Here is a 57,671-nt window from a genome sequence, read left to right as displayed (position 1 = left end):
TTGACCAGGTAGGACTCACCGGCGTGCACGTAGACCGCGCCCTCGTGCACCGACGAGTGGGCCGAGCCGCCGTCGACCGTGCCGAGCAGGCGACCGGTCTGGTCCTCGACGATCTGCACCGTCTTGCCGCCGGCCGAGCGGATGTCGATCGCGTCCACCGCCCGCTCGCGCCGGGTCCAGAACCAGCCGTGCGGCCGCTCCCGCAGCAGGCCCTGGCGGACCAGTTGGGCGATCACGGCGGGCGTCGTACTGCCGAAGATCTCGTGGTCCGCGGCGGTCAGCGGCAGCTCCTGGGCGGCGGCGCAGAGTTGGGGGCCGAGCACGTACGGGTTCTCCGGGTCGAACACCGTCGCCTCGACCGGACGTCCGAAGATCGCCACCGGATGCCGCACCAGATAGGTGTCGAGTGGATCGTCGCGGGCGACCAGGAGGGCGAGCGCGTCACCGCCGGCGCGGCCGGCGCGTCCGGCCTGCTGCCAGAGCGATGCGCGCGTCCCTGGCCAGCCGGACAGCAGTACGGCGTCCAGCCCGGCGATGTCGATGCCCAGCTCGAGAGCGTTCGTGGCGGCGACACCGGTGAGTCCACCGCTCTGCAGCATGCCCTCGAGGCGACGGCGTTCCTCCGGCAGGTAGCCGGCCCGGTACGCCGACACCTGGTCGGCCAGCCCGGGGTCGAGCTCGATGAGGTTCTCCCGCGCTGTCATGGCGACCGACTCGGCCCCGCGCCTCGACCGGACGAACGCCACCGTCCTGACCCCGGTGACCACGAGGTCGGTCAGCAGGTCGGCCACCTCGGCAGTGGCCGAGCGGCGTACCGGAGCGCCGTTCTCGCCGCGCAGGGAGGTCATCGGCGGCTCCCACAGACCGAACGAGATACCGCCACGCGGCGAGCCGTCGTCCACGACCTCCACCATCGGCAGGCCGGTCAGCCGCTCACCGGACACCGCCGGCTCGGCGACTGTCGCCGATGCGCAGACGAAAACCGGATGAGCGCCGTACTGCGCGCAGATCCGCCGGAGCCGCCGCAGTACGCCGGCCACATGGGCACCGAAGACCCCGCGATAGTGGTGGCACTCGTCGACCACGACGTACTGCAGGCAGCCGAGGAAGCGCGCCCAGCGCTGGTGGTTCGGCAGGACCGAACGGTGCAGCATGTCCGGGTTGCTGAGCACGTACGTCGCGTGGTCGCGGGCCCAGTCGCGTTCGGTGCGTTCCGAGTCGCCGTCCAGCGTGGCCGCTCGCAAGCCGGGCACCGTGTACGACGAGACTGCCCGGAGCTGGTCGTGCGCCAAGGCCTTCGTCGGCGACAAGTACAGAACAGAGGCCGTCCGGCGATGCGGTGAGGCGGCCTGGGCGATGCTCAACGTGGCGAACGCGGGCAGCAGGTACCCGAGTGACTTGCCCGACGCCGTTCCGGTCGCGACCACTACGTGCTTCCCGGCGTACGCCGCCTCGGCGGTGGCGGCCTGGTGCGTCCAGGGCGCGGTGATCCCGGCGTCCGCCAGCTGACCGAGGACCTCGGCCGGCACCCACCGCGGCCAGTCGCACGTCCGTCCGGGCCGCGACGGCACGGACTCGACGTGGGTCAGCCGGTCGTCACGGCCGACGGCAAGGCGCTTCAGCACCGCCGCCGCCTCACCACCCGCACGCATACGGCGAGCCTAGTGCCGGCCACGGACAGCAGCAGTCCTGGTGCACGGGTCACCTGCACGCGCCGGATGCACGCGGCATTTTGGGGGTGGACGTCGACGCGAGGTGTCGCGAGATGAAAGAGTTTTCGGAGACGGCCCTACTCACGGTCCGTACATGGTTGAATGCAGCAGTTCACGGGATCGGAGGCCGAAGTGGATCTGTCGCTCAACGCGCGCGCCGAGGGCGGGCGGACCGTCATCGAGGTGGCGGGGGAGATCGACGTCTACACCGCACCGAAGCTCCGCGAGAAGATCGCCGCGCTCGTCGACGACGGTGTCCACCACCTGGTGATCGACCTGGAACGCGTGGAGTTCCTGGACTCCACCGGCCTCGGCGTTCTCGTCGGCGGACTGAAACGGGTGCGCACCCACGACGGATCGCTGTCCCTGGTCTGCACCCAGGAACGGCTGCTGAAGATCTTCCGGATCACCGGCCTGACCAAGGTCTTCGACATCCATCCGGACGTCGCCTCAGCGATCTGATCCACGCGAAAGGTATCCCTGGTACTACGAAGAGTGAACCTCTTGATTGACACCGAAGGTATGGCGTAGACCACCCACTCGTCAGGTCTGGTCGGATACCCGTTAGAGTGACCCACCGCGCCAGTCACGGCGCTGTGTCGTATTTCCCCAACCCTTCGGTTGCGGCAAACGGGGGCCGTCAGACCCGGGAGGGTTGCCTACAAGGAGGACGGATGTCCGCGCTGCTTGCACAAGCGGTGGATCTTTCGTCGAGCAACACCACCCTGGTGATCGTCGTCGGAGTGATCGCGCTCCTCGCGGTCGCCATTGCGATGGTCTTCCGGGGCCAGGTGCTTGCCGCGAACGATGGCACCGAGAACATGAAGACGATCGCCGCGGCGGTCCAGGAAGGCGCATCGGCGTACCTGAACCGGCAGTTCCGCACCCTGTCGGTCTTCGCCGTGGTCGCGTTCCTGTTGCTGTTCCTGCTGCCTGCGCACAGTGACGGCGGCAACGAGACCACGCTGAAGATCTTCCGGTCCGTCTTCTTCCTGGTCGGTGCGGGTTTCTCCGCCCTGATCGGCTACCTGGGCATGTGGCTCGCGACGCGCGCCAACGTCCGGGTCGCCGCGGCGGCCCGGGACGAAGGCCGCGACCCGGCGATGCGGGTCGCGTTCCGGACCGGCGGCACCGTCGGTATGGCGACGGTGGGCTTCGGCCTGTTCGGCGCCGCGCTCGTCGTCCTGCTGTTCAAGGGTGACGCCCCGACCGTGCTCGAGGGCTTCGGTTTCGGTGCCGCCATGCTCGCCATGTTCATGCGTGTCGGCGGCGGTATCTTCACCAAGGCCGCCGATGTCGGTGCCGACCTGGTCGGCAAGGTCGAGCAGAACATCCCCGAGGACGACCCGCGCAACGCGGCCACCATCGCCGACAACGTCGGTGACAACGTGGGAGACTGCGCCGGTATGGCGGCCGACCTGTTCGAGTCGTACGCCGTGATGCTGGTGGCATCGCTGATCCTGGGCAAGGCCGCCTTCGGCGAGCAGGGCCTGATCTTCCCGCTGATCGTGCCGGCCATCGGTGCGGTCACCGCCGTCATCGGGGTCTTCCTGACCCGCCCGCGCACCGGCGAGAACGGTCTGCGGACGATCAACCGGGCGTTCTACATCTCGGCGATCATCTCCGCGGTTCTCTGCGCCGTGGCCGCGTTCGTCTACCTGCCGAGCAGCTTCGGCGAACTGACCGGTGCGACCGACGCGATCGCCGCCCACGACGGCGACCCGCGGCTGATCGCGACCGTCTCGGTGCTCATCGGCATCGTGCTGGCCGCGGTCATCCTGGCGCTGACCGGCTACTTCACCGGCACCGAGGACAAGCCGGTCAAGGACGTCGGCAAGACCTCGCTGACCGGAGCGGCGACCGTCATCCTGTCCGGTATCTCGGTCGGTTTCGAGTCGGCCGTGTACACCGCGCTGGTGATCGCGGCCGCCGTGTACGGCGCCTTCCTGGTCGGCGGCTCGGGTGTCGTCGCACTGTTCGCGATCGCACTGGCCGGTTGTGGTCTGCTCACCACCGTCGGCGTCATCGTCGCGATGGACACCTTCGGCCCGGTCTCCGACAACGCCCAGGGCATCGCCGAGATGTCCGGTGACGTGGACGGCGAGGCGGCCCAGATCCTGACCGAGCTGGACGCCGTCGGCAACACCACCAAGGCGATCACCAAGGGCATCGCGATCGCGACCGCCGTGCTCGCCGCGACCGCGCTGTTCGGCTCCTACACGGACTCGATCTACGCGGTGCTGAACGACGCGGGCGACGCGGCGTTCAACGCGGACGCACTGGTGTTCGACCCGTCCACCCTGGTCGGCATCATCATCGGTGCCGCCGTGGTGTTCATGTTCTCCGGTCTCGCGATCAACGCCGTCGGCCGGGCCGCCGGTGCGGTCGTCTACGAGGTCCGTCGCCAGTTCCGCGACATCCCCGGGATCATGGAGGGCACCGGCAAGCCGGAGTACGGCAAGGTCGTGGACATCTGCACCCGCGACTCGCTGCGTGAGCTGGCCACCCCGGGGCTGCTCGCGATCCTGGCGCCGATCGCCGTCGGCTTCGGCCTCGGTGCCTCGGCGCTGGCCGGTTACCTGGCCGGTGCGATCGCGTCCGGCACCCTGATGGCGGTCTTCCTGGCCAACTCCGGTGGTGCCTGGGACAACGCCAAGAAGCTGGTCGAGGACGGTAACCACGGCGGCAAGGGTTCGCCCGCGCACGAGGCCACCGTCATCGGTGACACCGTCGGTGACCCGTTCAAGGACACCGCCGGGCCGGCCATCAACCCGCTGATCAAGGTGATGAACCTGGTCTCGGTGCTGATCGCCCCGGCCGTCGTCGGCATGTCGGCGATCGGCGAGGACACCAACACCCCGCTGCGGATCGGCATCGCCCTCGTGGCGGTCGCGATCCTGGTCGCGGCCGTGATCGTCTCCAAGCGCCGGGAGTCGGTCATCGCCGACACCCCGGCCGAGGTGAACGCCGCCGCCTGATCCGGGCAAGCAGCGCAACGGCCCGCCGGTCTTCCGGCGGGCCGTTCCGCGTCCTCGGGCGGCTCGCCGATGGCTGGACCCGGACAGGACGCCCATCTACTGTCGTCGTACGACGGAGGACGCTCGTGGGCCGGCGTCCGAGCGGCAGGGAGGTGACGGTGCCCCGGCGACAGGACAGAGGCTCGGTTCCTTCCTGGCGGGCGAGGACTGCCCGGATCTCCGCGCTCCTGCTGATCGTGGTCGCGGGGATGCTGGCGGTGGTCCAGCCGGCCGGCGCGACGCCGACGCAGCCGGACGTCGGCTACCTGAACGCGGCCCACCAGGCGAACCTGACGATCATCCAGGCCGGAGAGGTGGCCAAGACCAAGGGCCGGACCGCGTGCGTACGGCGCGCCGGCGCCGTGATGGAACGGGACCATCGCAAGCTGGCCGCCCAGGAGCTCGAGGCTGCCACCCAGCTCGGAGTCGGGCTGGTCACCATCCCGTCACTGGCGCAGCGGGAGAGGCTGGACGCCCTCGCCGCCAAGGCCGGGACCTCCGGGTACGACGCCGCCTGGCTGGCGTTCCAGCGGCAGGAGCACGAGGCGCTCCTGAAGTTGATCGAGGAAGAGCTGGCGAAGGGGACCGACCAGACCGTCAAGTCAGTGGCTCGGGGCGCCCAGCCGGTCGTCGAGATGCATTTGCGGATGGTGTCCGGCTCCTGCCGTGCCGAGACCGGTTCCCCGATCGTGTCCACCGGCGAGGGCGGCCAGGTCGCCGACGCCGAGCGAACCCGTTCACGGACCGCGCTGGCCTTGCTCGGCATCGGCGTACTGCTCCTGCTCGTCGGCAAGCAGGTCCGGGTACGGCGACGCCTGGTCGGGGCCGCGGCGGTCGTCGCCGCGCTGGTCATGGTGTTCGGCGGACCTGGTGACGGCGGACAGGTGCCGGAGGCGGGAGCGGCGGTATCGGACCGGGAGGCGGCGATTCCGCCGGTCCGGCTGACCCTGCCCGGGTACCTGGAGGCGCCGGTGATGCCGGTCGCGACCGCCCGGGACGGTCACCTGCAGGTGCCGAAGTCGACCGCCGACGTCGGCTGGTGGGCGGCCGGCGCGGCGCCGGGTTCGGCCGGCGGCACGGTGCTGCTGGCCGGCCACGTGGACTCGGCCCGCGGGCGCGGGGTGTTCGCCGCGCTGTCGAAGGTGCCGGTCGGGGCCAGGGTCTCGGTGAAGTCGGGGGACGGCGACGTGCACTGGTACCGCATCGTGGCTCGCCGGACCTACCGGCAGAGCGCACTGCCGGCCGATCTCTTCCGCGGTGCCGCGAGACCCCGGCTGGCGTTGGTGACCTGCACCGGTTCGTACGACCGCGCGGCGCACCGTTACAGCCACAACCTGGTGCTTTACGGCGTACCGCTGGATTGACGCTTGGTGATTTCGCGATAAACCTCAGGTGGACGTCGGCCGGTGATATCCCGAAGTACCGCCGGGCGTCGACTTTCGGCTGATGTGGCCGGTGGGGTGGATAAGGGATCGTCGGGGTGGTGGTCAGGGCTTTAACCGATGGCTGCGCGGCCCGGCCGGGCGGCAGAATCAACCCACGGGTGGACACACCGGATCCGCCCCGGGGCCGATGTTCTGGCCCGGTCAGACCTCGATACTGAATGCGACACTGACCGTCCGACGACCGACCAGCGCGCCACCGAACGAGGAGTACGGCGATGATCGAGGCACAGGGCCTCACCAAGCGATACGGCGCAACCGTTGCCGTTGACAACCTGTCTTTCGAGGTGAAACCGGGCAAGGTGACCGGCTTCCTCGGCCCGAACGGGGCCGGCAAGTCCACCACCATGCGGATGATCCTCGGCCTGGACACCCCGACCTCCGGCGACGTCCGGATCGACGGCCAGCGCTACCGCGACCTGCACCAGCCGCTGACCAAGATCGGGGCGCTGCTGGACGCGAAGTGGGTGCACCCGAACCGGTCCGCCCGGGCCCACCTGGCCTGGATGGCCGCCTCAAACAAGCTGCCGAAGTCGAGTGTGGACAAGGCGCTGGAGATGGTCGGCCTGACCTCGGTCGCGAACAAGCGCGCCGGTGCCTACTCGCTGGGCATGTCGCAGCGGCTCGGCATCGCCGGCGCCCTGCTCGGCGACCCGGAGGTCCTGCTCTTCGACGAGCCGGTCAACGGCCTCGACCCCGAGGGCATCCTCTGGATCCGGAACTTCATGCACCGGCTGGCCTCCGAGGGCAGGACCGTGCTGGTCTCCAGCCACCTGCTGTCCGAGATGGCGCAGACCGCCGAGGAACTGATCGTCATCGGCCGCGGCAAGCTGATCGCGCAGAGCTCCACGCAGGAGTTCGTCGACCGCGCCAGCGGCACCACGATCAAGGTCCGCAGCCCGCAGCTGGACCAGCTGGCCGGCGTCCTCAACCAGCAGCAGCTCGTCACCCGGATCGAGGACGTCGACAAGCAGGGCAAGGCGCTGTTCGTCGAGGGCGACCTGACCACCGACCAGATCGGTGAGGCGGCCGCCGCGCACGGCATCGTCCTGCACGAGCTGACCCTGCAGCGCGGCTCGCTGGAGCAGGCGTTCATGCAGATGACCGGCGACTCGGTCCAGTACCACGCACACGACGAGCTCGCCCACGTCGGCGACGTCCGCCTCGATGCGCCGTCGAACGTCGAGGTCGTCTCTGGTCCGAAGGAGGACAACTGACATGTCGCTGATCACCGTCGAGCGGATCAAGCTCTTCTCCACCCGGTCGCCGTGGTGGTGCATGATCATCGCGGCCGTCCTGTCCATCGGCCTGGCCGCGCTGGCGACCGGGTTCGCGACCGGCCCGGACGAGGCCCGGGTGACGCCGGCGATGACGCAGTTCGGCGTCGGCCTCGGGCAGATGGTCATCATGGTGATGGCCGCGCTCGCGGTCACCACCGAGTACCGGTTCGGCACCATCCGGACCAGCTTCCAGGCCGTCCCGCAGCGTGCGGCCCTGCTGCTGAACAAGACCGTCGTCGTGGCCACGCTGGCCGCGGTCGTCGGCCTGGCCGCCTCCTGGGGCTCCTGGGCCGTCGGCAACCTGCTGGCGCCGAGCGCCGACATGGCGATCAACACCAACGCCGAGTGGCGGCTGATGTTCGGCCAGGCGTTCGTCTACGCGCTGTCCGCGATCTTCGCGATCGCGGTCGGCATCCTGATCCGGCAGAGCGCCGGTGCGATCGCGATCCTGATCCTGTGGCCGCTGCTGGTGGAGAGCCTGCTGCCGCTGATCCCGAAGATCGGCGACGACCTGCAGAAGTGGACGCCGTTCACCAACGCGAACCAGTTCCTCAACGGCGAGCAGGACATGGGCCTGGCCGGAGCGGAGGCGGCCGGCGCGTCGACCGCGCTGTCGCCGTGGTGGGCGCTGGCGTACTTCGCCGCCTGGGGCATCGGTCTGCTGATCATCGCCCTGGCGGCCGCCAGCAAGCGCGACGCCTGACAAGTCGACCCCGGCCGAGGTTGAGGGGCCCTGGCCGGGGACGCGAGGCCCGGCCGGGCTGAGGGGTCCCGGCCGCTACGGCCCGTGGATCATCCGGGAGGACCGGGTGGACCACGGGCCGTTCCCCGTTGCCGTTCGCGGTGTCGCCGTACCCGGACCGGCTGGTTCCGGAATCGGTCGCCGGGGCTGGCGGGTCGGGCTGGAAAGCGTTTAGCCTGCCGCGCATGAACGACTGGGCGCGGGTGCGCGCCGACGACTACGCCGTCCCGACCGATCGTCCGCTGACCGATCTCGTCGCCGAGCTGTCCGGGCTGCTGCGCTCACCCGACCCGGCGGTGCGGGACACCCAGGCGTACGCCGTGCTCGCCACCTGGATCGGCCGCGGGGTCCTGTCCACGGACCAGCTCACCGCACTCGGGAACGAGATGGTCACCCGGTTCGCCGACCCGGAGATCCAGGCCCGGACCTTCGCGCCGCTGATCCTCGACTCGATCGTCTCCACCGGCGTCTTCGAGCCGACCTGGGTGCCGCCGTTCGAGCGCTGGTACGTCGCCGAGGAGGACCTGCGCGGGTACGACGGCAAGCTCGGCTGGTTGCACGCGATCGCCCACGGCGCCGACCTGCTCGGCACCTTCGGCCTGCATCCCGCGGTCGAGCCGGTGCAGATGCTGCGCCTCGGCATCGGCCGGCTGCTGACGCCCACGCCGTACGTGCTGCGCGACCTGGAGGACGACCGTCTCGGCTACGCCCTCGCTGTCACGCTGACCCGCGACGACCTGGCCGACACCGATGCGGTGGAGTGGCTCGATCCCGCCGTACGGGTGCTTGCGAGCCCGCCGGTCGACGGGTTCGCGCCCGAGGTCTCCAACACGATCCGCACGCTGCGGGCGACGTACCTGCTGATCGACCATGGGGTGCGGCTGCCCCGTGGCACGCTCGCCCGGGTCCCGTACGGCGACCAGGTCAAGGCGAAGCTGGCCGAGGTCATCCGCGTGGTCACGCCGTACTACCTCTGAGAAACCTCGGGCGCACCAGACCGCCGGTGGACCGCGCATCCGACTTTCGGGTGGGGTTTCCCTGAAGTGACCCCGAGGTACGGCGTGCCGTGATCCAGGGCACGGTACAGGTGGTATCCGGTGGAGGCGAACCCGTCCCCGTGCGATCGTCTGAGCTGGCAATACCGTGGCCCCCTCCCACGGTGGTGCCAACGCCACTACCGCAGTAGTGCCAACACCATCGGATCTGGTCTCCGGCGACGTTAGTTTTCTGCTGACAAAGCCGTCGGGGGCAGTAGGGCAGAGAGGGCGCGTGGAAGTCATGGTTGCGACATACCTGAAGAAATGGGTCGGCAGCCGGATCTTGAACAGGACCACCCGCAAGGGTGGTCTTGATCTGTCGAAGATGCGGATGTTCCCACGTCAGGTTTCGATGCCGCTCCGCCGCAACGGGGTGGACCCGGTCCCGGAACTGGGACAGGTACGCGAAGCCGAGCCGGTGCACAAACTGGCTCATCTGTTCGGACTCACCGTGTGGGTGGTCAGCGGTCACGCCGAGGCGAAGGCTGTGCTCACCGACACCACCAACTTCAGCAACGACATCCGGCCGCTTGTCGGCTCGGACCCGAACAAGCCGTCCGAGGGCATCGGCGGACTCGGCTTCACCGACCCGCCGGACCACACCCGGCTGCGCAAGCTGCTCACGCCGGAGTTCACCAAGCGCCGGCTCGCCCGGCTCGAACCGGCGATCGAGAAGATCGTCAACGACCAGCTCGACCTGATGGAGGCCAAGGGCCCGGTCGTCGACATCGTCTCCGACTTCGCCTTCAATGTGCCGTTCCTGCTGATCGCCGACCTGCTCGGCGTCGAGGAGTCCGACCGCGACCGCTTTCGGGCGCTCGGGCCGGCCCGGTTCGACCTGTCCGGCGGCGGCATCGGAGTCTTCGGGTCCGCGAGCGAGTCCCGCGACTTCCTCTTCGAGATCGTCCGCAAGCAGCGGGTCGACCCCGGCGACGGGCTGATCGGCTCGATCATCCGCGACCAGGGCGACGCGATCGACGACGTCGAGCTCGGCGGGCTCGCCGACGGCGTCTTCCTCGGCGGGTACGAGACCTCCGCGAGCATGCTCGCCCTCGGCACGCTGGTGCTGCTGCGCGACCCGTCGAACTTCGAGCGGATCCGGGAGGAGCCCGGCGCGGTCGACGTGATCGTCGAGGAACTGCTGCGCTACCTGACCGTCGTACAGGTCGCGTTCCCGCGGTTCGCGCGGCACGACCTCGAGCTGTTCGGCCAGCAGGTGAAGAAGGGCGACCTGGTCGCGGTCTCGCTGTCCGGCGCCGACCGGGACAAGCAGGTCTTCGGCCTCGACGCCGAGGACTTCTACCCCAGGCGCAACGCCCCCGCCGCCCACCTCGCCTTCGGCCACGGCATGCACCGCTGCGTCGGCGCGGAACTCGCCCGGATGGAACTGCGCGCCGCCTTCACCGCTCTCGCACACCGCTTCCCGGACCTGGCCCTCGCGGTCCGCGAGGAGCAGCTGCGCTTCCGCGACTTCTCGATCGTGTACGGCGTGGAGTCGCTCCCCGTGCAACTCCACGCCGCCACGGCCGAACAGGTCGCCGGCTGACCGGCTGACGGCCAACGGACCCCGCTTGCGCGGCGGCTGCTCCCTTGCCGCCTTCGGCGGTGCGCGGATCGGCTCGGTCCGTCGTTCGGAGGACTGCCGAGCCCAAAGAGCTGCTGTTTACCGCTTGCTAGTGCCGCGTCAGAAACGCCGTTGGCTGCAGTTCGACAGGACGTATGCGCCCACTGCCCACGACGCACGCCTGAGCAGACCAGCAATCCGGCTCGATCGCCGGACACCTCCTGTCGAACTGCAGACACCAGCCCGGATCCCCCAACCGTGGACGGCAATGGGGACTGGGGACAGCTGACCAGATGCCCCAGTCCCCATCGGGTGGCGGAGGATCGGCGCAGGCATCCACCACGCGACCACGCTCGTCAACAGTTACGGCCCCAACGTTTCCGGGTGAGGCACCAGGACGACCGACGCAGCACCTCGACATGGCGGGTTGGGAAGGTCGCGTCGCAGTACCGAGAGGACACCGGACGCACCGGCACCATGCGAGATCGCGGCCGCTGCTCACGAGCTCTGGCGTTTCCAGCACTTGCGTGAGGTTCTCCACCTCTGGCGACTGCGAGCGGTCGCGTATTCCGATCCCGGGTACGAGCAGGCAATGGAGGCGGCTCGCGAGGGACGGGACGACGATTTCATCCCGGCCGAGCAAGTGATTCCAGGCTGGTCGGACGAGCTGCCAAGCCGATCGGTGCACCGTGGGACAGCCAGCCCCTAGCTCGACGGTGGCGGCGGAGGTGCTGCGTGGCAGCGGGTGGGTGGATCACCTTCTTTTCGCTTGTTTGGGTGGCACTAGGTGGTCGGTGGCTTGTTCGGGTCGTGACAGATGTGGGGGTGGGTGGTCACAATAGGCGGTCCGGCCCGAGGTGCGGGTGTGGATCAGGGAAGGCCGCCGGCGGGGTATGGGAAGTGGCGAGATGGGGACGGGCGATGCGCTGACGGCCCGGATCGCCGCCGCGATGACGTCGGCGCAGTCGGGTGGGCATGCGACCGCGGCTGCCGAGATCGAGGCGATCCGGGCGGAGCTCGGTGGGGTGCCGAGTTACCAGTTGGCGGCGGCGGAGTACGTCCGTGGAGTGACGGCGCACCATGCCAGCGACGCGGACGAGGCGCTGAAGGCCGTGGACGACTGCATCGCGGTGGCGAAGGCGATACACGAGCCGGGGTGGGAAGCGAACGCGCTGCCGATCCGGATCATCAACCTCGCGCGCAGCGGCCGCGGCGGCGACACCGTCAAGGACCTGGTCACCGCCGAACACGCGCTGAGCCGGACCAAGGACGCCGGGCTGACCGCGTGGGCGCACACCGGCCTCGGCTACGCGTACGACGTTCTCCGACTTTATGAACTGTGCATTCCGCATTACGAGCTGGCGACCCGGCTGGACGCGGACGTGTTCGAGTTGGCCGAGTCACTGGCGATCGACCGGCTGAATCTCGCCGAGACGTACCTGCGCTGGGCGCACGAGCTCGAGCGGCTCGGTGATCCGTCGTACGATCAGGAGATCCAGGAGCGGCTGGCGGCGGCGGCGTACTGGGCGCGGGAGGCGGAGCGGGTCATCGTCGAGGACGAGAGCCAGGAGTTCTGGCGGCTGAGTGCCCGGCTGTGGCTCGCTGCCGCGGCAACGTCCGAGGATCCGGGCAAGGCGGTCACCGAGCTGACCGATTGCCGGGACGAGATCTCCAAGCTGGGCGAGACCGAGCGGCTCGCGATCGCGGGTGCCTACCTGGCCAGGGCGTTGCAGGCGCAGGGCAGGTCGGAGGAGGCACGCGCGGCGGCGGACCGGGCGGCGGACGACCTGATTCCGTTGGCGGATCCGGCCACGCACGTGCTGGTGCTGCAGACCCGGTCGGAGATCGTGGCGGCCGACGGTGGGCCGGGAGCCCTGGCAGGCGTGGATTATGCGCGGTCGGTGGCCCGCGGCTGGTGGAAGGAGCGCCAGCGGGCGCTGAACGCCGTACGGCATGCACTTGTTACGCACGATCTCTCGGCCCGGCACGACGCCGAGTGGCATGCGGCGCGACAGGATCCGCTGACCGGGGTCGGCAACCGGCGGGCGCTGGAGGAGCGACTGACCGCCGCCCGGGACTCGGGGCGCGCGGTGACCGTGCTGGCCATCGACGTGGACGACCTCAAGGCGGTGAACGACACCTACGGGCACGCCTGCGGGGACGAATTGCTGCAAATTGTGGCAAATCTCCTGGTAGAACAGGCGCGAGCGACCGATGCCGTGGTTCGATCGGGTGGCGACGAGTTCATCGTGGTGCTCGACCAGCCGGACGCGAAGGGCGGTGCGCAGCTGGCGCTGCGGATCCGGGCCGCGGTCACGGCGATCGCGGCGTCGACTCCGAAGCCGTGGCTCGGTCGGCTCGGGTTGAGCATCGGCTACGCCGCGACGGCCGAGGGCGTCGACGTGGAGCAGCTGATCGCCACGGCGGACCGCCGGTTGTACGACGACAAGCGCCGCAGGCGGTGAGGCGACAGGGGGTTGAGAGGTGCGCGACACGTCGGGGGTGACCGCACGGATCGCGGCGGCGATGACGCGGGCCCAGTCGGGCAATCCGGCCGAGGCCGCGACCGACCTGAACCGGCTGCTGGCCGAGCTGGGTCACGAGCCGAGCGCCGAGCGGGCCGCCGCCGAGTACGTGCGCGCCGTCGCGGCCCACCACGCCACCGACGCGGTCGAGGCCCTGGACGCGGTCGACGCCTGCATCCGGGCGGCCCGTGCGATCGACGAGCCCGGCTGGGAGGCGAACGCGATCGCGATCCGGATCGTCACCTTGATCCGGACCGGCGAGGGCGGTGACTCGGTCGCCGACCTGGTCGCTGCCGAGAACGCGCTGTCGCGGACGCGCGACCTGGGCCTGGCGGGCTGGGCACACACCGGCCTCGGATACGCCTACGACCTGCTCCGGCTGTACGAGCTGTGCATCCCGCACTTCGAGCTCGCGGCCGAGGGTGACCACGATCCGCTCGGCCTGCCCGAGGCCCCGGCGATCAACCGGCTCAACCTGGCCGAGTCGAACCTGCGCTGGGCGCACGAGCTCGAGCGGCTGGGCGACCCGTCGTACGACGGCGAGATCCGCGAGCGCCGGCGGGAAGCGCACCGGTGGGCGGCCGAGGCGGTCAAGGTGATCGTCCGCGACGACCTGCTCGGGTACTGGCCGATCGCCGGGCGGCTGTGGCTGGCCGCCAGCAACGACGAGGGCGACGCCGCCGAGGCCGTGGTGGTCCTCAAGGACTGCCGCGACCAGCTGGCCAAGCTCGGCGACCTGGAGCTGGCCGCGATCGGCGGCGCCTACCTGGCCAAGGCGTACGCGACACTGGGCCGGCTCGACGACGCGACCGAGGCCGCGCACCGGGCCGGGAGTGACCTGCCCCCGACCTCCGATCCGCCGGTGGAGGCACTGATCCGCCACACGGCTGTGCAGATCGTGGCGGAGTCGGGCGACGCGGGAGCCGAGACAGGCCTGCAGTACGCGCGGGCGATCACCAGGGGCTGGTGGGCCGAGCGGTTGCGCGGCCTGTACGCCGTACGGTCGGCGCTGGCCAACCACGAGCTCTCGATCCGCCACGACGCGGAGTGGCGGGCCGCCCGGGAGGATCCGCTGACCGGTGTGGGCAACCGCCGTGCGCTGGACGAGCGGATGTCGGTGGCGCACGACGCCGGCCGGTCGGTCGCGGTGATCGCCATCGACGTGGACAACCTCAAGGTGATCAACGACAGCTACGGCCATGCCTGCGGAGACGAGGTACTGCAACGGGTCGGGCAGCTGCTGACCGAGCAGTGCCGGGCCGAGGACGTGGTCGCCCGGGCCGGTGGTGACGAGTTCGTCGTCGTCCTGGACAAGCCGGACGAGCGTGGTTCGCGGGAGCTGGTCGAGCGGATCAGGCTGGCGGCGGACCGGGTCGCGGCGACCGCGGCGGAGCCGTGGTTCGCGATGCTGCGGCTGAGCATCGGCCAGGCGAGCAGCACCGACGGTACGCCGGTCGACGACCTGCTCACCGAGGCGGACCGGCGCATGTACGCCGACAAACGCCGACGCCGGCCTCAGTAGTTCAGGAAGCCTTCTACGACAAGGCGTCTGACCTGCGGGAGGTAGTCCCGGAGCACGTCCGCCAGCGGCCGCTCCAGCAGGTCGGCGAGGGCTCCGAGGATCTGACCGACGCTCAAGTCGCCGTCACACGCACCGACGAAGCCGGCCAGCACCGTGTCCGCCTGCTCCGCCCGCCGCATCCCGCGCTGCTGCCGGAGGACGATCGTCGCCGGGTCCTCGGCGCCCGGCGGCCCGCTGGTCTCCTGGATGACGTCGTCGGCGACCACGAGGTGCAGCCCGGTCAGGTCGTCCGGTAAACCCTCCGTCCGTTCGAACCGCCGCAGTACGTGCGGACCGATCGGTCGCTCGATCTCGTACGGCCACTCCTCGGCCGCGAGCGTCCCGGGCACGTTGTGCAGGGTGATCCAGCCCATCCCGATCGTCTCGACACCCTGGTCGTCCAGCCAGCGCAGCCAAGCGTCGTACCGCGAGCTGTACTCCGTGGACCCGTGTAAACCGGCGTCCCGCAACCACAGCTCGACGTACTCCGACGGGTCGAGCTGCTCGCGCTGCACTGCCCACGCGGACCGGTCACCCATCCATCCGGCGAGCCGGTCGCGCCAGTCCTCACCGCGGACGCACGTCCAGTTCGCAAGCAGTTGACACCAGCCGCCCTCGGTCAGGTGGTCCGGCGCCTGACGCACCAGTTGCTCGACCACAGAGTCACCGGCGAACCCGGTCTCCCGGTACGTCAGCCGCCCGTCCCCGGGCGAGATCACGTACGGCGGATTGCTCACGATCAGGTCGAATCGCTCACCACGGACCGGCTCGAACAGACTGCCGGAGCGGACGTCGAGGTCCGCCCGGTTCAGCGCGGCCGTCCACCGGGCCAGCTGGAGCGCCCGCGGGTTCACGTCGGTGGCCACGACCTGGTTGACCCGGTCGGCCAGGTGCAGCGACTGGATGCCGCACCCGGTGCCGATGTCCAGGGCTCGCTCGGCCTTGATCGGCACGGTCAGCTGGATGAGGCTCAGACTGGCCGGCGCAATCCCAAGCACGTAGTCGGACCGCATCGGCTCGCGCCGCCCGTCCAGCCCCGGGGTGAGGTCCGCGACCACCCACCACTCCCGGTCGTCCTCGGCGAACGGCCGGATGTCGAGCACCGCCCGGGCTTCGCCGCCCTCGACCACAACGATGCCCAGGGCAACCAAGTCCGGCTCCGGAACGGCGGCTCGCAGCTGGAACTCCGGTACGGCGTGCTGCAGCAGGAACAACCGGATGAACGTGTCCAGCGCGTCGCCGGACCCGGTCCGCCGGCCCGCCAGAGTCGTCTCGTTGCGGGCCAGCGCACCGTTGGCCTGGGCACCCAGCCGGTCGGCCACACCGTCGACCGTGTAGCCGGCGGCGGTGAACGCCTGCCGGAGCGCGTCCACCTCGGTGCCCGTGAGTTCGGTCATGCAGCCATTATGGGTTGCAGCTCACCTTCGCCTCCGCCCAGTCGCCGTGATCGCTGGTGATGCCGTCACCGCCGTCGGTGACCTGCAGGGTCAGCGTCTGGCCGCCCGAGACGTCCACCGAGACGTTCGCGGTCGGCGACGTACCGGTGAGCAGGTCCGAGGTGTACTTCGCGACCCCGTCGACCAGGACCTTGAAGCTGACCTTGCCGCGATCGTCCATCTCGTCGTCCACGCCGACCTTCGCGGTGAAGGTGCTGCAGTTCCCGCCGATCCGGACGCTGACCACCGACGGCGCGTGGGTCCCCAGACCCTTCGCGTACCGCACCCCGTCGAGCGTGATCGGGTTGCCGTCGGCGGCGCCGTCCTCACCATTGCTGCGATCCCGCTCGACCGGGCCCCAGCCGTTGGTCGAGTCGAGGAACTCCAGGTCGCTCACCCAGGTGTCGCCGGTGGGTGCCGGCGGCAACGGCTTGTCCGCGATGGTGGCCGCGAAGAACCCCAGACCGCCGCCCGGCAGCTTGATCGCCTTGACCGTCTTGCCCGGATCCAGCGGTACGGCGGTGTAGAAGACCCGGTAGTCGGTCGTCGTGTTGCTCAACCCCGCCGGCGTGTAACGACCCTTCACCGACACCGCCACCTTCGCGCCGCCGGTCGTCGGGTCCTGGCAACACCAGTTCGGCAGCTGGAACGTGCCCTGGGACTCCGAGCCGTCGGTGTAGATGATCGTCACCGCTCCCCGAGCGTTCAGGCTGGCGCCGGCGCCCAGCAGGGCGAGGTGCGAGCCGCTGCCGGAGACCAGGATCGGCGCCGGCTGGTTCTTCACCAGGTTGGGCGTCCCCGGCGCACCGGAAGGCCAGGTGAACTGCGCGTCCTGCACGGTCACCGTCGCACCCGGCGTGTATCCGGCCGCGGCCAGCGCCTCACCGTTGAAGCTGTTGCCTGATCCGTCGAAGTTGCCGTGGGCGTAACTCGAGGCGTCGCTGATCCCGACCACGGTGGCCGCCTGCGACAACGAGGCGTAGGGCAACTGCGCCGTGGCCGCGGCGCCGGCACCATAAATCTTGCCTTCGGCAACATAGTCGGCCTTCAGCTGCAGCGTGAACGACGCGGGCTCGACGTCGGCGCCCGGCGTGACCTGCAGCGTGGTCGTCACGGACTCGCCACGGCCGACCTGCGGGAACACCTGCTGTCCGGTGACCGTCCAGCCGTCGGGGACCTGCAGGTCGAGGTTCACGTTGCGCATCGTGGTCCGGCTGTCGTTGCGGAAGGTGGCGGTCACCTCGGTGGCCTGACCGGGCGCGTTCCACAGCGACGGAGTGGACAGTTCCGCGGCGCCGAAGGTGTTCGCGACATCCGGTCCACCGACGGAGGAGGTGCCGAGGAGCCGGACGACGGCCGAACGCCCGGTGGAGATCGGCGAGGTCTTCACCCGCACCACCCCGTCGTCGTAACTCCAGTCGTTCACCTTCCGGCCGTCCACGAGGACGACCAGTGGCTTGGTGCCGGTGTGCACGGTCAACTCGTACGGTCGAGCGGCCGGCTTACCGGCGTACGAGCCGACGCTCGCACCGATCGTCACGGTAATGTTCCCGCGGCCCTGCGTGGGCGCGTCGACCGTGAAGAGCTGCTGGGCCGAGCTCTGCGACCTGGTCACCCGATCGTCCTCGAACAGGCTGAACGAGGACTCGCCCTGCGGGTAGATGTCGAGGGTGAGCGGGTCACCGAAGGCCTGCTCGGCAGCGCGGTTGATGCCTTCCTTCCACATCGGCACGACGGCGCCCGCCTTCACGAACAGCGGCAGCGTGTCCAGCGGGGCGTGGTAGCCGTTGACCGTGGCCGGGCCCTGGTAGACGCGGCCGGTCCAGTAGTCGACCCAGTTGCCCTCGGGCAGGTAGATGCCGTTCTTCACCTCGTCGGCACCCCACATCGGCGCGACCAGGAACTCCTTGCCGGCCAGGAACTCGTACTTCGTGCTGTCGTCCCACGTCTTCGGGTCGTCCGGGTACTCCAGCACCAGCGACCGGTTCAGCGGAGCCCCGGTCCGGTGGGCCTCGGCGGCGTACGTGTAGAAGTACGGCAGCAGGCGCTCACGCAGCTTGAGGTACTTGCGGTTGATCGAGGTGTACGGGTCGCCGTACGCCCACGGCTGCTTGAACGCCGGGGTGGCCCAGCCGGACATGGTCATGAACGCCGGGTTGAACACCTTCCACTGCATGTCCCGCACGTAGCTCGTGGGCGAGCCGCCGAAGATGCCGTCGACGTCACCGGCGGTGTAGGCGATACCGGAGTTGCCGGAGCCATGGATCGCCGGGACCTGCCACCTGATCGCGTCCAGCGAGCCGCTGTGGTCACCCGTCCACTGCACCGCGCACCGCTGCGCACCGGCCCAGCCCTCCACCATCCAGGCGAAGCCGCGGGCGTTGCTGTACTCCTCTATGCCGTCGTGTGCGGTGTCGCAGGCACTGAGCGCGTGCCGGTAGCCCGGGCCGACCCAGGCGACGTCCAGCTTGCGGACCCGGACCCCGGCCTCGCCGACCTCGGCCGGCTGCCGGTCCAGGGACGACTGCGTCCACAGGCCCATCTCGATGTTGCGCTGCCGGAGCTCGTCACCGGTCTGCTTGAGTGCCGGGATGTCGCGCTTGCCCCACCAGGTCCCCTCGACCTGCTCGAACTCGGTGTTGTCGGAGTACCCGCAGCCGTAGTCGTCGTTGACCAGCATCCAGCCGCCGGGCATGTCCTCGTCCTCGAACCGCTGGGCGATCTTCACCGCATCCAGGGTGGTGACCTTCTCCGGGTGCACCTTCCAGTCGTTGCTCGGGTCCGGGTCCTTCGCGTAGTGACCGCGGTTGTAACAGTCGGAGTCGCCGTACTCGAGACCGTAGATCGGTGGCATGAACGGCCGGCCGGTGAGCTCGGTGTAGCGGTCGAGCGAGGTCTTGAGGTCGCCGACGAAGTAGTACGCGTCGAAGCGCTTCTCGTCGTGCCTGGTGACGACCGGTTCGGTGAAGCTGTAGTTGCCGGGGCTGAACGTGTTCCGCAGTACGCCGTACCCCGCGGTGCTCATGTAGTACGGCGAGGCGTTCGGGTTGCCGCCGTCCTCCCAGTTGAAGTCGCGGGAGATCCTGATGGTCTGGTCGCGGTGCGAGAACCGGCCGTTCTGCATGCCGCCGCCGAAGAACTGCTCGCTCGGCCCGCGGCCCAGCGACTGGGTGGTGGCGGTGTCGTTCCACGCCAGCGGCGCACTCTCCGCCCAGACGAGCTGACCGTCGCTCCGGTACACGCTGAACGTCAGCGGCTTCTTCTGCGCCCGGACCTCGATCTTCCCGGTCGTCAGCGAGTAGTAGCTGCCGCGGTCCCGCCAGGACGTGCGCGGTGTGCCGTAGTCGGTCTTGACCACGATGTTCGACGCGGGTGCGGCCGGGTCGGCCGGCGGGGTGTTGGCGGGATCCGTGAAGTTGCCGTCCGGTGCCAGCCAGAGCCGGAACACGTCGTCCTTCAGGAAGGCCACCCGCACCTTCGCCTCACCGGCGCTGAGGGTGTACGCCGCCTTGTCGGCGGAGAACCCGGTGACGTCACCGAGCGTGGTGTCGGCGGCGGGCTGGGCCTGTGCCTGAGCGCTCATGGCACCCAGCGCGCCGCCGATCAACGCTAGAACGGTGACTGAACGTTTCATGCGGACAAAGATGCTCACGAGTGCCTCACTTCACGCATCAATGAACAAGAATGCGCTCATTGAACCGCACGGGCGTCGGCTTGTCATCAGGTCGGCCGTCACCAAGTTGAGACGCCGCCGGGATCAGGGGGTGAAGCCGGGCCGTGACGATGTTTCGCATGGCGAACAGTCGACCAACAGCCGGGCGCTCGGTCAGCCGGCGCGGGATCCTGGCCGGTGGCCTCACGCTCGGCGTCGCGCTGGCCTCTCCGGCCGTCGCCCGGGCCGTGCCCTTCGACCCTCATCGCTCGACCGTGCGGACCGACCCCGACTTCCGCCCGGTGACGTTCCGTCTGCCGGCGCCGACCGGGAGGAAGGCGCTCGGCACGACCGCCCTGCACCTGGTCGACCGGTCCCGTCCGGACCCGCGGATGCCCTCCGGCCACCGCGAGCTGATGGTCAGCCTGTGGTACCCGGCCTCGGTGACCTCCGGTGCGCCGTTCGCGAAGTACATGCCGAAGCGGACCGCGACCGAGGTCGACTCGGCCTGGACCGGGGAGTACGGGCTGGCCCTGCCGACCGGCTCGTTCGACTTCGCGAACACCGAGACGCACTCCCGGGTGGACGCGGCGATGCAGCCGGTCCCGCACCCCGTCGTGCTGTTCTCTCCCGGCTACCAGTACAGCCGGTTCGTGAACACCGCCCAGGTCGAGGACCTGGCCAGCCGCGGGTACGTCGTCGTCACCATGGACCACACCCATGAGACGCCCACCGAGTTCCCGGGCGGCCGGTTCCTCCCCGGCGTACCGGCCGACCAACTGCCGGATCCGGCGTTCACCCGCGCGGCCGTCGAGACCCGGACGGCCGACGCGCGGTTCGTGCTGGACCAGCTCGAGCGGATCGCCGGCGGCCGGAACCAGGACACGGACGGGAAGCCCCTGCCGTCCGGGCTCGGCGGCGGTCTCGACCTGGAGAAGGTCGGCATGTTCGGCTTCGGACTCGGCGGTTACGCGACCGCGAACACCCTGCTCGTGGACCGGCGGTTCGGCGCCGGCCTGGACCTGGACGGCACGCTCCAGGACGACCCGTCGAAGGGCCCGCTCGGCGAGGTCGCCCGGAAGGGGCTCGACCAGCCGTTCCTGCTCTTCGGGTCGGACACCACCCAGCGGACCGACGAGGGGAAGGAGCACTACGACAAGTCGTGGGCCGGCTTCTGGGACGCGCAGCGCGGCTGGAAGCTGAACCTCGGCCTGGCCGGCGCCAAGCAGAAGGCGTTCACCGACTACCAGTTCGTCTTCGACCAGTTGTTCCGCGCGATCTATGGCGAGGACGAGATCATCACCTCGGTGATGACCGCACTGGTCGGCTCGGTCGACCCGGCCCGGAGCGTGCTCGCCCAGCGGCAGTACCTGACCGCGTTCTTCGACCAGAACCTGCGCCACCGCCCCGAGTTGCTGCTCCGCGGCGAGTCGCCGAGGTTCCCGGAGGTGCGCTTCGCCCGCTGACGCCGGTTCCGATCCGCTGAGCCCCGGGTGTGACACTGCCCACTCCTGCCACTGCCCGGACGGCGTACGCTCGGGATCCAGAGGGCGGGATGGGGCGGAGGTCCGGCGCGCGCTCGGTGGCTGTGGCGCGCGCGGTGAGCGGGGTTGTCGGACACTTTCTGAAACCCTGTGACGTGTAGGCACGCCGGGACCGGTTACCGTGCGTTGAGAAATGCGTTGCCGTCGGCCGTACCCTGTCCTCGGACGGGGTCGATCTGTGCTCGGGGAACAGACGTCCGGTCACGGACGTTGTCGGCAGGACGAGTGAGTGCTAGGGCAAGGAGCGCGGTGGCAGGGGCATCAGGGACGAAGACAGCAACAGCGGCGGCACGCCGTCTGGTGATCGTCGAGTCGCCGAAGAAGGCGCGGATGATCGCCGGTTTCCTGGGGTCGGGGTACGTGGTGGAGTCCAGCTTCGGTCACATCCGCGACCTGCCGAAGGGCGCGGACGAGATTCCAGCGAAGTACAAGGGACTGCCCTGGGCCCGGCTCGGCGTCAACATCGAGGACCACTTCGACCCGCTGTACGTCGTCCCGGCCGACAAGAAGGCCCAGATCCGCAAGCTGAGGGACCTGCTCAAGGACGCCGACGAGCTGTACCTGGCGACAGACGAGGACCGCGAGGGCGAAGCCATCGCCTGGCACCTGCTGGACGAACTGAAGCCGAAGGTCCCGGTCAAGCGGATGGTCTTCCACGAGATCACGCCGAAGGCGATCCAGGAAGCGGTCGGCAGCGCCCGCGACATCAACGACGCGCTCGTCGACGCCCAGGAGGCGCGCCGGATCCTCGACCGGCTGTACGGCTACGAGGTCTCGCCGGTGCTCTGGAAGAAGGTCATGCCGAAGCTGTCGGCGGGCCGGGTGCAGTCGGTCGCGATCCGGATGGTGGTCGACCGCGAGCGTGAGCGGATCGCCTTCCGCAGCGCGTCGTACTGGGACCTGGACGCCACGCTCGACGCCGGTGAGGGCAGGCAGCCGCGGCAGTTCCCCTCCCGGCTCGTCTCGGTGGACAGCCGGCGGGTGGCGCAGGGCCGCGACTTCAACGCGACCGGCGAGCTGAAGAGCCAGAACACGGTCCATCTGAACGAGGAGACCGCGACCGCGCTGGCCGCGGCGCTGCGGGACTCGCAGTTCACCGTCCGGTCGATCGAGTCCAAGCCGTACACCCGCAAGCCGTACGCGCCGTTCCGGACCACGACGCTGCAGCAGGAGGCCGGCCGCAAGCTCGGCATGTCCGCCTCGCAGACGATGCAGATCGCCCAGCGGCTGTACGAGAACGGCAACATCACCTACATGCGTACGGACAGCGTGACGCTGTCCGACACCGCGATCAGCGCCGCCCGGGCCCAGGTCCGCGAGCTGTACGGCGCGTCGTACCTGCCGGACAAGCCGCGGGTCTACACCTCCAAGGTGAAGAACGCGCAGGAGGCGCACGAGGCGATCCGGCCGGCCGGCGAGGTCTTCCAGACCCCGGCGCAGACCGGGCTGAGCGGCGCGGAGTACCGGCTCTACGAGCTGATCTGGATGCGCACCATCGCGTCCCAGATGAAGGACGCCGAGGGCCGCAGCGTCTCGATCAAGATCGACGCGAAGGCCTCGACCGGCCAGCTGTGCGAGTTCACCTCGTCCGGCCGGGTGATCACCTTCCACGGCTTCCTCAAGGCGTACGTCGAAGGCGCGGACGATCCGTCCGCCGGCACCGACGACCAGGAGACCCGGCTGCCCGACGTGGCCGAGGGCGACGTCCTGCCTGCGATCGAGGTGCTGGCCTCGGGTCACGAGACGAAGCCGCCGGCCCGCTACACCGAGGCGACGCTGATCCGCGAGCTGGAAGAGCGGGAGATCGGCCGGCCGTCGACGTACGCATCCATCATCGGCACGATCCAGGCGCGCGGGTACGTCTACAAGAAGGGCACCGCGCTGGTGCCGGCCTGGCTGGCGTTCGCCGTGGTCCGGCTGCTGGAGGAGCACTTCACCCGGCTGGTCGACTACGCGTTCACCGCGACCATGGAGGACGTGCTCGACGAGGTCGCCGCCGGGGAACTGCAGCGCGAGGGCGTGCTGTCCCGGTTCTACTTCGGCGACGACGATCTCGAGGGCCTGCACTCGATGGTGAACGACCTGGGCGACATCGACGCCCGGGAGATGTCGACGTTCCCGGTCGGTGGTGACGACACCGGCATCGTCGTCCGGGTGGGCCGCTACGGGCCGTACGTCGAGGACAAGGACGAGCGGCGCGCCAACGTGCCCGAGGACCTGCCGCCGGACGAGCTCACCGTCGACAGGGCCCAGGAGCTGCTGGCGCAGCCCTCGGGGATCGAGCACGAGCTCGGTACGGCGCCGGACACCGGGCTGAAGGTGGTCGCGAAGGCCGGCCGCTTCGGTCCGTACGTGACCGAGGTGCTGCCCGACGACGCGCCGAAGAGTGCCAAGCCGCGGACCGGCTCGCTGCTGAAGTCGATGACGCTGGACAGCGTCAGCCTCGACGACGCGATGAAGCTGCTCTCGCTGCCGCGGGTGGTCGGCAAGGACCCGGACAGCGGGGAGGAGATCACCGCGCAGAACGGCCGCTACGGGCCCTACCTGAAGAAGGGGACGGACTCGCGCTCGCTGTCGTCCGAGGAGCAGATGTTCGACATCACCCTCGAAGAGGCGCTGAAGATCTACTCGGAGCCGAAGCAGCGCGGCCGGCGGGCCGCGGCGCCGCCGCTGAAGGAGCTCGGCGAGGACCCGGAGTCCGGCAAGCCGGTGGTGGTGAAGGAGGGCCGGTTCGGTCCGTACGTGACCGACGGCGAGACGAACGCGACCCTGCGCAAGGACGACTCGGTCGAGACCATCTCGCTGCTGCGCGCGGCCGAGCTGCTCGCGGACAAGCGCTCCCGGGGCCCGGTGAAGAAATCGGCCAAGAAGTCCGCCGCCAAGAAGACGGCGGCCAAGAAGACCACGACCAAGAAGACGGCTGCGAAGAAGACCGCCGCGAAGACCACGGCCAAGAAGACGGCGGCGAAGAAGACCTGAGGGAGGGGGCGACGTGACGAGTGCTGTCGAGGTCACCGCGCAGCGGCTGCGGGACCGGGGCGAGCGGGTCACGCCGGCCCGGCTCGCGGTGGTGGAGGTGCTCGCGGGCACCGAGGAGCACCTGAGCGCCGAGCAGATCGGCGAGCGGGCCGAGCAGGTACGTCCCGGCATCCACCGCGCCACCGTCTACCGGGCCCTGGACGCCCTCGGCGAGCTCGGCCTGGTCACGCACGTCCACCTCGGCCGGGCCGGGACGACGTACCACCTGGCCGGTGACCTGGCCCCACGCCACCTGCACCTGCGCTGCTCGAACTGCGGGACGGTGTACGACGCCCCGGGCGACATCCTGGAGGCGGCCCGCCGGAAGGTCCAGCGCGAGCTCGGCTTCCAGCTGGCGCCGGAGCAGGTCGCCCTGATCGGCGTGTGCAAGGACTGCCGCCCCTGACCCACGCCCTCGCGCCAGCGGCAATCCGAGTGGATATCCGCTGAAGTTGCCCCTTGTGCGCTCTTGATACGAGGGGAGAAGGAGCGTTTCGACGGGATATCCGCTGCTGTGGTCGGTGGCGGGTGCGGAGGTAGGGCGGGGGGAACGGGCGGTGGTAGGTGGCCGGATGGGGTCAGGTTGTCCATATCTGTTGATCAGTGTGGATTCGTGAAGAACTTGGGCTTAGGCTCGATGCCTGTGACCCAAGACCACAGCTATGTCGAGGACTTTGCTCCCGGCGCCAACGTGCTTCCCCCGCGTGCCTGGCTGGACGACGACTCGGCCGAAATCCCGCTGACCGGCGACTGGAGCTTCCGGCTGTCCGCGAGCGTGGCCGACGCCCCCGACGACCTGAAGGACCCGGACACGTCCGGCTGGGACACCATCGCGGTCCCGGGTCACTGGCAGCTGTCCGGGTACGGCGCACCGGCGTACACGAACGTCGTCTACCCGTTCCCGCTCGAGCCGCCGTTCGTGCCGACCGACAATCCGACCGGTGACTACGTCCGGACCGTGACGGTCCCGGCGGACTGGGCCGGCGCCCGGGTGGTGCTGCGGTTCGAGGGCGTCGACTCCCGGTTCGCGGTGCACGTGAACGGCGAGCTGGCCGGCTGGTCCTCCGGATCCCGGCTGCCGTCCGAGTTCGACGTCACCGACCTGGTTGCCCCGGGCAAGGAGGCCCGGATCGCGGTCCGGGTGCACCAGTGGTCGGCCGGCAGCTACGTCGAGGACCAGGACATGTGGTGGCTGTCCGGGATCTTTCGCGAGGTCAACCTGCTGGCGCTCAGGCCGGGTGCTCCCACCGACGTGTTCGTGCACGCGTCGTACGCCGACGGCACCGGCACGCTGTCGGTCGACTCCGACGTCGCGGGCACTGTCGTCGTACCGGAGCTGGGCCTGGAGTTCGCGACCGGTGACGAGGTCACCGCGGCTGTCGAGCCGTGGTCGGCCGAGAGCCCGCGGCTGTACGACGGTGTGGTCCGGACCGAGGGCGGCGACGTCCGGCTGCGGATCGGCTTCCGCACGGTCGCGATCGCCGACGGCGTCCTCACCGTCAACGGGAACCGCGTGCTGTTCAACGGGGTCAACCGGCACGAGTTCCACCCCGACCGCGGTCGCGCGCTGACCGAGCAGGACATGCTGGACGACGTCCTGCTGATGAAGCGGGCCGGGATCAACGCGGTCCGCACCAGCCACTACCCGCCGCACCCGCACTTCCTGGCGCTGTGCGACGAGTACGGCCTGTACGTGATCGACGAGTGCGACCTGGAGACCCACGGGTTCGGGTACGAGCCGCAGCCGCCGAAGCTGCCGAACCCGGTGATGGACCCGCGGTTCCGCGACGACCTGGTGGCGCGGATGGCGCGGACCGTCCACCGCGACAAGAACCACCCGTCGATCATCATCTGGTCGCTCGGCAACGAGTGCGGGATGGGTGAGAACCTCAAGGCGATGTACGACCTGGCCAAGGAGATCGACCCGTCCCGGCCGGTGCACTACGAGCGCGACACCGAGGCCGATTTCGTCGACATCTACTCGCGGATGTACACCGACCCGGCCGGCTGCGCGGAGATCGGCGCGGACTCCTCGCTGTACCGGAACCTGCCGTTCATCCTCTGCGAGTACGGCCACGCGATGGGCAACGGCCCGGGCGGACTGCTCGACTATCGCGAGGTCTTCGACAAGTACCCGCGCTGCCAGGGCGGTTTCATCTGGGAGTGGATCGACCACGGGCTGCGGACCACGATCGACGGCCGCGAGGTCTACGCGTACGGCGGCGACTTCGGCGAGACCATCCACGACGGCAACTTCGTCTGCGACGGTCTGCTGTTCCCGGACCGGACGCCGTCGCCGGGCATGCTCGAGTACGTCAAGGTGATCGAGCCGCTGCGTATCGTTGCTGACGGCAACGGCGCGGTGTCGATCGCGAACCGCTACGAGGTCCTCGACACCAGCCGCCTGACCTTCACGTACGTCGTCGAGGTCGAGGGCTCGCAGGTCGACGCCGGTGAGCTGTCGGTGCCGGCGATCGCGCCCGGCGCGACGGCTACTGTGTCGTTGCCCGCGGTGGACGCCTCGAAGCCCGAGACCTGGGTCACCGTGACGGCTTCGCTCACCGCGGCTACTGCGTGGGCGGAAGCCGGACACCGCATTGCCTGGGGCCAGCTCCGGCTCGATCAGCCGGCCGGCCGGCCGGCTCCCGGATCCGAGGTGGGGTCTGCACCTGCCACGAACGTGGTCGCCGGCGTGGACGGGATCGGCTTCGGCGTGGTGAAGAACGCACGCCTCGACGTGTGGCGGGCGCCGATCGACAACGACGCGATTCCCGGGGTCGCGGACGCCTGGCGTGAGCAGGGGCTGCACCGCGTGCAGCACCGGATCGTCTCGCAGGGCGAACGCGACGGCGCCTGGGAGGTCGTCACCCGGACGGCGCCGCCGCAACTGCAGTGGGGTCTGGTCAGCACCTGGCGCTGGACGCCTGTCGACGGTGGGGTCGTCCTGGATCTGGACGTCGTACCGGAGGGCCGGTTCCCCGAGGTGCTCCCACGGCTCGGCGTCACCTTCGAACTGCCGAAGGTCGAGCGGGTCGAGTGGTTCGGCACGGGCCCGAACGAGGCGTACGTCGACACCCGCGAGGCCGCCGCGGTCGGCAAGTACTCGGCCACGGTCGCCGAGCTGCAGACGCCGTACGTCCGGCCGCAGGAGAACGGCCACCGCATCGACACCCGGTGGGCCACTCTCGACGGCCTTCGCATCGAAGCGGTCGGCGGCACCCTCTTCGGCCTGACGGTCCGCGACTGGTCCACCCAAGCCCTCGAGAGCGCCACGCACACCGCCGAACTGACCCCGAGCGACACCACCTACGTCACCCTCGACATCGCGCAGACAGGCGTAGGCACAGCGGCCTGCGGCCCGGCGCTTCCCGACCGCGACAAGCTGAAGACGGCCCCGGCACACCTGACGGTGAAGTTCTTCGGCTGATCTGGCCGTTAACCACACCGCCTTGCTCATGCAGTTGGGGGCAAGGCGGTGTCATTCCCTCGCTCCCGGCGCAGCCGTGGCGAAGCCTGTGTCGGCGGCCGCCGACAGCAGACGCTTGTCGTAGGTGACCAGTGCCGTCAGTGACAGGCCCTCGAGGACGAGGGTCTCGGCGCTCGCCAGGTGGATCGCGTCGAGGGTTCGGAGCATCGGGTCCTCGTACGCCGCGGCCGTCGCGAGAACTGTGTCGTCCATCGGAACCCGGTTGAGCTTCGCCAGCACCGTCGGAACGGCGGACAACCGGCCGGGATCCGTCCGCCGCAAGGCGCGGGGAACCTCGGTCAGCACCAGCGCCGACGCCACCAGGATCTTGTCCTCCTGCGCGGTGAGCCACTCGTGGAGTGCCTGACTCTCCTTCTCACGCCTGATCAGCTTCACGATCGCGGCGGAGTCCAGATAGATCACAGGCGTTCCTCGCGCAGGTCCGAGATGACCTCGGTGGAGTCGGTCGACAGGTCCGGATCGCCCGGGGGCAGCGCCGGTGGCGCCGGATCGCTGGCCGGGATCAGCCGGCCACGGCGAACGAGATCGCTGAGGCCGCTGGTGCTGTCGTCAATCGGAATCAGCCGAGCCGCGGGCCGGCCGCTGACGGTGATCTCGAGGGACTCACCGCCGGCCACCCGGGCCAGCACGGCGCTGGTGTGCTGGTTGAGCTCACGCACTGGGATGCTGTCCATGCGATCCAGTGTAGAACGTTACGTTCTACACCGCGAGTTGGTCAGATCGCGATGGCCGGCCGAGGTGGAACTCGGTCGGTTGGGGGGTGGTAGGCCTGCCAGGCGGCAGTCAGACGGTCGACGGCTTCGGTGAGTTCGTCCGGCCGGGCTCGGAAGTGGAGACGGACGTAGGACTCGCTGGAGCCGGTCACGTCCAGGCCTGAGCCCGGGAGGACGGCGATGCCGTGGCGCATCGCCGTCTGGGCGAACGAGTTGCCGTCGCCCTCTGGGAGTCTGACCCAGAGTGTCTGGCCGCCCTGGACGGTCGGGACGTGCCAGCTCGGCAGGTGCTCGGCCAGCTGAGCCTGCAGGTGGTCGTGGCGGGATTTCAGCTCGGTCGGAAGATCCAGATCGTCCAGCTCGGCGATCAGGTGAGCCGCGGCCAGCTGGGCCGGCACGTTGCCGCCGAGATCGTGGACTGCGCGGATCCGAGCCAGGCGGTTGGTCAGGGGTGCGGGTGAACGGATCCAGCCGATCCGGAGGCCGCCCCAGACGCTCTTGCTCAGCGAGCCGAGCGAGATCACGGCATCGCCGAACGTCGCCATCGGCACGGGCCTCGTCGTACCGGGAAAGCCGAGATCCGCCGGCACCTCGTCCTCGATCAGCGGTACGCCGGCTGCCGCCGCAGCCCGGGCGAGCCGTTCCCGGACCAGCGCCGGCAGCACCGACCCGGTCGGGTTCTGGTACGTCGGGATCACGTAGGCCAACCCCGGCCGTCGTTCACGGACGGCCGCCTCGAACCCGTCCAGGCCCACCGGCAGACCCCGCAGTACGGCGGCCTCCTCCCGGAACGCCTCCAGCGCACCCGGATACGTCGGCGCCTCGACCAGCACCTGGTCCCCGGGCGAGAGCAGCGCGTGGGCCAGCAGCGAGAGCGCCTGCTGACCGCCGTTCGTCACCAGGATCTGGTCCGGCGTCGTCGGTACGCCCTGACCGGCGTACCGGGTCGCGATCGCCTCGCGCAGGGCCGGGTGGCCGTACGGGTAGTACCCGATGTCGCCGCTGATCTCGCCCAGCAGCGGGAGGATGCGTGCGTAGGCCTCCGCCACCTGCGGCGGCGGATCGCCGGGCGCCGCGCAGATGGCCAGCAGGACGTCGTCGTCCCGCGACTCCAGCGAGTCGAGGAAGATCGGGTCGACCGGTGCGTCCTCGACCGCTCCGGACGACGAGATGCCGGCCACGCGTGTCCCGCTGCCTCGGCGACGAACGATGCGGCCTTCCGACCGCAGCAACTCGTACGCGGCGACCACAGTGGTGCGTCCGACCGCGAGCGCGGCCGCCAGCGCCCGGTCCGGGGGCAGCAGCGCGCCCGGCGGCAGGTCGCCGTCGTCGATCAGCCGGCGCATCCGGGCCGCGAGCAGCACGTACAAAGGGCCGCGGCCGGACGACCAGCGGCCCAGACGCTCACTCAGCTCGATTGGTCTCATTCGCAAACCAATTGTGCCGGATTGGCTCTGGGGTGACCAGACCACGGCCCGGACCATGGCGGTATGGCCACCTTTCCCCGCAACGAGATCGTGTCCCTGACCGACGTACAGCCCACGCACGAGCTGGGCGAGAGCTACGGGCCGGACCTGCGGCTCGCCGATCTGCTCACTCCGGAGTTGGCCGGCCTCGAGCTCGGCTACGGCACCGCGTACGGCGACCTGCGGCTGCGAACCGCGATCGCCGAGCGGCACGGCGTACGGCCGGAACAGGTCGTCGTCACGGTGGGCGGCATGCACGCGATCTTCCTGCTCGCCTACCTGGTTCCGGACGGGAACGGCCAGGTGGTCACGACCGCACCGCTGTTCCCGCTGGCCCGCAACTGCTTCGACACCGTGGGCGCCGACGTCCGGGTGATCCCGCTGTCCTTCGACGACGGCTACCAGTTGACCGCTGACGCCGTCCGCGCGCAGCTGACGCCGGAGACCAAGCTGGTCAGCCTGGCGACTCCGCAGAACCCTTCCGGTGTGGCGATTCCGGCCAGCACGCTCCGGGACATCGTCGACGTGATGAACGACGTCTGCCCGGACGCGTACCTGATGGTTGACGAGACCTACCGGACCGCGGCCTACGGCGACGATCCGATCGCGGACACCGCCGTCCGACTCGGCCCGAAGGTGGTGTCGGTCGCCTCGCTGTCGAAGTGCCACGGCGCCGCCGGGCTGCGGATCGGCTGGCTCGTCAGCACGGACGCGGACTTGGTCGACCGGGTGGTGACGGCCAAGTTCAACACGGTCGTGACCGCCGCCCCGCTGACCGAGGCACTCGCCGTCCGTGTCTTCGAGCAGGAGGACGAGATCCTCGGCGTACGGCGTCGGTGGCTGGCCGAAGCGTTGTCCTCGACCGAGGACTGGGTCGGGGCGAACAGCGAACTGGTCGAGTGGGTCCGTCCGGACGCCGGTGCACTCTGCTGTGTCCGCCTGGGGCCAGTGGTCCCGCTCGACCGGTTCAAGCAGGCGGCCGCGGAGCTGAGCGTGCGCGTCGCCGACGGCGACTGGTTCGGGGACGAGCGGCGGATCTTCCGGCTCGGGTTCGGATTCCTGCCGCCGGCCGAGCTGAAAGCCGCCCTGGAGGCCCTGACCGCAGCGCTGCGCCGAGCTGTCCCCGCGGCCGGCCAAGGGCTTGGCTGACGGTCCCCGCCGACTGCGCGGCACTCGGCACGGCATCTCGCTCGCGACGGCGGGTGACCGTCAGCCATGCCCTAGTCTTGCGGTGTGCCGGAGGTTCATGACCCGTTGACTGACCCTGCACCGGCGCATGACCTGCGCGCGGTGTTGCGGATCCGGGCGTTCCGGCGGCTCTGGATCGCGTTCGGGCTGTCCAGCCTGGGCGACTGGATCGGCCTGCTCGCACTGACCGCGATGGCGAAGTCGCTCGCCGGTGACGACTACCAGGCGGCGAACTTCGCCATCGGCGGCGTGCTGTTCCTCCGGGTGCTGCCCGCGCTGGTGATGGGCCCGGTGGCCGGCTGGGTCGCGGACCGGCTGGACCGGCGCTGGACGATGATCCTCGGCGACCTGATCCGGGCCGCGTTCTTCGTCAGCATCCCGATCGTCGGCACGCTCACCTGGGTGCTGGTCGCGACCGTGCTGATCGAGATCGTCAGCCTGGTCTGGGGCCCGGCCAAGGACGCCAGCGTGCCGAACCTGGTGCCCCGGCACCGGCTCGAGGCCGCCAACCAGCTCAGCCTGATCACCACGTACGGGACGGCGCTGCCGGCCGCCGTCATCTTCACCGCGATCACCCTGGTCTCCCGCTGGGCGGGCGACTTCGCCATCGACCTGGCGGTCTACGTCAACGCGGCGACGTTCGTGGTGTCCGCGCTGGCGATCGTGTCGGTGGCCGAGATCGGCCGGGCCGTGCACGACCACGAGGAGCACCCGACGCTCTGGCGGACGATGGTCGAGGGCTGGTCGTACGTGACCAGCACGCCGCTCGTCCGCGGCCTGGTGGTCGGAATCTCCGGGGCGTTCGCGGCCGGTGCGGTCGTGATCGGCCTCGGCCGCACCTACGTCGAGGATCTGAAGGCCGGCGACCCCGGGTACGGCGTCCTGTTCGGTGCCGTCTTCGGCGGTCTCGCGCTCGGCATGGGGTTCGCGCCGCGGCTGTTCTCCGGGCTGTCCCGGCGGCGCTTGTTCGCGGCCGGCCTGGTCGGCTCCGGCATCTGCCTGGCCGCCCTCGCGCTGATCCAGCAGATCGAGATCGCCACCATGATCGCGATCCTGCTCGGCTTCTGCGCCGGCGCCTCCTGGGTCTGCGGTTACACCCTGCTGGGCCTCGAGGTGCCGGACGCGGTCCGCGGCCGGACCTTCGCCTTCGTCCAGTCCGCGGTCCGGACCGTGCTCGCCGTCACGCTCGCGATCGCGCCGTTCGCCGCCGGTGCGATCGGCCGGAACACCTGGACGATCGGCGGCCGGTCGGTCAGCTACAACGGTGCCGCGACGACGATGCTGATCGCGGCTGTGCTGGCCGGTGTGATCGGCGTGATCGCCTGGCGGCAGATGGACGACCGGCCAGGTGTCCCGTTCTGGCGCGACGTACGGCGCAGCTTCGGCAAGACCCCGGGTGTGTACCCGACCACCGGCCTGTTCATCGCGATGGAAGGCGGGGACGGTGCCGGCAAGTCGACGCAGTCCGCGCTGCTGGTGGAGTGGCTGAAGGAGCAGGGGCAGCAGGTCCTGCTGACCCGCGAGCCGGGCGCCACCGAGCTGGGGAAGACCCTGCGGGGCATCGTCCTCGATCCCGCCACCGGCGACATCTCCCACCGCGCCGAGGCGTTGCTGTACGCCGCCGACAAGGCCGAGCACGTGGACTCGGTGATCAAACCCGCGCTGAAGGCCGGCGCGGTCGTCATCACCGACCGGTACGTCGACTCCGCGCTGGCCTACCAGGGTTCCGGGCGCGACCTGGACCTGTCCGACGTGGAACGCGTCAACCGCTGGGCCACCGACGACCTCCGGCCGAACCTGACCATCCTGCTCGACCTCCCGCCGAAGAGCGGGCTCGACCGGTTCGCCGGACGCGACCGGATCGAGGCGCAGTCGCACGACTTCCACGTCCGGGTGAGGAACGCGTTCCTCGAGCTCGCCGCCGCCGAGCCGCAGCACTACCTGATCCTCGACGCCACCCAGGACCGCGAAGAGCTCGCCGCCCAGATCCGGGCGCGACTCCAGCCGATGCTTCCGAAGGTGAACTGATGAGCGTGTGGGACGACCTGGTCGGGCAGGAGCCGGCGGTTGCCGTGTTGCAGAAGGCTGTGGCCGGCGCGGAAGCGGGGATGCGGGGTGAGTCCGGGGCCGCGGTGGCCGGGATGACGCATGCCTGGCTCATCACCGGGCCGCCGGGGTCCGGCCGGTCGAACGCGGGCCGGGCGTTCGCGGCCGCCCTGCAGTGCGCCAACCACGGCTGCGGCGAGTGCAACGAGTGCCGGACGTCGCTGAGCGGCGCCCACCCCGACGTTTCGCTGATCCGCACCGAGCTGCTGTCGATCCGGGTCAGCGAGATCCGCGAACTGGTCCGCCGGGCCGCGATGAGCCCGACGCAGGGCCGCTGGCAGGTGATGGTCGTCGAGGACGCGGACCGGCTGACCGAGCAGGCCGCCGACGCGCTGCTGAAGAGCATCGAGGAGCCGGCGCCGCGGACCGTCTGGGTGCTGTGCGCGCCGACCGTCGAGGACGTCGTACCCACGATCCGGTCGCGCTGCCGGCTGCTGGTGTTGCGCACCCCGCCGGTGGACGCGGTCGCGCACATGCTGGTCGGCAAGCTGGGTGTCGATCCGGAGCTTGCCGGGTTCGCCGCCCGGGCCGCTCAGGGCCACATCGGCCGCGCGCGGGCGCTGGCCCGCGACGAGGAGGTCCGCGACCGCCGGAACAGGGTGCTCGATGTCCCGTTCGCGCTCCGCGACCTCGGCGCCTGCCTCAAGGCGGCCCAGCAACTGGTCGAGGCGGCCAAGGAAGAGGCCGGGGCCAGCGCGGAGAAGGTCGACGAGAAGGAACGGTCCGCGCTCGAGCAGGCACTCGGCGTCGGCACCAAGGGCGCCAAGCCACGCGAGGCGAACGCCGCGCTGAAGGAGCTCGAGGACCAGCAGAAGGCCCGGGCCAAACGCTGGGAACGCGACGTGCTCGACCGGTCACTCGTCGACCTGATGGCGCTCTACCGCGACGTGCTGATGGTTCAGACCCGCGCGGGCGCCGAGTTGATCAACGCCGAACTGGGCCCGAACATCGAGCAACTCGCGGGCCGGACGACCCCCGAGCAGACGATTCGAAGGATCGACGCCATCGCCGCCTGCAGAGAGGCGATCGAGACCAACGTGGCGCCTTTGCTGGCTCTCGAGGCGATGACGATCGCGCTGTTCGAAGGCTGAGATCCACGTCCGCTGAGCGGGCAGGGGCTGTAACACCGAGACCGGCCGGTCCGATGTCTGGGTGTCCGGGCAGAAGGCTCGGCGTACTGCCCGAACGGACCTGAATGACGCAACCGCCCCCGATCCAGCCTGCCCGGCCATCCTTGCCGCCGGCCGAGTCCTGGCTCGCGGGCGTTCCGACACCGGCGCAGCAGCGCCAGGACCGGTATGCCATCGCGGCTCTGGTGACGAGCCTGCCCGGGCTGGTGCCGGTCGCCGTGGTGCTGGCGGGGATCGCGCTGCGCCGGATCAAGCGGACCGGGAGCCGCGGCAAGCGGCTGGCGTACGGCGCCTTCGTGATCAGCCTGTGCTGGATGATCGCGATCGGGGTCGCGGTCGCCCTCGGCCTGTACGGCGAACGCCGGGCCGGGATCGGACGGACGGTCGCCATCTCCGAGGTCGCCGTACAGCAGTGTTTCGACGCCGACCTGGACGCGGACACGCTGCTGGTCGTCCGGATCGCCGACTGTGCGGTCGCTCACACCGGTGAGGCGTACGCAAAGGTGCGTGCCAACCTGGCCGGGCTGTCGGCCGAGGACAAGGAGACGGTCGCCACCCAGCAGTGCGCGACCGCGTTCGGCGATTTCGTCGGCAAGCCGTACGAGCAGTCGGACCTGGACATGTACTACGTCGTGCTGGAGGATCGTGCCATTGCTGACGGCAACGTCCTGTGTTTGGTCGGCATGCCGGGGAACCACCTGACGGGTAGCATGCGCGGGTCGCAGCGGTAGCACCCGCGGGGAACACTGGGGGATCGATTGAGTCAGCCACCCTACGGACCGGAGCCGGAACGGCCCCAGGACGTGCCGAGGTCGTTCCCGGCGTACGTGCGCCCTGAGCAACCGCCTGCCGAGCCGTCCGCCGGACAGACCCTCTACGGACAGACGGCGGGATCGACCCAGTGGGCGGCGCCGGGGCAGACTCAGCCGACCAGGCAGACACCGTACGGGCAGTCGACCTACGGTCAGGCGCCCTACGGTCAGGCGCCCTACGGTCAGGCGCCCTACGGTCAGGCGCCCTACGGTCAGGCGCCCTACGGTCAGGCGCCCTACGGTCAGGCGCCCTACGGTCAGCCTGGTGGGCAGGCGCGGTACGGTCAGCCGGGGTATCCGGGGACCTGGCCGGCGCCGTACGGCTACGGCTACCCGGCGGCGGCCGGCAGCGGCACCAACGGGCTCGCGATCGCCGCGCTGGCGACCGGGATCGGCGGTTTCTGCATCGGCATCGCCGCACCGGTGGCGGTCGGCCTCGGCATCGGTGCCCTGGTGCAGATCAGGAAGCGCCACGACGGTGGCAAACCCATGGCGATCACCGGCATCGTGCTCGGCGGACTCGGCACGGTCGGCTGGCTGATCTACCTCATCGTGATGTTCGCGATCGGCTTCAGCTCCGCCGACGACTACGACGCCTCCGAGCCGGCCTCGTCGTACTCCGCGCCGTCGACGTACGTCGACGACCTGGCCGTCGGCGAATGCTTCGACGACGGCGACGAGGAGGACGAGGTCGTCCGGCGACCCTGCACCGAAGCCCACGACGGCGAGATCATCGCCGGGGTCGCCCTCCCCGACGGCCCCTGGCCCGGCGACCGTGAGGTCGACAAGTCCGGCGAGGACGCCTGCGCCACAGCGTTCGCCGAGTACGTCGGCTCGACCGTGAAGACCACCGAGCTCGAGTGGGACTACTGGACCCCCACCAGACAACTCTGGAACGCCGACGACCGCCTGGTCGTCTGCGCGGCGTACGGTCCCGACTTCGACCGACTCACAGACTCCGTGAAGAACACTCGTCGTTAGGCCAACTCGGCCGGGCGTCACGGCCGCTCCGCGCGCTCGAATCGACCCGGCTCCGTCCTAGCCCAGCTGTCGCCAGAACCTTGTACGGGGGCAGCAAGTACTCTGGCCGCGTGGGCATGGTGATGGCTGTGTCGTTCGAGCGGTACGGGCGGCTCTACTACCTGGACCCCGGCCCGCATCGTCCGCGCGTCGGGGACAAAGTGCTGGTTCCGACAGATGACGGTCCGGAGGTGGCGGAGTGCGTGTGGGCGCCGCAGTACGTCACCGAGGAGATCGGCGGGTTGCCGCTGTGTGAGGGGATCGCGACCGCGTCGGACCTGGATCGGGACGAGCAGAACCGGCAGCGGCGGGCGGACGCGCGGGTGATTGCGAAGCGGTTGATCCGGCAGCACGGGTTGCCGATGAAGGTGGTCGGGATCGACTTCGTCGACCGGCGGCCGGACGTGGACCAGTTGGTCATCGTGTACTTCTCCGCGCCGCAGCGGGTGGACTTCCGCGAGCTCGTCCGGGATCTCGCCCGGGGGCTGCGGGCGCGGATCGAGTTGCGGCAGGTCGGTGCGCGGGACGAGGCGCGGTTGCAGGGCGGGATCGGGCCGTGTGGGCGGGACCTGTGCTGCGCGACGTTCCTGAAGGACTTCGAGCCGGTCAGCGTGCGGATGGCGAAGGACCAGGATCTGCCGCTGAACCCGCTGAAGATCTCCGGCGCGTGTGGGCGGCTGATGTGCTGCCTGAAATACGAGCACCCGCTGTACCAGGAGTTCAACGCCAAGGCCCCGCCGACCGGGACGCCGGTGGAGACCCCCGCAGGTGATGGAGTGGTGGTCGGACACAATGTGCCGAGCGACACCGTGGTGGTGCGGTTGGCCGCGTCGGGCCGGCGGTGTGCCTGCAGCCGGGCGGACGTCTGCTCGCCGCGGCAGCAGTACGAGGCCTCCAGTACGACGACCCCGGACGCGCCACCGCTGATCGACGAGCCGGCGGAAGCCGAGGTCGCGCAGACGACGGAGCCCACCGCGAAGCCGGCCGCGGAGGCGGCGGCGGACTCAACGGCGGCCGCCGGGGAGCCCGAGGCCGGGGAGCAGCCGCGGAAGCGGAAGCCACGGCGGCGCAGGCGCCTGCACCATGACGACGAGGGAGACACTTCGCAGTGAGTTACCGCAGGACGACCGCGCTCACCCCGCAGCCGAGGACCCGGCCCACGCCCCTCAAGGCCGGCATAGCCCTCACAGCGGTGCTGGCGGTCCTGGCGAGTGGCTGCGGTGTGGCCAGCCGGGCCCAGGACGCGGGCGACGGCAGCTCGAGCGGCTCCAGCGGTGGCAATCCGACCAAGGGCCCGGCAGGCCCCGTCCCGGCGGGCCTGGACAGGTTTTACGAGCAGCGACCCGACTGGGAGCGCTGCGGCTCGAACCAGCAGTGCGCGACCATCACCGTCCCGCTCGACTACTCGAAGCCGGCGGGCGAGACGATCGAGCTGCGGGCGCGCAAGGTGCTGGCCCGGGACCGCGGGGGCAAGATCGGCACGCTGTTCATCAACCCCGGCGGTCCGGGCGCCTCGGGGCAGGAGTTCGCCGCGTCGGCCGGGTTCGTGCTGGGCGCACAGCTGCTGCGGAAGTTCGACGTGATCGGCTGGGATCCGCGCGGCGTGGCGCAGTCGACACCGGTGCGCTGCCTGGACACGGCGCAGCTGGACAAGTTCATCGCGACCGACGGCAGCCCGGACGACGACGCCGAGATCAACGAGCTGAACGAGGAGTCGAAGATCCTCGCCAACGGGTGCCAGCAGCGCTCCGGCGAGCTGCTGCCGCACGTGTCGACCAAGGACGCCGCCCGCGACATCGACGTACTGCGGGGGATCGTCGGTGACTCGGAGCTGTACTACCTCGGCATGTCGTACGGCACGTACCTGGGAGCGACGTACGCGGAGCTGTTCCCGAAGAACGTCGGGCGGCTCGTGCTGGACGGCGCCGTCGACCCGTCGAAGACCTCGAAGCAGAACAACATCGCCCAGGCGAAGGGTTTCGACACCGCCCTGGACGCGTTCGCCGAGGACTGTGCGCAGCGGTCGTGCCGGCTCGGCAGCTCAAAGGAGGAGGTGCTCGCGAAGGTCGACAAGCTGATCAACGACAGCGATGCGACCCCCCTGCCGGGTGACGGGAAGCGCCAGGTCACCCAGGCCCTCGTGGTGCTGGGGGTCATCTACCCGCTGTACGTGAAGGACTTCTGGCCGCGGCTCGAGGACGCAGTCCTGGACGGTCTGGCCGGGAACGGCGCCCGCTTGCTCGCGCTGGCCGACGAGTACACCGACCGCGAGCCCAGCGGCTACGCCAGCAACAGCAACGAGGCGATCTACGCCGTGAACTGCCTCGACCGCCCGGACATCACCTCGATCGCGCAGGCCAAGGCTGAGGAGCCGGAGTACAAGGCGGAGTCACCGCGCTTCGGGTCGTTCCTGCTCTGGGGCTCGCTGGCGTGCGCGAACTGGCCGGCGAAGGCGAAGGACAAGCCGCACCCGATCAAGGCGGCCGGGGCGAAGCCGATCGTGGTCGTCGGCACCACGCGGGACCCGGCGACGCCGTACGAGTGGGCCGTCGGGTTGGCGAGTCAGCTGGACAGTGGTGTCCTGATCACCCGTGACGGCGACGGGCACACCGGCTACAAGGCTGGGAACGCGTGTGTCGACAACGCGGTCGAGAGCTACCTGCTCCAGGGCACCGCCCCGACCGCGGACATCAAGTGCTGAGGTCAGCTCGGCCGGTTGTCGTTCGCTGACGCCGGCAGCTGGAGGGTCTGCGTCGCGTGCTCGAGCACGGCGCGCAGGGCGGCCTCGTCCTTCGGGCGGCCGCCGACGGTGATCTCGATCGCGGTGCTCTCGCCGTGGTCGGTGGAGATCCAGCGGGACAGACCCATCCGCGGCCCGCGTGTCTGGTCGGCGTAGGTGTAGACGAGCGTGCCGTTGTCGCGGCTGATGACCTTCAGGTCGCGCTCGTCGATGCTGCGGGCACGGCTGTCCACCTGCTCGTTCGGGGAGCGGCTGCTGCCGCGGGTGTCGAACCGGATCTGCCAGACGCCGCTCGGGTCCGCGAACCGCGGCCGGGTGCCGTCCTCGGGGCTCTTCCAGCCGGTGGGCACCTCGGCGGACACCGGATCGTCCTTGGTGCCGAAGGCCTGCAGGGCGTACCGCAGCGAGTCGGACTGCAGGCAGTCCGTGCACGAGGGGGTGCTGGGGGAGGACTGGGAGTTCACGATCCCTGCGGGGGTGTCGTTACCCGTCAGGTTCCCGTTGATCGCCAGCACGCTGCCGAACACAGCTACGCCGACGGTCATTCCCGCCAGCGTCATCAGCAGCGCCTGGTGCCTGGGCGTGAGCATCCCGACCTCGCTTCCGTCTCTCCGCCTGATTATCGACCACGAAGGGGGCGAGTCCACAATTCGCGCGTACGCTGGCTCGTCGTGGACCCCGCTCTCGACCAGGCCCTGCAGCGGTACGACGCCGGTACGGCGGAGCGCGCCGACCTGAAGCTGCTCACCAAGCACCTGTTGAAACGCCTGGTCGCGAAGGCTCCCGGGCACGCGGTCGAGGTCCGCGTTCCGCCGTACGGCGCGGTCCAGTGCATCGAGGGTCCCCGGCACACCCGCGGGACCCCGGGCGCCGTGGTGGAACTGCCGCCCGAGCTGTGGATCGACCTGGCCCTCGGACGCACCACCTGGGCGGACGCCCGCGCCACCGGCAGACTGCGCGCGAGCGGCGAACGCACCGACCTGAGCCCGCTGCTCCCGCTCGCCTGAACGCCCGGAATCGGAGCCGACGGCAACCAACGGGTCCACGGGCCGGAAAACGATTCCTTCTGGGTCAGGGTGCCGTGTCACCATGTGCCGGTGGCCTCACGTGTCCGCGAACGCCTCTCCCGGCTGCGCGTCGATCTGACTCCCTGGCGGGGCTCCCGCGACTTCCGGATCCTGGTGATCTCGGGCTCGGTGTTCTTCCTCGGCGGCATGGTCGGGTACGTCGCCCTGCCCTACCAGCTGTACCAGTTGACGCACTCGAACTTCGCCGTCGGCGCGATGGGTCTGGTGACGATCGCACCACTCGTCGTGTTCGGCCTGTACGGCGGCGCGCTCGCCGACCACGTCGACCGGCGGAAGATGCTGATCGGCACCGGGATCGCCCAGGTCGCCGTCTGCGCGGTGCTGCTCGCGAACACGCTGCTCACGAACCCGCAGGTCTGGCTGATCTACGTCTGCGGCGCCCTGAACGCGATCGCCTCGTCACTGCAGCGTCCGAGCCGGGACGCCCTGTTCCCGCGGGTGGTGAAGCACGAGGAGATGCCGGCCGCGGTCACGCTGAACGCGCTCACTCTCCAGGTCGGCCAGTTGGCCGGTCCCGCGCTCGGCGGTGTCCTGGTCGCCACGGCGGGCGTCGCTTGGGCCTTCACGGTCGAACTGGCCGGTCTGGCCGCCGCGACGCTGCTCTACCTGCTGCTTCGCCCGTACAAGACGAGCGAGCACAGTACGCCGCCCAGCCTGCGCGCGATCGGGGAAGGCATCACCTACGCAGTCCGCCGCCGGGACCTGCTCGGGACGTACGCCGTCGACATGGTCGGGATGTTCCTGGCGATGCCGATCGTGCTGTTCCCGGCGTTCGCGACCGAGGTGCTGAAGGAGCCGGCACTGCTGGGCCTCCTCTACAGCGCGGAGGCCGTCGGGGCGATGCTCGCGACGCTCACCAGCGGCTGGGCCCGCCACGTGCACCACCACGGCCGGGCCGTCGTCCTGGCGACGATGACCTGGGGTGCCTCGGTCGGGATCGCCGGGCTGGCGCCGAACATCTGGTTCGCGATCGCGTTCTTCGCGATCGCCGGCGGCGCGGACATGATCTCCGGCCTGTTCCGCGCGGTGATCTGGAACCAGACCATCCCGGACGAGATGCGCGGCCGGCTCGCCGGGATCGAGATGCTGTCGTACTCGCTCGGCCCGCTCGGCGGCCAGTCGCGGTCCGGCCTGGTGGCGGACCTGACCAGCGTCCGCACCTCGATCGTCAGCGGCGGCGTGCTGTGCGTCGCCGGCGTCGTCGCCACCGCGGCCTGGCTGCGCGACTTCTGGCGGTACGACGCCCGCACGGACGAACACGCGGTCCGGGAAAGGGAGCTGCGCGCGGCGAGTTGAGTGCCCAGCGCCGGATGTCACTTGGCGCTTGCGGGGCACTAGAGTCGAGTCACCATGCGTATCCGTCCTGTAGTCCTGGCCGCCGCTCTGTTCGCCGTGGTCGGCTGTGGCGGCCCCGGCAACGAGACCGCGCCGAACGTGCCGCCGTTGGTCTCGGTGAGTACGACGCCCCCCGAGACGCCGTCGGAAACCCCCTCGCCGAGCACCCCGCCGACCGCGAAGGTCGCGGAGACGCTGTGCGTGCGGATGGATCAGCCGCTCGTGCAGGCGACCCTCGGGGCCCCGGTGGTGACCCTGCAGACGAAGGCCGCGCCGGCCGACTTCGGGCTGCCGACGTACGACGTCTGCCAGTTCGGCCTGAGCACGAGTCCGAGCGGCCCGGTGCTGCGGGTCGGGATTTCGGTGCTGCCGGCAACGAAGGCGACGCTGACGGGCGCCGACAAGGCCTACGCGGCGACCAAGCGGGAGCCGGCCAGGGCCGCGGTCGTCGGCGAGGGCGGGTTCGGGACCAGCACGTTCGTGGTGTTCCTGCTGAAGGGCAGGCTGTACAAGGTCAGCGGTCCGCCGGCCACGCTCGCGAAGTACGTCGTCCTCGGGCAGGAGGTCGTCCGGCAGGCGCCCGGGCTGCCCGAGCCGCAGCCGCTGATCGCGCAGCCGGACTGCGAGCGGGGTTCGCCGGCCGCGGCGAAGGTGATGGGCGCGCCCGCCATGGTCCGCCGGGACGGCCGGACCGCACTCGGCGACCTGGTCTGCGGCTGGGTCACCCCGACCAGCGTGCTCTCGACCTCGGTACGCCGTACGCCGAGTGCGGAGGCGTTGATGGCGCCGATCCGCAAGGCCCCGACGGCTCAGTCGATCCCGCTCGGCGACGAGGCGTACGTCGACGCCGCCACCGGTCGCACCACGATCCGGGTCGGCGCCGACAAACTGGTCGACCTGGTGCCGCTGCCGGCCCGGGCGATCGACCCGGACACGATGACCTCGTTCGCACTGGCGATGTCACCGCTCTACACACGCTGAGGAGGCCGAGCCCACCGCCTGTCCCTCGGTCACATGACGTCGGCGATGGTGGCGATGGCTTCGGTGAGCTCAGTGGGCGTGCGGGCGGCGTACCCGAGGACCAAGCCCGGGGCGTGCGGGAGCTGACAGTGCCAGGACAGCGGGTGGGTCTTGACGCCCTTCTGGAGCGCCGCCGCGGCCAGTTCGACGTCGTTCACGTCGCCGTCGAAGGTGATCGTCAGATGCAGTCCGGCGGCGGCACCGTGAACGGTTGCTGAGGGCAGATAGTTGGCGACTGCCCGGGACATGGCGTCGCGGCGGGTGCGGTGGCGCCGGCGGAGGAAGCGCAGCTGGCGTTCGAGCTCACCGGACTCCATCAGGTGGGCGAGGGTGAGCTGGGGGAGCGCGGCGTTGCCGAGATCGGCCAGCCGCTTCCTGCCGATCAGTTCGTCCTTGTACTGCGGCGGCGGCAGCATCCACCCGATGCGCAGGGACGGCGCGAGCAGCTTCGAGACGCTGCCCGCGTAGATCACCTGATCGGCCAGCATCGCCCGCAGTGCCGGAACGGGCGGGCGGTCGTACCGGTGCTCGGCGTCGTAGTCGTCCTCCATGATCAGGCCGCCCTCGGCGGCCCACTGGATCAGCGCCCGCCGTCGTTCACCGTCCAGGACGACGCCGGTCGGGAAGTGGTGTGCCGGTGTCACCATCACCACCTGGGCACCCGATTCCCGGAGAAGGTCCACCCGGAGGCCGCCTTCGTCGACCGGGATCGGCGGCGTGTCGAGACCCCAGTTGTGCAGGTGCTGCCGGGAACCGAGCGAGCCGGGATCCTCGACCGCCATCGCGGTGATCCCGCGGGACGTCAGGACCTGGGCGACCAGGCCGATCGCCTGGGAGACGCCGGCCACGACGATCAGGTCCTCCGGGTGCGCGGCGACGCCCCGGTTGCGCGCCAGCCAGTTGGCGATCGCCCGTCGCATCGCCGGCGTCCCGGACGGATCGCCGTACCCGAACTCGGCGGACTCCAGGTTGCCCAGCACGGCCCGCTCGGCCTTGAGCCAGGCCGCCCGCGGGAACGCCGCCAGATCCGGCACCCCCGGCGTGAGATCGATCCGCGCCGGCGCTGCCCGAAGACTGTCGAAGACGTCCAGCCCGGGCGCGGAAACCACGGCCTCCCACGTCGGAGTTTTCGCCTTCGACGGCTTGACCAGTCCTTGGTTCCTGAGGACTGCACCACCCCGGCCACGCCGCCCGTGTTCAGCCGCGCCGTTCGTCCTGTGCGTGGGCGCGGCGACGACGATGGTGCCGGCGCGGCCTTGACCGGCCACGTGGCCGTCCTCGGTGAGGCGCTGGTAGGCCTCGGTCACCACGCCGCGGGAGATCTGGAGCTCGGCGGCGAGCACCCGGGTCGCCGGGAGGCGGCTGCCGATCGGGAGCCGGCCGTCCGAGATCGCCGTCCGGAGCCGCTCGGTCAGCCAGTCCGACAGGCCGCCCGCCTCCGCCTCGGACGGGTCCAGCTGAAGGAAGTCGGCCCCTGCTTTGGACCGACCAATTTCGCCCTGATTGGACCTGTTCACTAGTCCATAATGCCGTCAGCGTGGAGCTATGGGAACTGACTACGTACACGGCTACACCCCCGCCGAGTCCCGCCGGCTGACCGACCAGGCGCAGACTCTCGCCGACCTGCTGCATGCCGGCATCCGCTATCCGGCCGGGAGCCGCGTGCTCGAGGCGGGCTGCGGCGTCGGTGCACAGACACTCCAGCTGGTGACCCGCAGCCCCGGCATCGACCTCGTCTCGGTCGACATCTCCGAGGAGTCGCTCGCCCAGGCGAAGGCCCGCATCGCCGCCGTCGGCGCCCAGGTGGACTGGCACCACGGCGACCTCCTCGACCTGCCCTTCCCCGACGAGTCCTTCGACCACGTCTTCGTCTGCTTCGTCCTCGAGCACCTGCCCAAGCCCGAGGAGGCGCTGGTCGAGCTGCGACGGCTCATCCGGCCCGCGGGCACGATCACCGTGATCGAGGGCGATCACGAGTCGGCGTTCTACCACCCGCGGAGTACGGCGGCGCAGGCGGCGATCGACTGCCTCGTCGACCTGCAGGCCGCGTCCGGGGGCGACGCACTGATCGGCCGCCGACTGCAGCCGTTGCTCAAGGACGCGGGGTACGGCGACGTCCGTGCCTGGCCGTGCACCGTGTACGCCGACGAGACGCTGCCGCACCTGGTCGACGGCTTCACCCGCAGGACGTTCGTCGCGATGGTCGAGTCGGTCCGCGAACGTGCGCTCGCCGCCGGGATGCGAACTCCCGCCGAGTGGCAGGCGGGCATCCGCGACCTGGAGAAGACCGCCGCACCCGGCGGCACCTTCCACTACACCTTCTTCACCTCGGTAGGCCGGAAATGCTGACCCTGTTGCTCCTTCTCGCCCTGATCGTCTGGGCCCTGCAGCTGAACCACGACCGGCAGGCCTGGCCGTCCACGCCGGCGATCGCGCGCAACGGCGTACCCGATCGCGATCTGGAACGGCTGAGCGCCGACCTGCGGGCACTCCGCTGACCAGTTCACGAACGCCTGGTAGACAGGAGTGCATGGCGCCCTCTGAGCAGCTCGAGATCGAGACCAAGTACGAGGTCGACGAGGCCGCGAGCCTGCCGGCGCTGCACGAGCTGCCCGGGGTCGCGAGTGTCGCGCAACCGGTGGAGCTCGACCTCGAGGCGGTGTACTACGACACCGAGGCGCTGGTCCTCGCGGCCAACAAGGTGACCCTGCGCCGCCGGACCGGCGGCGAGGACGACGGTTGGCACGTGAAGTTCCCGGTGTCGTCCGGGGAACGGCTCGAGGTCAGGCACCCGCTCGGCCGCTCCAACCACAACGTGCCGGCCGCTGTGGTGCGAACGGTCCGGGTCCACGCGCGCGATTCTCAGCTCGTTCCGGTGGTGACGTTGAGCACGAAGCGCATCGTCCACAGGTTGCTCGACGCCGACGGCGCCGTACTGGCGGAGCTCGCCGACGACCGCGTCACCGCTGTCGTCGCCGGCGCTGAGCCCGACAGCTGGCGCGAGTGGGAGCTCGAGCTGGTCGGCGGCGACCGTGCACTGCTGGAGGCCGCCGAGGAGGTACTGCGATCCGCCGGCGCCTCACCCGCGTCGGGTCCGAGCAAACTCGCCCGTGCGCTGGGTGATCGGGTGCCGGCGGCCGACGCGTGGGAGCTGCCCTCGAAGCCGCTGACGTCCGACCTCTTCCGGGCGTACGCCGGCGCGCAGGTGCAGGCGATCCGCGAGCGCGACCCCGAGGTCCGCCGCGACGTGCCGGACTCGATCCACAAGTTCCGGGTGGCGACCCGGCGCCTGCGGTCGGCGCTGGCGACGTACCGGCCGGTGGTGGACCGCGAGCAGGGCGACCGGATCCGGACCGAGCTGAAGTGGCTCGCCGGTGAGCTCGGGGTCGCGCGCGACGCCGAGGTCCAGCGGGAACACTTCGCCGCCGAGGTCGCCGAACAGCCGGACGAGCTGGTCATGGGCCGGGTCGCCGGGCGGATCGACGACCACCTGCGAGGTGTGTACAAGGAGGGCCGGGCCGGTGCACTGGCCGCGTTGGAGAGCGAGCGGTACTTCCGTCTCCTCGACACGCTCGACGAGCTGATCGCGCGGCCGCCACTGACCGGGGACGACAGGAAAGCCAAGAAACAGATCGGCGACCTCCTCGAGCACGACTGGAAGCGGATGCGGAAGGCCGTCCGTCGTTCCGAGGCCGCCGAGACGTCCGCCGAGCAGGACCACGAGCTCCACGAGGTCCGCAAGGCGGCCAAACGACTCCGGTACGCCGCGGAGTCCGCCGTACCTGTGCTGGGCGACGAGGCCGCCGATCTCGCGGCCCGCGCCGAAGAAGTCCAGGAGGTCCTCGGCGAACACCAGGACTCCGTCGTCTCCCGCGACCTGCTCCGCCAGCTCGCCGTCCAGGTCCACCTCGACGGCGGCAACGCCTTCACCTTCGGCCGCCTCCACGCCGCCGAGGAACAGCGAGGCATCCGCTCCCGAGACGCCTTCTACACCCTCTGGCCCAGCCTGAGACTCAACTGATTCCGCACCCGGTGCTCCGCGCGCCGACGGCGATGTGGTGTCGGCGCAGTCTGGTCGTGGGCTGACTGCGGGCGTCTCCATCGACCTCAGCGGGCACGGCTCTCGGTAAGACGTGGAAGACGGACCCGGGCTCAGGGGATACCGGGTCCGTCTTGGGGCGGAGGTGGGGCTGTCAGGCAGGTTCGCAGGTGTTCAGCAGGGCCTGCCTGACAGGTCTTTCGGCCCTCTCAGTGCTGCACCGCCTTCTCGGCGCCGGCGCCGGTCAGGGAGCGGACCTCCATCTCGGCGAACTTGTCGACGTCGGTCTGCTCCTTGCTGGTGACGGTTCCGAGCCAGCCGAGGAAGAATGCCAGCGGGATCGAGACGATGCCGGGGTTGTCCAGTGGGAACCAGTGGAAGTCGATCCCGGTGTCGGTGATCATCGACAGGCTGGCGCCGGTCTTGGCGTCCACCTTGCCGGAGACGACCGGGCTGAACGCGATCAGGACGATCGCCGAGCCCAGACCGCCGTAGATGCTCCAGAGCGCGCCGCGGGTGTTGAACCGCCGCCAGAACAGCGAGTACAGGATCGTCGGCAGGTTCGCACTGGCCGCGACGGCGAACGCCAGGGCCACCAGGAAGGCGATGTTCTGCCCGTTGGCGAAGATGCCGCCGACGATCGCTACCGCACCGATCACCGCGGCGGTGATCCGGGCGACCCGGACCTCGCCGTCGGCGTTGACCTCGCCCCTCTTGATCACCTGGCCGTAGACGTCGTGCGCGAAGGACGCACTCGCGGTGATCGTGAGCCCCGCGACGACGGCGAGGATGGTGGCGAACGCGACCGCGGAGATCACCCCGAGCAGAAGCTCGCCCCCCAGTTCGAAGGCCAGCAGAGGCGCGGCGGAGTTGGCCCTGCCCGGAGCGGCCCTGATGACGTCCGGCCCGACGAGCGCGGCGGCGCCGTACCCGAGGACCAGCGTGAACAGGTAGAAGATGCCGATGATCCAGATCGCCCAGCTGACACTGCGCCTGGCTTCCTTGGCCGACGGCACCGTGTAGAAGCGCATCAGCACGTGCGGTAGACCGGCGGTGCCGAGCACCAGCGCCAGCGCCAGCGAGATGAAGTCCAGCTTGGTGATACCGGTCATGCCGTACTGCAGACCCGGGTTGAGCAGCCTCTCACCGGCCGCCGGGCTTCTGTCGACGGCCGCACCGAGCAGACCGGACAGGTTGAAGGTGTACTTCGCCAGCACCCACAGCGTCATCAGACCGGCGCCGAGGACCAGCAGGACGGCCTTGATGATCTGCACCCAGGTGGTGCCCTTCATCCCGCCGACCAGCACGTACGTGATCATGATGATGCCGACCACGGCGATCACCAGGCTCTGCCCGGCGCGGCCGTCGATGCCCAGCAGGAGGGCGACGAGACCCCCGGCGCCTGCCATCTGCGCCAGCAGGTAGAAGAAGCAGACGCCGAGGGTCGAGATCGCGGCCGCCATCCGGACGGGCCGCTGCTTGAGCCGGAACGACAGTACGTCGGCCATCGTGAAGCGGCCGGTGTTCCGGAGCAGTTCGGCGACCAGCAACAGGGCCACGAGCCACGCCACCAGGAAGCCGATCGAGTAGAGGAAGCCGTCGTACCCGTTCAGGGCGATCGCTCCCGCGATGCCGAGGAAGGACGCGGCGGACAGGTAGTCACCGGCGATCGCCACCCCGTTCTGCGGGCCGGTGAACGACCGGCCGCCGGCGTAGAAGTCGGCCGCGGTCCGGTTGTTCCGGGACGCCTTGATCACGATGGCCAGCGTCGCGACCACGAACAGCGCGAAGATCGCGATGTTGACCGTCGGGTTGCCGATGTCGGTCGCCTGTGGCAACAAGAGTGGGGCGGTCACCGGTCGGCTCCCTCGATCAGTTGACGCATCCGGTCGGCCTCGGCGTCGAATCGCCGGTCGGCCCAGCGGACGTAAATCATCGTGATGGCGAAGGTCGACACGAACTGGCCGAGCCCGAACAGCAGCGCGACGTTGATGTTGCCGCCGATCCGCGAGGACATGAACCCGGGCGCGTACGCGGCGAGCAGGACGTAGAGGAAGTACCAGACCAGGAACAGGCCGGTCATCGGGAACACGAAGCGGCGGAACCGGCGACGCAACTCCGAGAAGTCCGGTGACACCTGGACGTCTCGGTACGTCGTGAGCTCCGGGTCGCCCGCGGATCGCGTCGTATCGCTCATCGCGGGACCTCCAGACATAGATCAGGCCGGGCGGGTACGCCGGCGGGGGCTGCTGCTGGTCGTACTGTGGTCCGGGTCACGGCCCGATCGACAGCACCCACGCGCGTCGAGCGCTCAATGGACCACACCAGTCGTCCGGTGGATCACGCCGCTGCGACGAGCGGTCGAATCCTCACGACGAGCGGTACGGCGGCTGCGGCAGCCCGCGGTCGACGTCGACCGCTTCGGGGGTGTGCAGGCGGACCATGCTGCGGGCGGTGCCGGCCGGGATCTTGTCCGGGGTCAGCTTGGACACCACGATCACGGTGATGAACGCGAGTGGCATCGTCCACGCGGCCGGCTGACCGACCAGGGCCTGGGGCCAGCCGTCGTCCGGCCCGCCGACGACGTTGACCAGCGCGGCCGCACTCGCCGCGACGCCGCCGACGATCAGCCCGGCCGCGGCCCCGGTCGTCGACATCCGCCGCCACCAGATCCCGAGCACCAGCAACGGGCAGAACGTCGACGCGGCCACCGCGAACGCAAGACCGACCGTGTCCGCGAGGCTCAGCGACCCGGTCAGCAGGAACGCGAGGTACGGCACACACATCGACAGCAGGGCCGCGATCCGGAAGCTGTTCACCGCGACGTAATCCCCGCTGGTCCACCGGTGCAGCCGGCTCCGCAACAGGTCCTGGTCGATCACGCCCGCGATCGCGACGGTGAGTCCCGACGACGTCGACAGGAACGCCGCGAACGCCCCGGCCGCGACCAGCGCACCGAGCAGATCCCCTGCTGTACCGGGGAAGATCCGCCCCGGCAGTTCCAGTACGACGGTGTCCGCGCCGCTCCCGACCAGATCCGGCGCGAACGTCCGCCCGAGCACGGCGTACACCGGTGGGAACAGGTAGAACGTCCCCAGCAGCGCCAGTACGACGACGGTCGTACGACGGGCCGCCCGGCCGTCCGGGTTCGTGTAGAACCGGACCAGCACGTGCGGCAGGCCCATCGTCCCGAAACAAAGGGCCAAGAGCAACGAATAGGTCGCGTACAGCGGGTGGTCCCGGCCGCCCGCGGTGGACAACGGCTCGGCCCACTCGGCACCCGCGCCCTGCAACGCCTCGAGTACGCCGACCGGGTGCTCGACCGACCGCCAGGCGATCAGGATGACGAAGACCGGCAGCGCCAGCGCGGTCAGTTTCAGCCAGTACTGGAACGCCTGGACGAAGGTGATCGACCGCATGCCGCCCGCGGCGACGTTGATCACCACGATGACCGCGACGACCGCGGCACCGACGTCGGGCGGCGCGCCGGTGACCGTCTGCAGGGTCAGCCCGGCGCCGTGCAGCTGAGGCAGCAGGTAGAGCGTGCCGATGCCGACGACCAGGCCGGCGCAGATCCGTCGGACGAACGCGGACTCGAACCTGGTCTCGGCGAAGTCGGGCAACGTGTAGGCGCCGGACCGGCGCAGCGGTGCCGCGACCAGGACGAGCAGCATCAGGTAGCCGACCGTGTAGCCGACGGAGAACCAGAGCATGTCCGCGCCGTTCACCAGCACCAGGCCGGCGACCCCGAGGAACGACGCCGCCGACAGGTACTCGCCGCTGATCGCGGACGCGTTCCACCGCGGCGTGACCACCCGGCTGGCGACGTAGAAGTCACTCGTCGTCCGCGAGATCCGCAACCCGAACAGCCCGATGCCGATGGTCGCGACGATCACCAGCCCGATCGCGGTCAAACTGGTTGCCGGAGACATTCAGTGCCTCCCACCGGCAGGCACTACTGCCGTCCGACGAACTCGGTGAACTCCGCCTCGATCCGCTCCGCGTTGCGGACGTAGACGCGGGCGGCGACGTACACGACCGGGTAGACCGCGACGCCGAGGATCACCCACGGCAGCGGTACGCCGAGCACGTCCAGGGTGCGCGTGGCCGGGACCAGTGCGAACAGCAGCGGGATGCCGCCGAGGAGCACTGTCGCGCCGCCGATGACGGCCAGCGCGAGCCGCAGCTGGGACTGGATCAGCGAGTGCATGTAGACCTCGCCGAGCCGGGTCTGCTCGTCGATCTCCCGGGTGCCGGTCGGGGTGATCGGCCGGCGGGCGGCACTCGTCCGCGGGCTCGTCACCCGGACCCGGCGCGGTCCCTCCGGCGTACTCATCCCGGCCGTCCTCAGCCGCGCAGCGACGTCGACCGGACCAGCAGGTCGCGGAGCTCGCGGGTGTGGCGGCGGCTCACCGGCAGCCAGTCGCCGCCGACGCGGACCGCGCACCGGCCGCCGTCGACGCGCATCTCGTCCACGTGCGCGAGGGCGACCAGCGTACTGCGGTGGATCCGGGTGAACCCGGAGTCGCGCCAGCGGTCCTCCAGCGTGCTCAGCGGGATCCGGACCAGATGCGAGTTCTGCCCGGTGTGCAGGCGGGCGTAGTCGCCCTGCGCCTCGACGTACCGGACCGTCGAGCGCTGGACGAACCGGGTGACGCCGGCCAGCTCGACCGGGATCACCTCGTCGTCGGTCTCGTCCGCGCTCTGCAGCGCGGCCGGTGCGCCGGCCGTGACGACCCGGCGGACGGCTTCGGACAGCCGCTCGGCTCGGACCGGCTTCATCACGTAGTCGGTCGCCTCGAGCTCGAACGCCGCCACCGCGTGCTCGTCGTAGGCCGTGACGAAGACGATCTGCGGACGCGGGTGGCGGAACTTGGACAGCACCTGCGCCAGGTCGATCCCGGTCAGGCCGGGCATCTTGATGTCGCAGAACACCACGTCCAGGTCCGCGGCCTGCAGGATCTTCAGCGCGTCCGGCCCGTTCGACGCGGTCTTGATCTCGCCGATCCGGCTGTCCTGCGTCAGCAGATACACCAGCTCGGCCAGCGCGGGCTCCTCGTCGTCCGCGACCAGCGCGCGCAGGGGACTGTCGGCCATGCGCACACACTAATGCCAAGGAATGAGGTCGAGCAGCCCGTCCGGGGCGAGCGCGAAACGGGTGCCGTGACGCCGACCCATCCGGTTGAACATCCGGCACAGCCACGCGCTGTCCGCCGGCCCGGCCGGGCGCAGCCGGAGCTTGTGGGTCTGCAGCGGTGCCATCCGCAGCGCGGTCAGCCGGCCGGTCGTGCGGTCCACTGTGGCCAGGTAGAGCAGACGCAGATCGTCGCGGTACTCCTCGTAACCTCTGATGCCTTCGTAGTCGTCGATCAGGTCTCCGCAGCTGTAGAGCACCAGCCGGCCCCGGTAGACCTCGATCGGCCGCGGGTGGTGTGCCGAGTGTCCGTGCACGATGTCGGCACCGCCGTCGACAAGCCGGTGCGCGAAGCTGACCTGCTCAGGCGTCACGGCGTATCCCCAGTTGGATCCCCAGTGCACCGAAACGACGACGACATCACCCCGGCTCCTGACCTGCGACACCTGTGCGGTGATCGCGTCTGCGGTGCCGCCGGACAGATCCGGCAGCAGGGAGATGCCGGGACGGTCCGGGCCCGCTGCCCAGTTGCCCGGCACGCCGCTGCTCGTCGTACCGAAGGAGAAGACGACGACCCGCCCGCCGTCGCCCACCGGCACGATCGCGGGCCGGGCCGCCGCGGCCGCGTTCCGGCCCGCACCGGCGACCGCGATCCCGGCCGTGCCCAACGCATCGAGCGTCTCCTCGAGTCCGCCGATGCCGAAGTCGAGGACGTGGTTGTTGGCGAGCGAGCAGACATCCGGCCGGCCAGCCGACAGAGCGGGCACGTTGTCGGGGCTCATGCGGTAGTGGACGCCCTTGCCGGCCGCGAAGTCGTCGCTGCGGGTGATGCTCGTCTCCAGGTTCAGCAGCCGTCCGTCAGGCTCGAAGCGATCGAGGATCGCCAGCGCGTCGCCCCACGGCCAGGAAGGGTCGACGGGTCGCTGGATCGGGCCGTTCCTGCTCTCGGCGAGTTCGACGTACGTCCGGGCATCCCTGACAGAACTTTCCCGAAGCGCCGGGTCGCCCGGGTGCGGCAGCATCTGGTCGACACCTCGGCCGAGCATCACATCGCCGCCCAGGAACAGCTTCACCGTGCCGCCCGCCACGCTTCCGCCCTTGCTCAGGACAGCAGGTGCGGAGCATGGTCAGGCCGGTGCTCCCAGCGGACGCGGCCCGAGCCGAAGCCTGCCGCGTGTACGCCGTCGTGGCCGAGCGGGCGCCGGCAGTAGTAGTACGGCGAGTAGAGGTCTCTACAGCAGTCCCGGTACGTCGTGTAGGCGAACTCGAGGTCGAGCCGGCTGTCACTGTCCATGGAGGGTCGCTCTCGTGACGGATTCCCTTCCTTGCAGTATGACCAACGAGTTGTCACTGCTCCCGTCGCCCCGGTCACGACTCGGAGCGACGGGAGCAGGGCGGTCGCCCTGCTCCCGTCCGCCTGTGCGTCTACTTGATCAGTCCGTGCGGGTCGAGCACGTACTTGCGCGCCGCGCCCTGGTCGAACTGGTTGTACCCCTGTGGCGCCTCGTCCAAGGGAATGACCGTGGCGTTCACATTCTTCGCGATCTGCGTGCGGTCGTGCAGGATCGCCTGCATCAACTGGCGGTTGTACCGCATGACCGGGCACTGCCCGGTCATGAACGACAGCGACTTGGCCCAGCCGAGTCCCAGCCGGATCGACAGCGAGCCGGTCTTCGCGGCCTCGTCGATCGCACCAGGGTCGCCGGTGACGTAGAGGCCCGGGATACCGACCGCGCCGCCGGCGCGGGTGACGTCCATGACCGTGTTCAGCACGGTGGCGGGACGCTCGGTCTGTGCGTCGGTGCCGTGGCCGTGCGCCTCGAATCCGACCGCATCGATCGCGCAGTCGACCTCCGGCACACCGAGGATCTGCTCGACCTGGTCCTTCGGATCACCTTCCGACACGTCGATCGTCTCGCAGCCGAAACTCCGCGCCTGCTCGAGCCGTTCCTTCTGCAGGTCGGCCACGATGACCACCGCCGCGCCGAGCAGGAACGCCGCCGTGGCCGCGGCCAGGCCGACCGGCCCCGCGCCCGCGACGTAGACGGTCGAACCGGTCCCGACGCCGGCCGTGACGGCGCCGTGGTACCCGGTCGGGAAGATGTCCGACAGCATGGCCAGGTCGCGGATCTTCTCCAGCGCCTGGTCCTTGTCGGGGAATTTGAGCAGGTTCCAGTCGGCGTACGGCACGAGCGCGTACTCCGCCTGACCGCCGACCCAGCCGCCCATGTCGACGTACCCGTACGCCGAGCCCGGCCGATCCGGGTTCACGTTCAGGCAGACGCCGGTCTTGCCCTCCTTGCAGTTGATGCACCGCCCGCAGGCGATGTTGAACGGGACCGAGACCAGGTCGCCGACCTTGATGAACTCGACGTCCCGGCCGACCTCCGCCACCTCACCGGTGATCTCATGACCGAGCGCGAGCCCGGACGGGGCCGTCGTCCGGCCGCGGACCATGTGCTGGTCGCTGCCACAGATGTTGCTGGCCACGACCTTGAGGATCGCCCCGTGCGGAATCTGCCGTCCCACGTTCGCCGGGTTGACTCCGGGACCGTCCTTGAGTTCCAGACTCGGGTAGTCGATCGTCTCGACCGCCACGTCGCCTGGTCCCTTGTAGATCACTGCCCTGTTGCCTGGCACGTGTAACCGCTCCTCTCCGAGGAGGCTCCACCGCAGAGCGCCGTGGAGCCGCGCGAAACCGCTGTCGCGGGGCTGCGATCGCCTCCTGGGAGGCGATCCAGTCGTCGCCTGCCCCGCCAGGCGAATCCGTTCGACGGCGATACTCACGCGCCATCGGGGGATCGCTGTCGACGCTAGTTCGCACCACCACCACGGTCAACGCGGGACAGCGTGTACACCCGAGGAGTATTTGGGCACCCGGAACGTCACCTTGGTGCCCGCGTCCACGGCGGTCTCCACGACCAGGCCGTACGCGTCGCCGTACACCTGCCGCAGGCGGGCGTCGACGTTCCCGAGGCCGATCGAGTCACTTCCGGACTGGCCCGCCAGCGCGGCCCGGATGACCTCCGGGTCACTGCCGGAGCCGTCGTCCTCCACGCTGATCTCGGCGTCGTTGATTCGGTCCGTGGCGCGGATGGTGATCCGGCCGGCGCCGGTGGTGCCCTCCAGACCGTGGCGGACGGCGTTCTCCACCAGCGGCTGGACGACCAGGAACGGGATCACCACCGGCAGCACCTCGGGCGCGATCAGCAGCGACACCTTCAACCGGTCCCCGAACCGGGCCTGTTCGAGCACCAGGTAGCGCTCGACGTTCCGCAGCTCGTCCGCCAGCGTGGTGAACTCACCGCCCCGCCGGAGCGCGTACCGGGAGAAGTCGGCGAACTCCAGCAGCAGCTCCCGTGCCCGCTCCGGGTCGGTCCGCACGAACGACGCGATCGCGGCCAGCGCGTTGTAGATGAAGTGCGGGCTGATCTGCGCCCGGAGCGCCCGCAGCTCGGCCTCCATCGCCCGGGTGCGCTCCCTGTTGAGCTCGGCCAGCTCGACCTGCCCGGACACCCAGCGGGCGACCTCCTCGGTCGCTCGGACCAGCGCCGCCGACGACTTGATGCTGTACGCCACCAGTACGGCCACCACTCGCTCCTCGGTGACGATCGGCGCGAGCACCGCCGTCCGGATCGGGCACTGGGGATCGCCGCAGGCCACGTCATGTGCGCCGAGGACCGCCGTACGGCCGGTGCGCAGCGTCGCGGCGGCGAGCGCCTTGGCGTCACCGCGGTGGTTGCTCTCGTACGGTCCGCCGACGCCGTCCCAGGCCAGTACGCCGGACGAGTCGCAGATGGCGATGGCCGCCGTACCGAGGAGGTCCCGGAGGTGCCGGCTAGCCTTGCCCGCCGCGGCCGGGGTCAGCCCCTCGCGCAGGTGTGGAGTGGCCAGCGAGGCCGTATGCAGAGTCGCGTACGTCGCCTTGTCGGCCAGGGTCCCGAAATGCTTCCGCCGTCGCACGAACACGTGACGACGGTAACCGCTCAGCCCTCGGCGCGGGGCCTGAACGCCTCCAGGGCCTCGGTGTCGGAGTAGTTCGACAGCAGGTACGCGGCGACCCACGCCTCCCGATCCGGGTACGACGATTCCGCGACGATCCGCTCGGCGGCCTTCGTCCTGTCGAGGTCTGACCGCCGCAGCTGCACGCCGTCCGGAGTCAGCAACGCCCAGCTCGGACCGGGAGCGCCGTACGGCATGCCGACGCTGCCGGCGTTGACCACGAGCCGCCGGTCGACCTGCCGCGCGAACGGCATGTGCGTGTGCCCGCAGACCACGGTCCGGATCTCGTCCGGCAACCCGCTGAACACCTCGGCCCACCGGGAGATCGGACTGTCGACCAGCACCAGCTCCTCGTCGTCCCTCGGCGTCGCGTGACAGAAGATCACGTCGCCGATCGTGTGCGTCGAAGGCAGCCCCGCCAGCAACTCCACCTGGTCGGCCCGCAACTCCGCAGCCGCCCAAGGACTCACCCCGTCCGGCGGCTCCCCGGTGAACTCCCCTCGAGCCATCGCGACCAGCTCCCGATCCGCGTTCCCCCGGACCCAGACCACCCGCCCGCCCAGCGACCGCAACGAATCCAGTGTCTCCACGGGCATCGGCCCACTGGCGATGTCCCCTGCCAGCACAACCACATCAGCCGCCCGAACGTCGTCCTCCCCCACCACCGCCTCCAGCGCAGGCAACACCCCATGAACATCCGCCAGGACAGCAACCGTCGTCATCCCGCCAGTCTGCTCCGATTCCCCACCCCCGACGGGAATGTCTGCTACCGGCAGATCACGTGCCGAGGTCGAGGGAGGTGTCGGTGAGGATCGGGGTGGCTCGTTCGCAGGTGGCGGTGGTGAGATCGCAGCGGACGATGGCTCGCTTGACGTTGGTCTCCTCGCCTTGGCCCTCGCCGACCGCGACGATCAGGACGTGCTGGTCGTCCTCGACGCCGATCTGCAGGAAGCAGCCGTTCCACTCCCGGATCACCTTGCCCGTCCGGGTGTCCAGCGCAACCTGGACCATGTTGCAGTAGCCGTCGCCGTACGCCGGTCCGCCGACCGCGGTCGCCGTGTCCGGCGTGAATCCGGTGACCCAGTAGTCGCAGGTCCGCGAGAACTGCTTGCCGGAGGCGACGTCCACCATCGACGAGCAACTGCCGCTGTCGTTGATCAAGTTGACCGACGAAGCCACGCGGCCGTCCCGTGAGACCGCCGACGGTGAAGCGACGGTCTTGACCAGCGTAGGCCTCGACTCACCGGGCACCCAGCTGTAGAGCTTCCAGGCGCCCGTGTCATCACTGTCCGCGCGGTAGTAGACCTTGCTGCCGACGTACGCGAGCACCTGGACGCTCCAGGCCTCCGGCAGCTCCAGCGACTTCGGCGAGCCACTCATGCCGGCGGTCTCGGCGTAGACGATGCCGCCCTTCTCCCTGGACCCACCGAGATTGCTCAGCCGGCTCGCCGCGTAGGCCGCCGCCGACTGGTCCGCCTTCGTCACCAGCGACGTCACGTCGGGCGTACGGCGGACGTCGCCGGTGCCGTCGACCTTCAGCAGCTCGGTCTGCGACTCGCCCGTCATCACGACCGCGAGGGCGGCGGTGTCCAGGCGCCCGATCGTGAGGATGTTGCCGCTGCCGGGGATCTTGATCGAGCTGCCGGCGCCGCCACGGACCTCGCGGCCGACCAGGTGCGGGATCTGCGGAGCCCGGCCCTCGTCGAGCTTGGCGATGTCCACCGTGACCTTGACCGGTCCGGCCGGCTTCGGCGAGGCGGTGGTCGGTTTCGCGGTCGGTGTCGGCTTGACGGGTGTTGGGGTCGGCTTCGGTGTCGGCGTGGGGGGGGGGGTCGGCGACTGTCTCTTATACCCCTCTGAC

Annotated in this window: 46 protein-coding genes (1 of these 46 running past the window's edge); 27 read left to right on the top strand and 19 right to left on the bottom strand. The window is 70.0% G+C overall.

Going from position 1 to position 57,671, the window contains the following annotated elements:
• Nucleotides 1-1,652 carry the 5' portion of a DEAD/DEAH box helicase gene (locus tag E1218_RS05295; protein WP_165949130.1) on the bottom strand. 658 nt of this gene lie to the left of the window's left edge, so only the first 1,652 of its 2,310 coding nucleotides appear in the window; it begins with the start codon at nucleotides 1,650-1,652; its stop codon lies beyond the left edge, outside the window.
• 162 nt (nucleotides 1,653-1,814) lie between these two features.
• On the opposite strand from E1218_RS05295, the gene E1218_RS05290 reads away from it, so the two are divergent.
• The 10 genes from E1218_RS05290 to E1218_RS05250 all read left to right on the top strand — a co-directional run bounded on the left by E1218_RS05290 (nucleotide 1,815) and on the right by E1218_RS05250 (nucleotide 14,841).
• Nucleotides 1,815-2,174, top strand: coding sequence for an anti-sigma factor antagonist (locus E1218_RS05290; RefSeq protein ID WP_433164956.1), 360 nt, complete (start codon nucleotides 1,815-1,817; stop codon nucleotides 2,172-2,174).
• A gap of 212 nt (nucleotides 2,175-2,386) precedes the next feature.
• Entirely contained in the window at nucleotides 2,387-4,690 is a 2,304-nt protein-coding gene (locus tag E1218_RS05285) for a sodium-translocating pyrophosphatase (RefSeq protein WP_132316808.1), read from the top strand.
• A gap of 158 nt (nucleotides 4,691-4,848) precedes the next feature.
• Nucleotides 4,849-6,093: a DUF4142 domain-containing protein gene (locus tag E1218_RS05280; RefSeq protein ID WP_132316806.1), complete on the top strand. Its 1,245-nt coding sequence runs from the start codon at nucleotides 4,849-4,851 to the stop codon at nucleotides 6,091-6,093.
• A gap of 296 nt (nucleotides 6,094-6,389) precedes the next feature.
• Entirely contained in the window at nucleotides 6,390-7,388 is a 999-nt protein-coding gene (locus tag E1218_RS05275; protein WP_132316804.1) for an ABC transporter ATP-binding protein, read from the top strand.
• Between the two features lies 1 nt (nucleotide 7,389).
• Entirely contained in the window at nucleotides 7,390-8,154 is a 765-nt protein-coding gene (locus tag E1218_RS05270) for a hypothetical protein (RefSeq protein ID WP_132316802.1), read from the top strand.
• 224 nt (nucleotides 8,155-8,378) lie between these two features.
• The gene (locus tag E1218_RS05265; RefSeq protein WP_132316800.1) at nucleotides 8,379-9,170 is read left to right on the top strand and encodes a DUF2785 domain-containing protein; all 792 of its coding nucleotides are present in this window, start codon (nucleotides 8,379-8,381) and stop codon (nucleotides 9,168-9,170) included.
• Nucleotides 9,171-9,471: 301 nt separating this feature from the next.
• Complete coding sequence (locus E1218_RS05260) at nucleotides 9,472-10,776, top strand: cytochrome P450 (protein ID WP_132316828.1); 1,305 nt, start codon at nucleotides 9,472-9,474, stop codon at nucleotides 10,774-10,776.
• Between the two features lie 445 nt (nucleotides 10,777-11,221).
• The gene (locus tag E1218_RS37030; protein ID WP_267900270.1) at nucleotides 11,222-11,503 is read left to right on the top strand and encodes a DUF6247 family protein; all 282 of its coding nucleotides are present in this window, start codon (nucleotides 11,222-11,224) and stop codon (nucleotides 11,501-11,503) included.
• A gap of 199 nt (nucleotides 11,504-11,702) precedes the next feature.
• Nucleotides 11,703-13,259, top strand: a complete 1,557-nt coding sequence (locus tag E1218_RS05255) for a GGDEF domain-containing protein (RefSeq protein ID WP_132316798.1) — start codon at nucleotides 11,703-11,705, stop codon at nucleotides 13,257-13,259.
• Between the two features lie 19 nt (nucleotides 13,260-13,278).
• Entirely contained in the window at nucleotides 13,279-14,841 is a 1,563-nt protein-coding gene (locus E1218_RS05250) for a GGDEF domain-containing protein (protein WP_132316796.1), read from the top strand.
• Here the strand turns inward: E1218_RS05250 and E1218_RS05245 are convergent.
• Nucleotides 14,835-16,277 (bottom strand): DUF7059 domain-containing protein, encoded by a 1,443-nt coding sequence (locus E1218_RS05245; protein ID WP_132316794.1) that lies wholly within the window; start codon nucleotides 16,275-16,277, stop codon nucleotides 14,835-14,837. The two genes, E1218_RS05250 and E1218_RS05245, sit on opposite strands and share 7 nt — an antisense overlap.
• A gap of 7 nt (nucleotides 16,278-16,284) precedes the next feature.
• Nucleotides 16,285-19,950 carry an NPCBM/NEW2 domain-containing protein gene (locus tag E1218_RS05240; RefSeq protein WP_165949129.1) on the bottom strand — a complete coding sequence of 1,222 codons (3,666 nt, stop codon included), beginning with the start codon at nucleotides 19,948-19,950 and terminating at the stop codon, nucleotides 16,285-16,287.
• A 158-nt stretch (nucleotides 19,951-20,108) separates the two neighbouring features.
• Here E1218_RS05240 and E1218_RS05235 point away from each other — a divergent pair, with 158 nt between their 5' ends.
• The 4 genes from E1218_RS05235 (at nucleotide 20,109) to E1218_RS05220 (ending at nucleotide 27,957) form a co-directional block, all read left to right on the top strand.
• Nucleotides 20,109-21,434 carry an alpha/beta hydrolase family protein gene (locus E1218_RS05235; protein ID WP_165949128.1) on the top strand — a complete coding sequence of 442 codons (1,326 nt, stop codon included), beginning with the start codon at nucleotides 20,109-20,111 and terminating at the stop codon, nucleotides 21,432-21,434.
• Nucleotides 21,435-21,761: 327 nt separating this feature from the next.
• Nucleotides 21,762-24,491 (top strand): type I DNA topoisomerase, encoded by a 2,730-nt coding sequence (gene topA, locus E1218_RS05230; RefSeq protein ID WP_132316790.1) that lies wholly within the window; start codon nucleotides 21,762-21,764, stop codon nucleotides 24,489-24,491.
• A gap of 13 nt (nucleotides 24,492-24,504) precedes the next feature.
• Nucleotides 24,505-24,936 (top strand): Fur family transcriptional regulator, encoded by a 432-nt coding sequence (locus tag E1218_RS05225; RefSeq protein ID WP_132316788.1) that lies wholly within the window; start codon nucleotides 24,505-24,507, stop codon nucleotides 24,934-24,936.
• Nucleotides 24,937-25,167: 231 nt separating this feature from the next.
• A complete protein-coding gene (locus E1218_RS05220; RefSeq protein ID WP_132316786.1) occupies nucleotides 25,168-27,957 on the top strand; it encodes a glycoside hydrolase family 2 TIM barrel-domain containing protein in 2,790 nt (929 codons plus the stop codon).
• Nucleotides 27,958-28,008: 51 nt separating this feature from the next.
• Here E1218_RS05220 and E1218_RS05215 read toward each other — a convergent pair whose 3' ends face one another.
• From E1218_RS05215 to E1218_RS05205, 3 genes are read right to left on the bottom strand one after another with little or no spacing between them, the layout of a single operon-like run.
• Nucleotides 28,009-28,419 (bottom strand): type II toxin-antitoxin system VapC family toxin, encoded by a 411-nt coding sequence (locus E1218_RS05215; protein WP_132316784.1) that lies wholly within the window; start codon nucleotides 28,417-28,419, stop codon nucleotides 28,009-28,011.
• Nucleotides 28,416-28,691, bottom strand: a complete 276-nt coding sequence (locus E1218_RS05210; RefSeq protein WP_132316782.1) for a type II toxin-antitoxin system Phd/YefM family antitoxin — start codon at nucleotides 28,689-28,691, stop codon at nucleotides 28,416-28,418. The genes E1218_RS05215 and E1218_RS05210 overlap by 4 nt, the downstream gene beginning before the upstream one ends.
• Nucleotides 28,692-28,732: 41 nt before the next feature.
• Complete coding sequence (locus E1218_RS05205; RefSeq protein ID WP_132316780.1) at nucleotides 28,733-30,157, bottom strand: aminotransferase-like domain-containing protein; 1,425 nt, start codon at nucleotides 30,155-30,157, stop codon at nucleotides 28,733-28,735.
• Nucleotides 30,158-30,220: 63 nt separating this feature from the next.
• Here E1218_RS05205 and E1218_RS05200 point away from each other — a divergent pair, with 63 nt between their 5' ends.
• The 7 genes from E1218_RS05200 to E1218_RS05170 all read left to right on the top strand — a co-directional run bounded on the left by E1218_RS05200 (nucleotide 30,221) and on the right by E1218_RS05170 (nucleotide 39,153).
• Nucleotides 30,221-31,345, top strand: a complete 1,125-nt coding sequence (locus E1218_RS05200) for a pyridoxal phosphate-dependent aminotransferase (RefSeq protein ID WP_132316778.1) — start codon at nucleotides 30,221-30,223, stop codon at nucleotides 31,343-31,345.
• Nucleotides 31,346-31,450: 105 nt separating this feature from the next.
• Nucleotides 31,451-33,412 (top strand): dTMP kinase, encoded by a 1,962-nt coding sequence (tmk, locus tag E1218_RS05195; protein WP_233712014.1) that lies wholly within the window; start codon nucleotides 31,451-31,453, stop codon nucleotides 33,410-33,412.
• Nucleotides 33,412-34,581, top strand: coding sequence for a DNA polymerase III subunit delta' (locus tag E1218_RS05190; RefSeq protein WP_132316774.1), 1,170 nt, complete (start codon nucleotides 33,412-33,414; stop codon nucleotides 34,579-34,581). The genes tmk and E1218_RS05190 overlap by 1 nt, the downstream gene beginning before the upstream one ends.
• A 104-nt stretch (nucleotides 34,582-34,685) precedes the next feature.
• Nucleotides 34,686-35,351: a DUF4190 domain-containing protein gene (locus tag E1218_RS05185; protein WP_132316772.1), complete on the top strand. Its 666-nt coding sequence runs from the start codon at nucleotides 34,686-34,688 to the stop codon at nucleotides 35,349-35,351.
• Between the two features lie 72 nt (nucleotides 35,352-35,423).
• Entirely contained in the window at nucleotides 35,424-36,413 is a 990-nt protein-coding gene (locus E1218_RS37925) for a DUF4190 domain-containing protein (protein WP_132316770.1), read from the top strand.
• 116 nt (nucleotides 36,414-36,529) lie between these two features.
• On the top strand, nucleotides 36,530-37,564 hold the full coding sequence (locus tag E1218_RS05175; protein WP_132316826.1) for a PSP1 domain-containing protein: 1,035 nt from the start codon (nucleotides 36,530-36,532) through the stop codon (nucleotides 37,562-37,564).
• Entirely contained in the window at nucleotides 37,561-39,153 is a 1,593-nt protein-coding gene (locus E1218_RS05170; protein ID WP_233712013.1) for an alpha/beta hydrolase, read from the top strand. Before E1218_RS05175 ends, E1218_RS05170 begins: the two co-directional genes overlap by 4 nt.
• A 2-nt stretch (nucleotides 39,154-39,155) precedes the next feature.
• Here the strand turns inward: E1218_RS05170 and E1218_RS05165 are convergent, their stop codons facing one another.
• Entirely contained in the window at nucleotides 39,156-39,782 is a 627-nt protein-coding gene (locus tag E1218_RS05165) for a hypothetical protein (RefSeq protein WP_132316768.1), read from the bottom strand.
• A gap of 81 nt (nucleotides 39,783-39,863) precedes the next feature.
• Between E1218_RS05165 and E1218_RS05160 the strand changes: the two genes are divergently transcribed.
• The 3 genes from E1218_RS05160 to E1218_RS05150 all read left to right on the top strand — a co-directional run bounded on the left by E1218_RS05160 (nucleotide 39,864) and on the right by E1218_RS05150 (nucleotide 42,596).
• Nucleotides 39,864-40,199 carry a sterol carrier family protein gene (locus E1218_RS05160; RefSeq protein WP_132316766.1) on the top strand — a complete coding sequence of 112 codons (336 nt, stop codon included), beginning with the start codon at nucleotides 39,864-39,866 and terminating at the stop codon, nucleotides 40,197-40,199.
• 90 nt (nucleotides 40,200-40,289) lie between these two features.
• Nucleotides 40,290-41,576, top strand: coding sequence for an MFS transporter (locus E1218_RS05155; RefSeq protein WP_132316764.1), 1,287 nt, complete (start codon nucleotides 40,290-40,292; stop codon nucleotides 41,574-41,576).
• 54 nt (nucleotides 41,577-41,630) lie between these two features.
• Nucleotides 41,631-42,596: a hypothetical protein gene (locus tag E1218_RS05150; protein ID WP_233712012.1), complete on the top strand. Its 966-nt coding sequence runs from the start codon at nucleotides 41,631-41,633 to the stop codon at nucleotides 42,594-42,596.
• 29 nt (nucleotides 42,597-42,625) lie between these two features.
• Here E1218_RS05150 and pdxR read toward each other — a convergent pair whose 3' ends face one another.
• Complete coding sequence (gene pdxR, locus E1218_RS05145) at nucleotides 42,626-44,152, bottom strand: MocR-like pyridoxine biosynthesis transcription factor PdxR (RefSeq protein ID WP_132316762.1); 1,527 nt, start codon at nucleotides 44,150-44,152, stop codon at nucleotides 42,626-42,628.
• A 28-nt stretch (nucleotides 44,153-44,180) separates the two neighbouring features.
• On the opposite strand from pdxR, the gene E1218_RS05140 reads away from it, so the two are divergent.
• Genes E1218_RS05140 through E1218_RS05135 form a run of 3 tightly spaced genes read left to right on the top strand, consistent with a single transcriptional unit; the run spans nucleotide 44,181 to nucleotide 46,656 of the window.
• Nucleotides 44,181-44,984 (top strand): methyltransferase domain-containing protein, encoded by an 804-nt coding sequence (locus tag E1218_RS05140; RefSeq protein ID WP_132316760.1) that lies wholly within the window; start codon nucleotides 44,181-44,183, stop codon nucleotides 44,982-44,984.
• Nucleotides 44,978-45,133 (top strand): hypothetical protein, encoded by a 156-nt coding sequence (locus tag E1218_RS35900; RefSeq protein ID WP_165949127.1) that lies wholly within the window; start codon nucleotides 44,978-44,980, stop codon nucleotides 45,131-45,133. The genes E1218_RS05140 and E1218_RS35900 overlap by 7 nt, the downstream gene beginning before the upstream one ends.
• Nucleotides 45,134-45,165: 32 nt before the next feature.
• Complete coding sequence (locus tag E1218_RS05135) at nucleotides 45,166-46,656, top strand: CYTH and CHAD domain-containing protein (RefSeq protein ID WP_132316758.1); 1,491 nt, start codon at nucleotides 45,166-45,168, stop codon at nucleotides 46,654-46,656.
• 227 nt (nucleotides 46,657-46,883) lie between these two features.
• Here the strand turns inward: E1218_RS05135 and E1218_RS05130 are convergent, their stop codons facing one another.
• The 11 genes from E1218_RS05130 to E1218_RS05080 all read right to left on the bottom strand — a co-directional run bounded on the left by E1218_RS05130 (nucleotide 46,884) and on the right by E1218_RS05080 (nucleotide 57,532).
• Nucleotides 46,884-48,530, bottom strand: coding sequence for a solute symporter family protein (locus tag E1218_RS05130; protein ID WP_132316756.1), 1,647 nt, complete (start codon nucleotides 48,528-48,530; stop codon nucleotides 46,884-46,886).
• A complete protein-coding gene (locus E1218_RS05125; RefSeq protein WP_132316754.1) occupies nucleotides 48,527-48,871 on the bottom strand; it encodes a DUF485 domain-containing protein in 345 nt (114 codons plus the stop codon). The genes E1218_RS05130 and E1218_RS05125 overlap by 4 nt, the downstream gene beginning before the upstream one ends.
• A 172-nt stretch (nucleotides 48,872-49,043) precedes the next feature.
• Entirely contained in the window at nucleotides 49,044-50,606 is a 1,563-nt protein-coding gene (locus E1218_RS05120; RefSeq protein ID WP_132316752.1) for a sodium/solute symporter, read from the bottom strand.
• 23 nt (nucleotides 50,607-50,629) lie between these two features.
• Nucleotides 50,630-51,010 (bottom strand): hypothetical protein, encoded by a 381-nt coding sequence (locus E1218_RS05115; RefSeq protein WP_132316750.1) that lies wholly within the window; start codon nucleotides 51,008-51,010, stop codon nucleotides 50,630-50,632.
• A gap of 11 nt (nucleotides 51,011-51,021) precedes the next feature.
• On the bottom strand, nucleotides 51,022-51,771 hold the full coding sequence (locus tag E1218_RS05110) for a LytR/AlgR family response regulator transcription factor (protein WP_132316748.1): 750 nt from the start codon (nucleotides 51,769-51,771) through the stop codon (nucleotides 51,022-51,024).
• A gap of 9 nt (nucleotides 51,772-51,780) precedes the next feature.
• Nucleotides 51,781-52,896: a CapA family protein gene (locus tag E1218_RS05105; protein WP_132316746.1), complete on the bottom strand. Its 1,116-nt coding sequence runs from the start codon at nucleotides 52,894-52,896 to the stop codon at nucleotides 51,781-51,783.
• Nucleotides 52,897-52,910: 14 nt separating this feature from the next.
• Nucleotides 52,911-53,102: a hypothetical protein gene (locus E1218_RS05100; protein WP_132316744.1), complete on the bottom strand. Its 192-nt coding sequence runs from the start codon at nucleotides 53,100-53,102 to the stop codon at nucleotides 52,911-52,913.
• Between the two features lie 131 nt (nucleotides 53,103-53,233).
• Entirely contained in the window at nucleotides 53,234-54,448 is a 1,215-nt protein-coding gene (gene fdhA / locus E1218_RS05095; protein WP_132316742.1) for a formaldehyde dehydrogenase, glutathione-independent, read from the bottom strand.
• A 195-nt stretch (nucleotides 54,449-54,643) separates the two neighbouring features.
• Nucleotides 54,644-55,777 carry a histidine kinase gene (locus E1218_RS05090; RefSeq protein WP_132316740.1) on the bottom strand — a complete coding sequence of 378 codons (1,134 nt, stop codon included), beginning with the start codon at nucleotides 55,775-55,777 and terminating at the stop codon, nucleotides 54,644-54,646.
• Between the two features lie 17 nt (nucleotides 55,778-55,794).
• Nucleotides 55,795-56,532, bottom strand: a complete 738-nt coding sequence (locus tag E1218_RS05085; RefSeq protein WP_132316738.1) for a metallophosphoesterase family protein — start codon at nucleotides 56,530-56,532, stop codon at nucleotides 55,795-55,797.
• A gap of 55 nt (nucleotides 56,533-56,587) precedes the next feature.
• The gene (locus tag E1218_RS05080; protein WP_132316736.1) at nucleotides 56,588-57,532 is read right to left on the bottom strand and encodes a hypothetical protein; all 945 of its coding nucleotides are present in this window, start codon (nucleotides 57,530-57,532) and stop codon (nucleotides 56,588-56,590) included.
• Between the last annotated feature and the right edge of the window lie 139 nt (nucleotides 57,533-57,671).

Source organism: Kribbella turkmenica, assembly GCF_004348725.1.
GTDB classification, from domain to species: Bacteria; Actinomycetota; Actinomycetes; order Propionibacteriales; family Kribbellaceae; genus Kribbella; species Kribbella turkmenica.
Note: the sequence above shows the minus strand (reverse complement) of the source record. Positions and strands in the feature narration are given on the sequence as shown.

Bases quoted from the DNA above. Each gene is read 5' to 3' on its own strand.
- E1218_RS05290 (WP_433164956.1), top strand. From the start codon at position 1,815: ATGCAGCAGTTCACGGGATCGGAGGCCGAAGTGGATCTGTCGCTCAAC.
- E1218_RS05285 (WP_132316808.1), top strand. From the start codon at position 2,387: ATGTCCGCGCTGCTTGCACAAGCGGTGGATCTTTCGTCGAGCAACACC.
- E1218_RS05275 (WP_132316804.1), top strand. From the start codon at position 6,390: ATGATCGAGGCACAGGGCCTCACCAAGCGATACGGCGCAACCGTTGCC.
- E1218_RS05270 (WP_132316802.1), top strand. From the start codon at position 7,390: ATGTCGCTGATCACCGTCGAGCGGATCAAGCTCTTCTCCACCCGGTCG.
- E1218_RS05265 (WP_132316800.1), top strand. From the start codon at position 8,379: ATGAACGACTGGGCGCGGGTGCGCGCCGACGACTACGCCGTCCCGACC.
- E1218_RS05260 (WP_132316828.1), top strand. From the start codon at position 9,472: ATGGTTGCGACATACCTGAAGAAATGGGTCGGCAGCCGGATCTTGAAC.
- E1218_RS05255 (WP_132316798.1), top strand. From the start codon at position 11,703: ATGGGGACGGGCGATGCGCTGACGGCCCGGATCGCCGCCGCGATGACG.
- E1218_RS05245 (WP_132316794.1), bottom strand. From the start codon at position 16,277: ATGACCGAACTCACGGGCACCGAGGTGGACGCGCTCCGGCAGGCGTTC.
- E1218_RS05240 (WP_165949129.1), bottom strand. From the start codon at position 19,950: ATGAAACGTTCAGTCACCGTTCTAGCGTTGATCGGCGGCGCGCTGGGT.
- E1218_RS05235 (WP_165949128.1), top strand. From the start codon at position 20,109: ATGGCGAACAGTCGACCAACAGCCGGGCGCTCGGTCAGCCGGCGCGGG.
- E1218_RS05220 (WP_132316786.1), top strand. From the start codon at position 25,168: ATGCCTGTGACCCAAGACCACAGCTATGTCGAGGACTTTGCTCCCGGC.
- E1218_RS05210 (WP_132316782.1), bottom strand. From the start codon at position 28,691: ATGGACAGCATCCCAGTGCGTGAGCTCAACCAGCACACCAGCGCCGTG.
- E1218_RS05205 (WP_132316780.1), bottom strand. From the start codon at position 30,157: ATGAGACCAATCGAGCTGAGTGAGCGTCTGGGCCGCTGGTCGTCCGGC.
- E1218_RS05200 (WP_132316778.1), top strand. From the start codon at position 30,221: ATGGCCACCTTTCCCCGCAACGAGATCGTGTCCCTGACCGACGTACAG.
- E1218_RS05190 (WP_132316774.1), top strand. From the start codon at position 33,412: ATGAGCGTGTGGGACGACCTGGTCGGGCAGGAGCCGGCGGTTGCCGTG.
- E1218_RS05185 (WP_132316772.1), top strand. From the start codon at position 34,686: ATGACGCAACCGCCCCCGATCCAGCCTGCCCGGCCATCCTTGCCGCCG.
- E1218_RS05175 (WP_132316826.1), top strand. From the start codon at position 36,530: ATGGTGATGGCTGTGTCGTTCGAGCGGTACGGGCGGCTCTACTACCTG.
- E1218_RS05165 (WP_132316768.1), bottom strand. From the start codon at position 39,782: ATGCTCACGCCCAGGCACCAGGCGCTGCTGATGACGCTGGCGGGAATG.
- E1218_RS05150 (WP_233712012.1), top strand. From the start codon at position 41,631: ATGCGTATCCGTCCTGTAGTCCTGGCCGCCGCTCTGTTCGCCGTGGTC.
- E1218_RS05140 (WP_132316760.1), top strand. From the start codon at position 44,181: ATGGGAACTGACTACGTACACGGCTACACCCCCGCCGAGTCCCGCCGG.
- E1218_RS35900 (WP_165949127.1), top strand. From the start codon at position 44,978: ATGCTGACCCTGTTGCTCCTTCTCGCCCTGATCGTCTGGGCCCTGCAG.
- E1218_RS05135 (WP_132316758.1), top strand. From the start codon at position 45,166: ATGGCGCCCTCTGAGCAGCTCGAGATCGAGACCAAGTACGAGGTCGAC.
- E1218_RS05125 (WP_132316754.1), bottom strand. From the start codon at position 48,871: ATGAGCGATACGACGCGATCCGCGGGCGACCCGGAGCTCACGACGTAC.
- E1218_RS05120 (WP_132316752.1), bottom strand. From the start codon at position 50,606: ATGTCTCCGGCAACCAGTTTGACCGCGATCGGGCTGGTGATCGTCGCG.
- E1218_RS05115 (WP_132316750.1), bottom strand. From the start codon at position 51,010: ATGAGTACGCCGGAGGGACCGCGCCGGGTCCGGGTGACGAGCCCGCGG.
- E1218_RS05110 (WP_132316748.1), bottom strand. From the start codon at position 51,771: ATGGCCGACAGTCCCCTGCGCGCGCTGGTCGCGGACGACGAGGAGCCC.
- E1218_RS05100 (WP_132316744.1), bottom strand. From the start codon at position 53,102: ATGGACAGTGACAGCCGGCTCGACCTCGAGTTCGCCTACACGACGTAC.
- E1218_RS05085 (WP_132316738.1), bottom strand. From the start codon at position 56,532: ATGACGACGGTTGCTGTCCTGGCGGATGTTCATGGGGTGTTGCCTGCG.